Here is a 57671-nt window from a genome sequence, read left to right as displayed (position 1 = left end):
GGGGATCATGATCCATAAAACAATATATGCAAGGATTCCTGAACCGCCCAGAAAAATAGTAGCAAAAGCAATGAGGCGAACCCAGCGGGCATCGATATCGAGGAAATGACTCAGTCCTACGCATACTCCTGCAATCATAGCATGGTCTGTATCGCGGTAAAGCTTTTTGACTGTGGGCTGTGGGCCTTCACTATACATTTCGGCAGGCTCGTCATCGGATAATTCAAAGTCCTGAACAGAACCCATTTGCCGGATTACTTCCTGTACATCCTCAATACTTATGACCTTCTTTTGCTGAACTGCCAGCATCTCGCCAAATAGCTCTGCAATACGGTTTTCAATATCAGTGACGATCTCAAAGTTGTCTACGCTCTTTGCGAAATGGAATTTTACTTCGTTTAGGTAAACGGTAAGCATTTCATAGGCATCCTCTTCTATAAGAGTGATGGAATTGCCAATATTTATGTGGAGTGTCTTCTTCATTATTTATTTTTTGAGGTGGTTATTGCATAAGAAAGTTCTTGCCAGGTCATATCCAGCTGCTCAAGTATGGCTTTGCCATCTGCCGTGAGCATGTAGTACTTACGGGGAGGACCTGAAGTGGACTCAACCCAATTATAACTGAGCAGGCCATTGTTCTTGAGCCTGGTCAGCAGTGGATACAGCGTTCCTTCCACCACAAGTAACCTGGCAGATTTCAACTCAGCTATTATATCTGATGCGTAGATCTCCCCGCGGGAGATAATAAGGAGCACACAGTATTCAAGTATGCCCTTACGCATTTGTGTTTGTGTATTTTCTGCTATCATAATACAAAGATATATGCTTTATATAGTAATATGCAATACATAGTACTATAAAAATTCAAACAAACAGCTTATATAACTGATTATCAGCAAAATAATTTACAAAATTGGATTCCGAAAAAACAGACAAGACTTTTATTATGATGGTAAAAACATACAAGTCAATGGGATAACCCATTATGAATGAGGTCAAAAAACCTTTTGAAATGTCACAAAATCAATAGAAAAAGAAAGTTATTAACATTTTTCACTGGATTTTTAAATATGGCTTGTAGTTTGTTGTAGAAAAAATACATCAAGTCATCTACCCTATGATCACTAAATTACCTTTACTTCAGGCTTTTGCAAGGCAAAAAGAAGAAATTGAGCAGAAAGAACTAACCCAGAAGCAATGGATTAATGCGGACCGTATAGTGATGTTGATACTTTTTCTAAGTGTTATTATCGGGGCGATCATTTTTTCTTAATCTGCCTTCGCTCTTACCTCATTACAACAGCAATGTGTCTATACGGTGTGCCTGTACCATATTTTGAAGTGCCGACCAGGTATAGATCGTAAAATGTCCGTCCTGTGAGGCTACTAAAGCAGTAGCATCCCGCTGATCGTGAATAAACTGTGCGGCCGAAAGGTGTCTTGTACCCCCCGACTTTGCCGGATGTATGATCACTGCATCTCCCCCTTCAATGGGTTCTGAAAATGCCAGCTCGTCTATATTATCCTTGCCTTTTGCCCGCCCAATTTTAGCGCCAAAAGCAAGTAATTCATAGTCCGTACTGATGATTGTAGCGCCATCTACAGCCGTCAGGCCTGCCAGATGATCAACCTCACGTTTTAATGCTGTTTGCCAGAATATCTGGCTTGATTCCTTTCTGTCCTGTTTCAACAGCTTTGATAAGCCCGTAAAAGGGGGTTGAATATAATACTGGACTGGCTTAATGATAGATTGAAGCCAGTTGTTGGTATCATTTGGCACCACCAGGAGTGTACCACCCCGGCCATGCGCGCGCATAGAGACCGCCAACTGGATCAGCACGTTGACAGAATCGTTCCAGTAGGTAAGTGCAGTAAGGTCCAGCAGCGACAAAAGCATTGGCGGACAATCTGCATGCCGTGTATTGTAGGGGTCTACCATTTTTACCTGGTCTCCCTTGAGTACGGCTATATTGGTGAACTTTCCAAACCCATAAATCCTGCGGTGTTTGATAACCAGAAGCGCAGGTTCGGATACATCCAGTACAAAACAAAAGTTTGGGATGCTTACGGTAGTACCCCATATGTACAGCTGACCGTCCTCTTCCCATACACCCAAATGGATCCCTGCGCGCTCAATACCCGGTGCCAGCTTGGTAAGTGTACCGGGATTTAATGGAAAACGCTGCTTAAAAAGTAATGGATTGCCTGCCTGTTGTGGTGGCAGATATGCCAATGAAATTTTCGGTGAATGTCCTTCTTCTTTACGCAGGCTGGCCCAAAATGTAGCATCGATGATTGCTTCAACCACATTTTCGGTGGGGAGGGGTGCCAGGTCATCTTCTCCTTTCTCTCTAGCGGCAGCAAGGTGTGCAGCAAAAATTGCCTCAACTTTAGGCGCAATAAGCCGCGCTGCCTGATAGGTAGATTGGTAGGTCATGCCATAAAGTTAATGTATTGGATTTATTTAATTGTAAACCTAATGCCAAAAAAACCTCTGATCCCCTGATTGGGTCCATAAACATATGTTGGATCGAATGTAAGTCCATATGGATTGTCTACCTCAACATTTTTATCAAAGGGATCATTTGCCCTTGCTATGATAAAAGGATTGCCTTTGTTGGGTGTCCAGTTGAGCAAATTTTTAACCCCCCCATAGATCTCGAACTTATCAAATCCTCCATAAGTAAGCTGGATATTTTGAATGCTCCAGGTATCAGAATATTCCTTTCTCGGGTCAAGAGGCCCTAAAAGCGGTAATCGCATGGGGCTATACAGATTGCCGGTATAGTCTACAGCAAGATGAAGTGGCTTGACTTTGTAAGACACCGCCCAGTTGGCCGAGAATTTTTCTGTCAGGATCTGCTGCTTTTTAATTCCGTCTTCGTAAGTAGCTACATCCTGATAGGTTGCGCCCACAATGAACTTAAGGCCATTTGTGAGTGTGACATCCATATTGGCACTCAAACCTTTGCTTACTGCATACCCATTTAGGTTATCATAGATGATCTTGTTTGGATCAGCATCAAAATCACCAATGATCCTGTTGTTGAAATAGGTATAAAATGCAGAGGTCTCTATGCCAAAGAAATTGCCGCTTTCGCTATACATCTTTGTCAGATAATTGAGGTTTACATTATACGTTTTCTCCGGTTTCAGTTCGTGGGGGACTTCAACAATCCTCGCTCCTGTAAGTGCAGCATGGTCTTCAGTAAAAATATTTACCACCCTAAATCCGGTCCCTGCATTTATGCGAAGGATATTGTTTTCATTGATGCTCCATTTATATGCAGCCCTTGGTGTAAAGATATTTCCGTGGACAGAATTGTAGTCGTAACGAAAACCTGCAAGTATTTTGTGTTTGGCAGAAAGGCTGATCTCGTCCTGCACAAATAGCCCGGGCAGCCAGGTATTTTTAGAAAGCACCTGGTTTAATGAAGTTGTAGCCGGAGTATTGTCGTCATAATAGGTGTATCGCAATGCCGTTCCGAAAAGCAGGTCATGATTGCCTAGTTTCTTATCCCAGGTCAGCTGTGCGAAGCCTATTTTTTGCTGTGCTATGTACGAGGTTGTGCCATAACGGCTATCCTGATCGTGTTCATTGTAAGAAAATGCCAGGAACATTTTTTCTTTTACAGGTAGCTGGTAATTACCTATCAGCTCCCATCTATTGGTATAAATACTTTCACCGTATACCTGATCACCTCCACGGTAGGTTTTGTTCCACTGCATTTCGCCCCCCCAGCGGTCTTCGTAAAGATATCTGGCACCAAGGCTGAACAGGCGATCATGCTTCCTTTGGAAGTTCCATTTTTGAAATATAGAAATACGGTCGGCCAGGGTCACATCGGTGAAGTTATCATGATTATGATCTACGGGATTGCCGTATTTAAAATAGTTGATCCCCGTAAGTACAGTTGCTTTTTTACCCGCATTGAGCTTAAAGGCCAGGTCGGCATTATATTCCCCATAGCTCGTTGAAAAAAGATCGGCAGAGATGAGTGCAGCATTCTTGGGCTTTTTGGTAATGATGTTGATGAGTCCGCCTACCGCCTCACTACCATAAAGTGAGGAAGCAGGGCCTTTAACGATCTCCATCTGCTCCACCAGCGAATTTGGAATTCCCGAAAGACCGTAAACAGACGAAAGACTGCTTACAATGGGCATGCCATCGATCAGGATCATGGTATACGGCCCCTCCAGTCCGTTGATATGGATGTCGCCGGTACTGCAGATGTTGCAGTTCAACTGTGGCCGTACACCATTCACATTTTGCAGGGCCTCAAAAATACTTGGAGTAGGGTTTTTCCGGAAATAAGCCGGGGTGTATACTTCTACCGGAACCGGACTTTCCAATCGGCTCACCTCCTTTAACGTACCGGTTACGACCACTTCATTGAGGTCATTTTGTACATTGACCAGGTCAAAATCTATTGTCAAATGCTGATCGGCAGCTACTGTGACCGACTGGATGATTCTTTTATAGCCAACAGCGCTGGCCTGAATCTTATAAGTTCCCGGAGGTACATTATTAAATAAATAATTTCCGGCACTATCCGCTTTAGCAGTAAACTTGGTCTGCTGAACTGCAATGTTAACCAGGGGTAAGGGTTTTCCTTCAGAGATTACGGTTCCTTTAATGCTGCCATTTTGAGCAAGGACATTCAGAGAAAGAAATATCAGAAGGACAAGAGGCAGGTATTTGGTATAAGATATTTTCATATTTATCAAGCAATAATTCTATTTATAGTAATCTAATTTAGATATCAACATTGCAAAACTAATAAAGTTAGGGTAATCTAACAAATATTATTTGACATATATTATTTTGTTGTTTTAAAAGACAATTTCAGTTAAGTTTGTATGATGCTATCTTATACAGAAGAAAACTACCTTAAAGCTTTATTAAAACTGAGCTTTCAGAACGAGGACAAACCAGAGGCAGGCACCAACGAAATGGCGGCTTACCTAGGCGTAAAACCTGCTACAGCAACTGATATGCTGAAAAAGCTGAAGGAAAAGAACCTGGTTAGCTATCAAAAATACGGTAAGATATTGCTTACTGATATTGGCAGGAAAAGCGGAATAGCGATATTAAGAAAGCACAGGTTATGGGAGACATTCCTCTATGAAAAGCTTGATTTTAGCTGGGACGAGGTACATGAGGTGGCGGAACAACTGGAGCACATCCAATCGGCGAAGCTGGTGGATAAGCTGGAAGAGTTTCTTGATTTTCCGGAATTTGACCCCCATGGGGATCCTATTCCTAAAGCGAACGGCGAAATGCCGGTGATTACGAAAACACTGTTATCTGAACTAAAAAACGGTGATGTCTGTAAAGTAGCGGCAATTAAGGATACTTCTACCCTGTTCCTTCAGTATCTCGAAAAGCTCCATATTACCATTGGCACAAACCTTAGTGTGATTGAAGTGATTGCCTTTGATGGCTCACTAAACATTCAGATTGAAGATGCAGACCCAAGGAGTGTATCCATGAAATTTGCAGAAAGTTTATTTGTACAGAGATAATCGTATTTTTGTATTACGCCCGCTTTATCCGATTCTTTTAACACCGCAAATATGTCTACAGAAATAAAATGCCCCAATTGCGCCCATAGTTTTCCTATTGAGGAGGTTATGGCCGAGGAATATAAAAAGGACCTGAGAGAGAAGATGGTTTCTTTTACGAGGCAGAAAGAAGAGGAATTTGCAAAGAAACAGCAGGAATTTATAAGCCAGCAAAAACAACAGGAGCTAGACTTTGAGCAGCAGCAAAAGAGGCAGAATACCGCCTGGGAGCAGAAACTGGCTGAAGAAAAAAAACAGCTGCAGACTGCACTGGAAGAAAGCCTGCGCAAAAGCATTGCTACAGATTTCGAGAATAAACTGAAGATGCTGGACAGCTCCAATAAGGAAAATGAAGATAAATTGCGACTTGCAAGAGCCAAAGAACTGGATTTTCTGAAAAAGGAACAGGCCATGAAAGACAAAGAGGCCGAAATGGAACTGCAGCTGGAGCGAAAACTGCAGCAACAACGCGGGGAAATGGTAGAGCAGATCAGGAAACAGGAAGCAGAAAAGAACAATATAAAAGAAACCGAGCATCAGTTGCGGGTGAAAGAACTGGAAAAGCAGCTGGACGATCAGAAAAAACTGGCTGAAGAAATGAAGCGTAAAGCCGAACAGGGCTCTATGCAACTGCAGGGCGAGGTACAGGAGCTGATCCTGGAAGAGCTGCTGCGCAATACCTTCCCTTTTGATCTGATCACTGAAGTAGGCAAGGGTGTAAGAGGTGCTGATTGCGTACACCTGGTACGCAACCAGTTTGGGCAGGAATGCGGCAAGATCATTTATGAAAGCAAGCGCACCAAAGACTTTTCCATGGAATGGATTGAAAAGCTAAAAAAGGACATGCGCAGTATGGGCGTTGATGTAGCGGTGATTGTAACGCAGTGTTATCCCAAGGGCATGGATTGTTTTGGAGAACGGGATGGGGTATGGATCTGTTCCTTTGATGAAGTCAAGGCAGTTTCTTATATCCTTAGAGATGGGATCGTGAAGCTGTACGGCGCCGGAAAATCCCAGGAAAACAGGGGCGACAAGATGCATATGCTCTATGATTATCTGACCAGCAATGAATTTTCTGAACAATGGAAGGCGATAAGAGAAGGTTTTATGAGCATGAAACTCTCCATCCAGAGGGAGCGTGATGCTATGGAAAAGCTGTGGAAAGCAAGAGAAAAGCAACTGGAGAAAGTAATGCTGAATGCAGCACACATCAGGGGCTCGATAGAAGGCATAGCAGGTACGGACAGCATACAATTAAGTCTGACGGATGATGATGATGCTTTATTGCTCGAATAGTTACCTGATGATACTTAGTGAGCCAGTTTTTCTTGCTTTGCCATTTCCCGGATCTATCACGTAGAAATACGTCTCTGTAGCCAGGTCCTTATTTTGGTATTTACCATCAAATGGCATCGCATATCCCTTACTTGAAAAAACGATTGCCCCATATCGGTTAAAAATTTGTACTGTAGCATTCGGGTAGCTGTCAATGTATTCAATTTTCCATACATCATTGATCCCATCTCCATTGGGACTGAACGCATTTGTAACTTTTATTCCGTCAAGGACATGTACAGTAATGGTATCGATGGTGATACATCCCTCTGCCGTAGTTGCTGTTAACGTATAGACACGGTCTACTTCTCCTTTAATCACGGGGTTTAATACATCATCACGATCGAGTCCGGTAGCAGGTGCCCATTTGTAAGCAGCCGGAGGACCGGAAGTCCTGGCATTGAAAGCCTTGGCCCCATCTACAAGAATGTAAAAGTCCTTCTCTAACTCAACGACAGGTATAGGAGTTACCGTGATTGTTTGTTTTTTTATGTCCTGGCAAAAAGTCTTTCCTTCAGTAATCTGATCACCTATGTATGTATAAGTGATTTCGTGGATACCCACGCCGGCAATCTTCGGATCAAACACACCATCAGGTGTTATCCCAGGTCCGGAATATTGCCCCGCGCCGTTGACTCCCTTTGTTTCACGCGCAGTCTTTACGGTGAACAGCCCCCCGTTGACACAAACTTTAGGTATGGGATCAAAAACTACTACAGGCGATGGAACCAGGGTAACTTTAACAATTTTAGTCCATACCTCAGACATGCAACCATCCGCTGTTGCGACAGAAAGTTTTACTTCGTAGGAACCAGTCGTGGGAAATTTATGAACAGGGTTTTTATCGTAAACCGGGTTGCTTCCATCACCAAAATCCCATAACCACTTTCCGATTGGCTTGGTTAATAATTTTGAATCGCTCAGATCTGTAAAAGTGGTGCCGTCAAATTCACAACCCAAATTGGTAAAGCTAAAATCCGCTACAGGGATAGGTTCTACATCAAAGGTGTAATTATAAATATATTCATTACCTATACAGCTACCGATAGTAGGCAATTTGACCTTTACCACCATATTGTGCTGTCTTAATTCTGAAAATATTTTTCCATAGACATAGGTATATTCATAGGTCTTGATGCCTGAAGCATCGGTGAGGATATCTGTAGGTGTGATGGAACCGTTTACTGGTGGTTCATTATCCAGCAACCAGGTAATCTCTTCGGCCGGAGCTGGCAAGAATATTTTAAAATCAGAACTTTGATCTATACAGGCATTTTCTGATTCCAAATTGGTAAGCCTGTTCTTTATACGGAGGTAGTTATTTGCAGCGAGCGTAGTGCCGGCAGAATAGGCGTAGGACTCTGTTGTACCAAAACCGTAAGCTATGGCATTGAACCCTTCATTAGCAGAAAGCGTAGAATTCGTATCAAAGATCCTTAGCTGCATAAAGGAATATTCAGGGTTTGAAGAAATTACCGTCCAGTTGATCCCGATCTGCTGTCCATTTATTCTAAACGATCCGGTGGCATTGGTCTTCATGCATACATTGATATATCTTTCCCGTATGTCCTGAGCAGTGGAAGAAAAGAGTGTTACTGCCTTGATATTAAATTCTATAGGATTGAGCAACACCATTTCCGGATCGCCCAACAGCTCCTCACCGTTAATTCCTGAACAGGACTGAGTAAGTGAGTATTGAGCGACACTGATATTTTTATCTGCACTAACAAACCCCGCACCTGATAGCTGCGCGCTTTCATAATACTGCCCATTGTTTAAATTGATCGACTGCCCATTAAACTGAACCTTAGTATTGTCTTCCTGTGCTACAATCCTAATGATATGCCTGCGATTAAAAAAAGGGATTATCCCATAGGTCTTACCCCAACTGCTGACTGGATAAAGCTGCTGAAAAAGCGGATCTCTGGAGGGCCGGTTGCAGGAGCCTATTGTATTGGAAGTACTTCCTGAGAATACCGCAAAGCGTTTATTACAATTATCCGGAGAAGCCGGATCAATTTCTACATATACGCCAGTGAGATCCGTACCATTTCCAGGCATATACTCATATACATCCCCTGCTTTTTCAAGCGTAACTGATATTGGTTGGTTGCCATGGTGAATGAGCAATTGCGTATTAGGCTCGGTAGCGGCAAGCACCAAAAAATTATGCCCGTTAACATCCTGTGTGTAATTCATTGAATGGTATTTCTGTCCCAAAGATTCCACAGGCAAAACGAGCGAAGCGGCAGAACGCCGGCCGGCATAGATATGCGCATATACGGCTATTTTGCCTTCGCCATCGTTGACTTTTATTCGAATGGCCTTATTGTTTAATACACTATTTCGCTGATTGGCATCTATATATGCTTCAAACCTGGGCACGAGAATTTCCTCAACTTGGTTTGGCCGCGCTGTAAAAGGCCTACTAAATGTGCCACAAACGACAGTTCCGCTGGAATTTGTTTTAGAAGTAATATAGATCCTGATATTAGCAAGATCTACCTGATTAGTAGGATCATGTGTAGGAAATACCACCCAAAACTCAGTCCCTTCATTAGAAATATTCTGCGAATAGCCGCTAATTTTTGTCAGCAGCAAAACAAACACCAATATGAAAACCCTTCCTGCCCCTTTCATAAAGTTATTTTAACTGAATATATTTGCCATGTGTCCCTTTAGCGAAAGATTTGGATATGATCTACCCTATCGCCTTATAAAAATACAACATTTTTACATTAAAAATTCCACCTTTTTTGTGCCCATGCAAACTGTTCTTCCGGAGACAAAAAAGTCCATGCTACAAAACGGCTGATCTTCTGTCCCTGGGCCATTTCAATGGTCCGGACCTCAGTTGCTTTTACCCCCACGGTCAACATGGTATTGACATAAGGCAGATTTTGGCTTTTGGAAACGAGCGTTGTAAACCAAAGACATTGCTGTGCATACGTTTTACTCTCCATAACCATATTCCGGATAAATGCCGCTTCACCGCCATCATACCAAAGTTCGGTATCCTTGCCGCCAAAGTTGAGCGTAGCAGACCTGCCCTTGTTTTTTCCCAGGTTTCTGAGCTTTCTGTCTGTGCCCGCCTTTGCTTCCTCTGCTGAAGAATGGAAAGGCGGATTGCAGACAGCAAAGTCATATTGTTCACCTGGCTTTATGATTCCGGTAAAGATATGTTGCTTATTGTGCTGCTGCCTGCAACTGATCGCAGTACTGAGCGTGGAATTGGCCGCAGCTATTGCTCTTGCTGACTTGATGGCAAGAGGATCAATATCAGAACCCAGGAAACTCCACCCATATTCCTGATGCCCGATAATCGGGTATACACAATTGGCACCTACCCCAACATCAATCCCTTTTACCGACTTCCCCCCGGGTATTTTTCCCTTATTGGAAGTCGCCAGCAAATCTGCCACATAGTGGATATAGTCGGCCCTTCCGGGAATTGGGGGACATAGGTAGTTGACTGGTATATCCCAATGGGCTATACCATAAAAATGTTTAAGTAAGGCCTTGTTGAGCATCTTCACTGCTCCAGGATCAGAAAAATCCACACTCTGATCACCGTAAGGATTGACGAATACGAAATCATTCAATTCAGGCTGAGATTTGATCAGTATAGGAAAATCATACCTGAACCGGTGCTTATTTCTTGGATGAAGGGAGGTTTTTTCTTCAGACATTACTTAAAAATTAGCCAAAGGTAAGGGTTCTGCGCAAACAATTGGATATATAAGAAAGCATGTCGTAATTTGTATAATGAATGTAACTCTGTTTGATGGCCATGCGAAGATTTTTTAAAAGCTTTGGTTATGCATTTTCCGGCATTGCCTATGCATTTAAAACGCAGCTCAATTTTAAGTTGCACATAATTGCATTGCTTTTAGTGGTTGCGGCCGGCTGGTATCTGGAGGTTACGACTCAAGAATCGCTTTGGCTGATAATGGCAGTGGGCATTGTTTTCATTACAGAACTGGTAAATACTGCGATAGAGGTACTGGTTGATTTCGTATCACCATCGCATCATGAAAAAGCTAAAATAGTAAAGGATGTGTCAGCCTCAGCAGTATTATTTGCTGCATTCATTGCGCTGATCATTGGTATGATCATTTTTATTCCAAAGATATTTTATGCTGCATAAGACCAGAGGTATAGTACTTAAAACAACTCTGTACAGTGAAAGCAGCGTTGTAGTACAAATTTTTACTGAGAAATTTGGTATCCAGTCCTATTTGATCAATGGGGTAAAAAAACCACGGGCCAAGATCAGCATGAATATGCTGCAGCCATTACATTTAGTAGACATGGTAGTTTATCACAAAGCTAATGGAAACATTCAGCGGGTATCTGAACTAAGACCTTCACCTGTTTTTCGAAGTATTCCTTATGACATTACAAAACGGACAATTATCCTGTTTTTAAACGAAGTTCTGTATAAGAGCATCAGGCAACAGATGGCAGATGAGCACCTGTTTGAATTCATATTCAGCTCAATTTGCTGGTTCGACGAATGTGCCGATGGGAACATTAATTTTCACCTGGCTTTTTTACTTAAATTAAGTCGCTTTCTAGGCTTTGCCCCAAATACTAACTTAAATAGTGACCATCTTTGTTTTGATTTGCAGGAAGGGGAGTTTAAATCCCGGATGCCGATACATCCCTATTTTCTCTATAAGGACGACGCTTCTTTGTTCATCGGACTCTATACCTCTCCATTTGAAAAAATAAATGAAATAAAAGCGGAAAATAAAACAAGAAGGCTGGTATTAGATAAAATACTGATTTACTACACCTTACACACAGCCTCGTTTGGAGAAATCCATTCACATCAAGTATTAGAAGAAGTACTTTCTTAAAATCTTATAAAAGTTTTGGAGATTTAAATTAGAGGTGTATATTTGCACTCCCTAACATTTAGGGCAAAAAAAGAACCAAGGGGAGATTAGCTCAGCTGGTTCAGAGCACCTGCCTTACAAGCAGGGGGTCACTGGTTCGAACCCAGTATCTCCCACAAAACAGCGCTTAACTGTTTTAAATAAAAAAAGCAGAACCAAGGGGAGATTAGCTCAGCTGGTTCAGAGCACCTGCCTTACAAGCAGGGGGTCACTGGTTCGAACCCAGTATCTCCCACCAAAGTGGACAACTTCATTAAATCCGAAGTTGTCCATTTTTTTTGCCCTCGGAATTCCCTGTGTATCCACTTTGTGTATCTCTGCAAGAATATGTACTATATTTGTTAGATTAGTAACAGGTTGAAATAAATCATCATACATGACCATAATCAACAGAATATCAACAATATTCGCGTCTGCTTTTATAATATTGTTCCTTGGGATGGTTGCGATTAATCGTGATGATATACCTACCATTTTGCCCGCGGGTGTATCACCTAAAGTTTCCCGTCCGGGCCAGGATCTGAAGATCACCTATAACTGGGACGCTGTGCCGATGGATAAAAACTACAGCGTTTGGGTACATATTAAGGACGCATCTGGCGCCACTGTATTTCAAAATGATCATGAACCTCCTTTTCCTACCGAAACCTCAACCTGGTCGGGCAGGTTCAGTTATACACAAACTGTTTTTGTGCCCGATTCGCTGAAAACCGGCACCTATATTATCATTGCCGGTTTATACCATAAAACCGACAGGCATCAGCTTAATGCCGGTCCGGGCGTAAAGGCGGTGCCGGGCCTGGGATACGAGATCGGTAAATTTTCCATAGACCCGACCGCACCTGTACCCCCGCTGGCATCTGATAAAAAAGCGACACTTGATCTTAAAGGTTATAAAATTACCTTTCAGGATGAGTTTAATGGACCGCTGGATGTTTCCGCATTGGGTCCCGGAACCAAATGGATAGCACATACACCGTATGGCGGAGATTTTGGTGACGCACAGTTTAGCGATCCGAAGGATGGATTTCCATTTTCCATTAAAAACGGCATTTTAACTATCACCGCAAAAAACGAAGCAAACAAGTGGAAATCGGGCCTTTTATCTTCGCTGGATACGGCCGATAACGGTTTTTCGCAATTATACGGGTATTTTGAGATGCGGGCAAAGCTTCCGGCCGGCCCCGGTACATGGCCAGCATTTTGGTTGCTCAAGTCGCCGCGTGCAAAAATGGGTTTTGAGGTTGATATTGTTGAACAATATGGCCAATGGCCCGGAATATTACATACCGCTTTGCATTGGTGGTACCCAGACAGGCGGCATAAAGGTGTGGGCGACAATTTTAGAGTAGAAGACATGACGACACAATTTCATACCTATGGCTTCTTATGGACAAAGAACGAAATGATCTGGTACTTTGACGGCAAGGAACTCTGGCGCAAGCCAACGCCAGCCGAAGCAAATGAGCCGATGTATGTATTGATCGACCTGGCACTCGGATCGGGCTGGCCTATAGATAAAACCCCTAACCCCTCGATGATGCTGGTAGATTATGTGAGGGTATATAAACAAACAGCAAGACAATGATCAATCGTAAATATTATTCTTAATCTTTAGCACCCATTCTGAGGGGATACAGGTAGCGGTAAAACCTTAATGCAATGGCATACCGCTATTTAAGCTGGTATGCCATTACGCTTTTCTTGAAGAACGTAGGAATATAAACAATGCGTTTCGCCGGATCATATCCTATATCAGCGGTATTAATCTTTTCCAGATGGGTATCTAACAATATTTCGCTTCTACCGTCTGCGTACACATAATAAATATATCCTCCCCAGGCAGAAAATAGAAAATCCCCATTTCCTATCGGCTCTATTCCGTCTCCACCCTGAGGCATACTCGCTACATTGACCAGGTTCTTTGCACCATCTGCCTTCAACAGCTTTTTACCTCCACCTGCAATATATAAATGATCACCCACCGCTTTAAGTCCGTTTATGCCGTCGATGTTTTCCATATAGACTTCCTCTTTGTTATCTATGATCCTGTGGATTTTCTTTGTTCTGGAATCAGAAACGTAAACCACTCCTTTGTCGCTTACCGTTGCGTCATTTAAAAAGGCAGCACCTGCAATCGGGATGGTACGCTCTACCTTGCCTCCCGGAATATCTATTACCACCACATCGGTAACATCAGCCACATACATTTTATTTTTATAAATAGCCATGCCCTTCGGAGAATTAAGCCCGCTTACCCAATCCAGGTTAATCACCTTACCGTCCAGTCCTAGCTTACCAATACCACCTATCCCATCTTTTGCATCGGAACTGTTGCCCATGATAGCTACATAAACCACCCCCGCTTTTACATCTGGCAATACCGATTCAGGCATATTAATAATGCTGTCGGTTTCCCATAGTTTCTCCAGCTTATGCTGGGCACTTACATGTAAGCTAAATAAGGCTGCGATGGCCAGGAAGTAATATTTTCTCATACTATTTCAATTATAATTTGACAGTTTGTTTATAAATTTACATAAATACCAGTTAATCTGTACAAATAAATATTTGCCTCAATCAATTTTTTACATTGTGCTATTGCTAAAACGACTTATTTTACTGTTAATTTGTATCTAGGTATTAACACAACACACAAAATTAAATTTCATTACTATGCTGCTTAGCATCTTAAACTCTGTTTTTTGCATTGCATTCATCTTGTTTGCCTATGTAAATCTAAATGACAACGACTCATGGCTATGGGTACCTATCTATATGGTGGCCTCCATTTGTTGTGGATTTGCCATATTTAATGTTTTTTATCCGAGAATATATTTAGGAGCCATATCTTTCTATCTGATTTATGCGATTATATTGTTTTTCGCAAAAGATGGCGTCCGCGACTGGATACTGAAGTACCGAAGGCCAAGCTTAGTGGAAAGTATGCAGGCCACCAAGCCATATATCGAAAAAACCAGGGAATTCTTTGGGCTTTTGATTATTAGTGCCGCGCTCGCTATCAATTATTTTGTGGGTGTCAACTAAAAAAAGATTGTTATGCTTTTAATAGATATAGAAAGGCTGAAAGGCCTTAGTGATCTTTTCTTGCAAATTATTAAGAAAAACCTTACAGCGGAGTCACTGTTATGGTTTGAAAATAAGACGGCTTTAGTCAAATCGGAAGAGAAGTCCCTGCAGCTAAACCTTACTTTTTCACATTTGCCCAAACAGACAGGCAAAACCCCCATACATACGGACGCACAGGAAGCCAAGGAAATAGCTGAATTGTTGCCCGGATTCTCCATTGCGGACTGGACGATCGACAGACTATGCCGTATCTGGCTACTGATGCAGATCAACTCCAGTGATAAAGAAGCCTATCTGAAAAAAATCAACGGGCTTTTCTCTGCTGCAGAAATGAACGAGGAAGTAGCTCTTTACGCTGCTTTGCCTTTTTATGCGTATCCGGAGGAATGGATCGCCAGGTGTGCAAATGGAATCCGCAGCAATATAGGTACCGTGCTCGAGGCCATCATGTATCACAATCCTTTTCCGGCATATTATTTCACTGAAGCCTCATGGAACCAGCTGGTACTAAAAGCATTTTTTACTGAAAAAGACATGAGTAAAATAAGCGGGTTACATGAACGTGTCAACACCGCCCTTGCCGACACACTGAACGATTATGTGCAGGAGCGTATGGCGGCCCATCGTACGGTAGCTCCGGAAATCTACCATTTAATTGAATTAACAAATCAGAAAATATAAATATTTGAATTATGTGCTGTAACGAAAATTTCGAAGAAAGAAATGCGGGTGAGAAAATTCAAACTACGCTTAATCTGAATGACATTAGCGGAATGAAATTCTTTGATCCGCATGTACACATGACCTCTCGCACTACGGATGACTACCAGGCTATGGCCGATGCAGGTATTGTTGCGCTAATAGAACCTGCCTTCTGGCTGGGCCAGCCCCGTACAGGTGTTGATAGCTTTACTGACTATTACAGCAGCCTGATCGGCTGGGAAAGGTTCAGATCCTCACAGTTTGGGATTAAACACTATTGTACCATCGGACTTAATTCAAGAGAGGCCAACAATGAGCGTCTGGCAGAACAGGTGATGGAAATACTTCCAAACTTTATCTTTAAAGAAGGAGTGGTTGGTATCGGAGAAATTGGCTTTGACGACCAGACCGCAGCGGAAGACAAGTATTACCGGTTGCAACTGGACCTTGCCCTTCAGGCAGGGCTGCCTGTACAGGTCCATACCCCACACCGTGATAAGAAAAAAGGTACCCAGCGCAGCATGGACATCGCCATAGAACAGGGCCTTGCCCCGCATATGGTCATCATAGACCACAACAATGAGGAAACCGTAAAGGAAGTGCTCGACCGTGGATTTTGGGCTGCATTTACCATCTACCCTTTTACCAAGATGGGAAATGAGCGCATGGTAGAAGTAGTAAAACAATATGGGACCGAAAGAATCATGATCAACTCTGCGGCCGACTGGGGTATTAGTGATCCGCTCGCCATCCCTAAAACTGCTGCCCTGATGAAGCAATCGGGCATTAGCTTACAAGACATCGAAATGGTCACGTATCGCAATGCGATCACAGCCTTTGCACAAAGCGGACAGATCGACGAAAATGATTTCATTGCAGTAAAGAATATAGATCAGAGCCAGAAATTTGAGAGCAATACTATTCTTCGTGGTGGACAGCAACCAAGAGTAGACAAGAATTCGATCATCATTTCTTAGAATAGTGAGCAAATTACTAGGATACCTTAGGCTGATGAGGCCTGCCAACGTAGTCACCTCTGTGGCTGATGTATTGGCGGGCATCGCTATTTCAGGCTATTTTTTACTACACCAGTCAGACCTGCAGCTGCTTCCGATAATCTTGCTGTGCATATCCACCGTAGGTCTTTACAGCGGCGGAATCATTCTTAACGATGTATTTGATGCAGAACTTGATGCAAAGGAACGACCAGAACGGCCTATCCCCAGCGGACTGATTTCTAAACAAGCAGCAACCATATTTGGAGGCATCTGTTTCTTTATCGGTATTTTCGCAGCAGGTCTATATAGCACTGAAGCGCAATACCTTGCTGTAGCGATCATGGTCTCCTGCCTGATATATGACAAATTCTTAAAGCATAGCGCCATCTTTGGCCCTGTTAACATGGGTTTATGCCGCGGGTTGAATCTATTACTGGGCATTAGCATTGCACCTGCCAGTATTCTGATGTGGTGGTACCTGGCTGTTATACCGATTATTTATATTGCTGCCATTACCATGATCAGTCGCGGAGAAGTGCATGGAGGCAGCAAAAAGACTTTGTATTTTGCAGTAGGCCTTTATGCACTAGTGATTGGAAGTGTGGTTTATTTTGCTTTTGCCAACAACAACCTGCCCCTCTCTCTTGCCTTCCTTGCCCTTTTTGCATTCATGATCTTCAGGCCTTTATCAAGAGCCATACAAAATCCTGTTGGCCCAAACATTGGTAAAGCAGTAAAAGCAGGTGTCATTGCATTAATTTTATTAAATGCGGCATGGGCCAGTGCCTTTGGGGTCTGGCAGGTCGCGCTGATTATTATAATTTTATTACCATTATCAATGTGGTTGAGTAAAGCTTTTGCCGTTACTTAGTCCCGAATTTTAATATATGAGCTATTTAGAACAGTCGTTTAGTGTAAAGTTTGAGTATAAGATCTTTTTTACTTCCTCACTTTTCGATATTGGAAATAATACTTTAAGTGCCTTTTTCAAAGGAAAAGCTACTGAGGCACTGCGCAAAATATTTTTTGTGGTAGACCAGGGAGTTGCAGATGCACATCCAAATTTATTGAACGATATCACCGCATACTTCAATCAGCATAAAGAGGTGCAGCTGATACCTGATATCCTGATAATACCAGGGGGGGAGACTTGCAAAAATGATGTCCCATTGTTCGATCAGCTGGTAGAAGCCGTAAATGTGTATGGCATCGACAGGCATTCTTATATCGCCGCCATCGGTGGTGGTGCGGTACTAGACCTGGTGGGTTATGCAGCCGCTGTTTCTCACCGCGGCATCAAGCACATCCGCATCCCTACTACTGTGTTGTCACAAAATGACTCAGGAATAGGCGTTAAAAACGGCATCAATTACGATGGCAAGAAGAATTTCCTTGGCACCTTTGCGCCTCCTGCCGCGGTATTCAATGATGAACTGTTTTTAAATACATTGACAGACAGAGATTACCGATCCGGCATATCTGAGGCGGTAAAAGTAGCCCTGATTAAAGATCCGAAATTCTTTTACTGGCTGGAAGACCATGCAGATGAACTGGTGGCCCGCAACACAGAAAGCATGAACTACCTGATAAAGGTATGTGCGCAACTGCACCTGAACCATATAGGCGGAGATGATCCTTTCGAAACAGGATCTGCCAGGCCATTAGACTTCGGGCATTGGGCTGCGCATAAACTCGAACAACTCAGCAACTTTAGTGTGCTTCATGGAGAGGCCGTAGCGATGGGCATCGCGCTCGACAGTGTCTACTCTTTCCTAACCGGCCTGCTATCAGAAGATAAATTGCAAAGGATACTAAACCTTCTGGTGAAACTGGGGTATGACATATCCAACCCGCTGATCCAGATTAAGGATACAGACTCTCCTATTTTAAAAGGACTGGCCGAGTTTCAGGAGCACCTGGGAGGAATACTGACCATTACCCTGCTCACCGATCTAGGTACCGGAAAGGAAGTAAACCAAATGGATCATCAGCTTTTGATAGCTTCCAGCAATTATGTGGCTAAATTCATTGAGAACGGGACAAGCTTTAATATCGCTTAATAATGAAACTCAACAGCGGCCACCTTACTTACTGTACCAATATACATCCGGGGAAGAACTGGACAGAAGACTTTGAAGCCTTAAAACTCAACTTACCACTCATCAAGCAGTCTGTATCACCCGGCAAGCAGATGGGACTGGGCCTAAGGTTGTCAAACGAAGCGAGCCTGGCTTTGTCGCAGCCAGCTGCACTTACTGAATTTAAGCAGTGGCTGAAAGACAACGAAACCTACGTTTTTACCATGAACGGCTTTCCCTATGGAGAATTTCACCGTACGGTGGTAAAAGCCGATGTACATACCCCTGGATGGGTTACCGAATCCCGCAGGGATTACACGCTTAGGCTCTTTCATATCCTGAAGGAATTACTCCCCCAGGGAATGGACGGCGGCATCTCTACCAATCCGCTTGGCTACAGACACTGGTATACTACAGAAGGTTCTTTAAAAGAAGCAACTGAAAAAGGCACCCTGCATGTCGTTGAAGTGATCAGTGAACTGATCCGCATATATAATGAAACAGGCAAAGTATTGCACCTCGACATAGAACCTGAACCCGACGGCATGATGGAGACCGGGAGGGAATTTATAGACTGGTTTGAAGGAGATCTGCTTAGCCTGGGTATTCCAGCGATTTCAGAAGTATTTAACCTTAGCGAAGCCGATGCTGAAGCACAGATCAGAAGACACCTGATGCTTTGTTATGATGTATGCCATTTTGCTATCGGCTATGAACCCCATGCGGAAATCATCAGTGAACTTGCCGCAAAAAACATCAAAGTAGGTAAGATCCAGATCAGCGCAGCGCTAAAGGCCGATCTCAATAAACCTGCTGCAGAGCGCGGGCAAATTAAAAAAGCATTTGATCAGTTTAACGAGCCTGTATACCTTCATCAAGTGGTAGCCAGACAGCAGGACGGCAGTTTACTGCGTTACCTTGACCTGCCTGAAGCACTGGAAGACTTTGACAATGCTTATGTTCAGGAATGGAGGGCGCATTATCATGTGCCGATATCCATCCAGGAGATCGGCCTGCTTTCCACCACTCAGCAGGACATCATTGAAGTACTAACTATTCAAAAAAACAATCCTTTTACCAACCATATGGAGGTAGAAACCTATACATGGGAAGTATTGCCTCAGCAGATTAAACTACCCATAGCAGAATCCATTAGCAAAGAACTGCTGTGGGTTAGCAGTAAGTTAGCATAATCTACCCCACCAAAACCGATTAAGATGAAGAAAACCGTAGTAATAGATGTAGTAGGCCTGTCGTCAAACCTGATTGGTGTGCATACACCTTTTCTTGACAAATATACCAAAGAAAAAAAACTGCATACCATAGCTCCTATGCTACCGGCGGTGACCACAGCAGTGCAGTCTACCTACCTTACGGGAAAACAACCATCAGAACACGGTATAGTTGGTAATGGCTGGTATGACCATACAGATGCAGAAATTAAGTTCTGGAAACAGTCAAACAAACTGGTGCTGGCAGATAAGATATGGGATCAGGCAAAAAAAGAAGACCCTAACTTTACGTGTTCCAATATGTTCTGGTGGTACAATATGTATTCAAATGCAGACTATTCTGTCACCCCCCGCCCAAATTACCTGGCAGATGGCAGAAAAATGCCTGACTGTTATTCCGAACCCGCTGAGCTTAGAGATACGCTTCAAAATAAATTAGGTCAGTTTCCTTTGTTTTCCTTCTGGGGACCGGGAGCAAATATTAAATCAACCCGTTGGATTGCAGATGCATCTATCATCACTGATGAGCTGTACAACCCTACACTTACGCTGATCTATTTACCACACCTTGATTACTGCTTGCAGAAGTTTGGTCAGGACCTATCAAAGATCAGCAAGGAGCTTTCTGAAGTAGATGAAGTAGTAAAAGACCTGGTAACACACTATGAAAAACAAGGCGCCAACATCATCATCCTGTCTGAATATGGCATTACACCTGTAAGCGAACCCATACATTTAAACAGGGTATTCAGACAAAACAACCTGCTTCAAATCAGGGTAGAGCGCGGACTGGAATTGCTGGATGCAGGAGCTTCCAAAGCATTTGTAGTAGCCGATCACCAGGTAGCCCATGTATACATCAATAATCCTTCAGTAAAAGAACAGGTCAAAGCCTTGCTGGAAAAAACTCCTGGCATAGCACTGATCCTGGATGAAGAAGGCAAGAAAAAATATGGGATGGACCATCCAAGGGCAGGAGATTTTGTATTGGTTGCATCCGCTAAAAGCTGGTTTACTTATTACTTCTGGTTGGACGATGCTGTGGCACCCGACTATGCCCGCTGTGTGGATATCCACAAAAAACCGGGATATGACCCTGTAGAGATGTTCATGTCATCCAAACCCCGTGCAGCATACAAGCTGCTTCGTAAAAAGGCCGGGTTCAGATATGTAATGGATGTGATTCCACTGGATGCCACACTGGTAGGCGGTTCACATGGCAGCGTAGATACACCGCAGGAATTTCATCCTGTAGTAATCGCCGACAAAAGCTTAAATGATACAGCGTTAAAAGCTACAGATGTATATGGCCTTATCTGGAAGGCACTTCATAGTTAAGGATTAGCAGAAGATTCCGTATGTGACGAAGCTGCCTTCGTATTCTCCGTATCAGCCAGCATTTCTTCATGCTTTTCAGCATCCAGCTGGACCTGACCCTGCTTATCTTTTTTTGCAAAAAGAATGGGATAAAGTGACATCAATGCCCCTGCCATAAGCAGGATGCCAGATACGGTAAGCATCGCCCTGCTACCTTCAACTTTATTACTGTCCATAATGATATATGCGACTAAAGCCAATGCGCCTAATATGAAGGCAACTAATGCTTTTTGTAGTTTGAGGACTTTTATCATGGCACATTTTTTTAGATAGATATACGTAAACAAAAACCAATCCAAACTATGTGAATGACTGCATTGCCAGATATAAAAACAATTGACAGACAGAACTGTTATGCAAAAAGCTCCAAAGCTTATATTTCTTATATTTAACTACCTTAAAGATAAATACACTGAGGACAGTTGCATTAATTTTCATAGTATGAATACCACAGACAAACATAATGAACGCATTGCAAAAATGACTTTTGCCTCCGTCTATCCGATGTATATAGCAAAAGTAACCGCCAAAGGCAGGACAAAAGAGGAGTTGCATCAGGTGATAGCGTGGCTAACCGGCTTCGACGACGAGAAATTAAAAGTCCTGATTGAGAAAAAAGTAACTTTTGAAACTTTCTTTCAATTCGCTTCTCTGCATCCAAATGCAGGCCTCATCACCGGACTAATCTGTGGATATCGTATTGAGGAAATTGAGAATCCCTTAACACAGCAGGTGAGGTATTTGGACAAGTTGGTGGATGAGCTGGCAAAGGGAAGGAAAATAGTGAAAATACTGCGCGGTTCGTGATAACTGTATCTTCCATATTACTTATTCCATACCTCAGTCGTACTTTGTTCGCAAAAAGTACCCCTTTTGCGAACAAAGTACGATCAAGTTGCGAACAAGATGCGCAATAGGCTGAAGTCTGTTATGATCTGCTATAAATACACAACCAATTAACACTTCAATTTCTCGTTCTAATACCTTAACTTTGCATCCTTTAATTTTTGGAGATACTTGATTGATGTATAGGGAATTTAAACAGTTAGACTTAGCTAAAATAGGGGAAGAAATACTTGATTTTTGGAAGGCGGAAAACATTTTTGAAAAAAGCATTTCTACCCGGTCAAAATCAAACCCGTTTACGTTTTATGAAGGTCCACCTTCAGCAAACGGAATGCCGGGTATTCACCATGTAATGGCCCGCGCTATAAAGGATATTTTTTGCCGTTACAAAACAATTAAAGGGTTTCAGGTAAAACGAAAAGCAGGATGGGATACACATGGCCTTCCTGTAGAGCTCGGCACTGAAAAAGAACTTGGAATCACCAAAGAAGACATCGGAAAGACCATTTCTGTAGAAGAATATAATGAGGCCTGTAAAAGGACGGTAATGCGCTATACTGATGTATGGAATGACCTTACCGAAAAGATGGGCTATTGGGTAGACATGAGTGATCCATACATCACCTACAAGTCTAAATACATGGAATCTGTATGGTGGCTGCTGAAGCAGATCTATGATAAAGGATTGCTTTATAAAGGATATACCATCCAGCCATACTCACCAAAAGCGGGAACTGGACTGAGCTCTCATGAGGTAAACCAGCCCGGGGCTTATCGGGATGTAACTGACACGACTATTGTAGCCCAGTTTAAATCTATACCGGCTACCCTGCCTGATTTTTTAAAGGATTTTGGCGACATCTACTTCCTTGCATGGACCACCACACCATGGACTTTGCCTTCCAATACAGCGCTAACTGTAGGGCCGAAGATTGACTATGTATTGGTCAGTACATTTAACCAGTATACCTTCCTTCCTGTAAAAGTGATCCTGGCTAAAAACCTGGTGGGTAAGCAATTTAGTAAGCTGTATTTTGAAAGCACAGATGCTGAAGATTTTAATAATTTTAAAGCAGGTGATAAAAAGATTCCGTATCAGGTACTGGCTGAATGTAAAGGTGCTGACCTGGTTGGAATTAAATATGAGCAATTATTGTCTTATACTTTACCTTACAAAAATCCTGAAAATGCGTTCCGTGTGATAGCGGGCGACTTTGTGACTACGGAAGACGGAACAGGTATTGTACACACAGCTCCTACTTTCGGTGCGGATGATGCTAAGGTCGCGAAAGAGGCTGTGCCTGAGGTACCGCCAATGCTGGTATTGGATGACAATGGCACTCCCGTACCCCTCGTAGACCTGCAGGGCAGGTTTACTTCACATCTGGGCGAACTGGCCGGAAAGTATGTGAAAAATGAATATTATGAGGCAGGCGAAGCTCCTGAAAAGTCAGTAGACGTAGAGATCGCCATCCGTTTGAAAGAAGAAAATAAGGCTTTTAAAGTAGAAAAGTATGTGCACAGTTACCCGCATAGCTGGAGAACTGATGAGCCGCTGCTATATTACCCGCTTGATTCATGGTTCATTAAGGTGACAGACGTGAAAGACCGCATGTTTGACCTGAATGAGACCATCAACTGGAAGCCTAAAGCTACCGGTGAAGGACGGTTTGGCAACTGGCTAAAGAATGCAAATGACTGGAACCTTTCGCGCTCCAGGTATTGGGGTATTCCATTGCCTATATGGCGTACAGAAGATAAGAAAGAAGAAGTACTGATCGGTTCTGTAGAAGAATTGTATAAGGCAATAGATAAGTCCATCGAGGCTGGGGTCCAGAAAACGCATCCTTTTAAGGATTTTGAGATTGGGAACATGGATGAGGCCAACTATGATCTGGTAGACCTGCATAAAAATGTAGTGGACGAGATCATCCTTGTTTCGCCGTCAGGCAAGCCTATGAAGCGCGAGAGCGACCTGATAGATGTGTGGTTTGACTCTGGCGCCATGCCATATGCACAGTGGCACTACCCTTTTGAGAATAAAGACAAGATCGATGAGCATACTGATTTCCCTGCAGATTTTATTGCAGAGGGTGTAGACCAGACACGCGGATGGTTTTATACGCTTCATGCAATAGGGACTTTGGTATTTGATAAGATCGCTTATAAAAATGTAGTATCAAATGGCCTGGTTCTGGACAAAAACGGACAGAAGATGTCTAAGCGTCTGGGCAATGCGGTAGATCCTTTCAGTACGATAGCAGAATATGGCCCTGATGCAACACGCTGGTACATGATCTCTAATGCAAACCCATGGGACAACCTGAAGTTTGACAGCGAAGGGATTGCTGAAGTACGCAGGAAGTTTTTCGGAACGCTTTACAACACTTATGCTTTTTTTGCCCTGTATGCCAACATTGATCAGTTTGTAATAGACGAGGACAACCTTACTCCTGTAGCTGAGCGCAGTGAACTGGACAGGTGGATCTTGTCGCTGCTTCAAAACCTGATTGCCGAGGTGGATGAAAGTTACGCGGCTTATGAACCGACGAAAGCAGCAAGGGCGATACAGTCATTTGTAGACGAGCACCTGAGCAACTGGTACATCCGTCTGTCCCGCCGCCGCTTTTGGAAAGGTGAAATGACAGGCGATAAAAAGGCTGCGTACGAAACATTGTACAGCTGCCTGCTAAGCATATCGCAGTTAATGTCGCCCATTGCACCATTCTTTGCCGACTGGTTATTTAAAAACTTAACGGCCGGTGATGTTAACAATAAACTTGAGTCGGTGCACTTGGCGCTTTTAGCGACTGCAGACACTTCGCTGATCGACAATGAACTGAATGAGCGTATGCACCTCGCACAGGACATCTCCTCGATGGTATTGTCACTGCGTAAAAAAACAAGCATCAATGTCCGTCAGCCACTGGCCAGGATACTGATCCCTGTACTTGACAATAAATTCGCAGAAAGAGTAGAGCTGGTAAAGGAATTGATCCTCTCAGAAACCAATATCAAAGAAATAGAGTACATAACTGATACTGCAGGTTTTATTACTAAAAAAATAAAGCCTAATTTTAAAGCTTTAGGGCAAAAAGCAGGAAAGGACATGAAAGCGGTAGCACAGGCTATTTCTGAATTTACACAGGATGACATTGCTAAAATTGAAAGCGAAGGGCAGGTTATGGTACTTGAAGGAAGATACCAGATCATGCTGAGCGACGTGGAAATCATGGCAGAGGACATCCCTGGATGGCAGGTAGCAAATATGGGAAACCTGACGGTAGCACTTGATGTGACGATCACAGAAGAACTGAAACAGGAAGGACTGTCGAGAGAGCTGATCAACAGAATTCAGAACCTGAGAAAAGAGATGAATTTCGAAGTTACAGACAGGATATCGGTAAGTTTACAAAAGCATCATCTGATAGCCGCTGCGGTAGCGCAGAATAAAGCCTACATTTGCTCGGAAATATTGGCGGATGACATTAAATTGGACGAGAATATAGATAATGGAAACAAAATAGTAATCGATGATGTTGAACTTCAAATTTCGATTGCACAACAATAAATATTATGGAAAAAGAAAAAACAAGGTACTCTGACAGTGAACTTCAAGAATTTAAAGAATTGATTCAGGAAAAATTACGTATGGCCAGACAAGAGTTTCTTGATTTGACAAACTCGTTAAGCAGTCCGAATTCTAATGGTACGGAAGATACTTCCGGCACTTACAAAACGCTGGAAGATGGTTCTGCGACTCTTGAAAAAGAGCAACTGAACCAGTTGGCCGCGCGCCAGAAAAAGTTTATCGAAAACCTGGAAGCTGCACAAGTACGTATAGAGAACAAGACTTATGGCATTTGCAGAGAAACAGGAAAGTTAATTCAAAAGGAACGCTTACGTGCAGTCCCGCACGCTACGCTAAGTATGGAAGCTAAACTGAAGCAATCATAATGAAAGGCTATACAAAACCTTTGCTGATTATTTTCTTTGTATTGCTTGCCGACCAGGTTTTGAAAACCTGGATCAAGACCAATATGTACATGAGTCAGGAGTTTAAGATCATGGGCGATTGGTTTATCATTCATTTTACAGAGAACAACGGGATGGCTTTTGGCCTTGAGTTTGGTGGTGAATTTGGAAAACTTGCTTTATCACTGTTTAGGATAGCGGCCGTAGCAGGAATAGGTTATGGGTTGCATTACCTGATCCAGAGAAAATATCACAGAGGGCTGATACTGAACGTAGCACTGATATTTTCAGGAGCTTTAGGAAATATCATCGACTCTGTATTTTATGGCAAAATATATGGCTATGCGGGATGGTTTCACGGCAGAGTAGTAGATATGTTCTATTTCCCTATTTTGCAGGGACACTTCCCTTCATGGCTACCGATATGGGGCGGCGAAGATTTTATATTTTTCAGACCGGTATTTAACATAGCCGATGCAGCGATCTCAGTGGGTGTGGTGATCATTCTGATCTTTCAGAAAACCTATTTTAAGGAAGATGTGAAAGAAGAAATCAGCATTAATAGTGAGGTAGTTGAGGAATAATCACCAATAATTTTAAATAGGCTTGTGGAATTGGTATGATTTTTACATCTACTTATTAAATACACAAATGAAAATTTAATCTTATGAAAAAGTTATTAACCCTTGCCTTCGTTGCATTATTTAGTTTAAGTGCGCTGGCGCAACAAGTAGATTTAAGAAAAAAGATCAGCGTAAGCGGTTCTGCAGAAACAGAAGTTACTCCCGACATTATCTATATTGCTATATCCCTCAAAGAATACCTGAAGGACAACAACAGTAAGAAAAAAGTGGAGATCACTACCCTGGAGAACCAGCTTTACAGCGCAATCCAAAAAGCCGGTCTTGATAAGGAAAGCCTGACGATCAATAACCTGTCAAGTTATTCATGGGCTACTGAAAAAAAGAAAAACCCTGACTTTTTAGCTAGCAAACAATATCGCTTAAAAGTCTCTGACCTGAATAAGTTTAATGACATCATTGGAGCTGTAGACCCCAAAGGTGTGGCATCTACCAATATTGAGAGCTATGACTACTCGAAGATCGAATCTTTAAAGAAAGAGCTAAAAATAAAGGCATTGCAGGCAGCAAAAGCCAAAGCGGCTTATCTAGTGGAGGCATTGGGAGACAAATTGGGAAGCGTAATTGACATTCAGGAAGTCAACAATGAGCAATATCCGCAGCCAATGTACCGCAATGTGATGATGATGAAGGCGGAAAGTGCTGATGCAATGGCAGGAAATACGGCAGAGATAGATTTCAAGAAGATAAAACTGAACTACATTATGAACACAGTATTTGAAATTAAATAACGTAGTTGACTACAACAGCATACAGTTTCTAGTATAACACTAGAAAACCAGTACAAAAAACCTATCAATTAACTTTGGTAGGTTTTTTGTTGTTTAGAAATATATCTAAAAAACTTAAAACATGAAAAAATTTATTTACTCTTTAGTGCTGGTCTTTACAATGGCCATCAGTGCAAATACAGTTTCGGCTGCAGACAAAAACGATAAAGTTAAAACTGAAATGACTGCAGAGCAGAAGATTCAGCTGAAAAGAATTACTGATCGTGTTGAAGAAATTAAAGCAATGGACAAATCAGATCTTTCAAAGTCTGAAAGAAAGGCGTTGCGTAATGAATTGAAAGAACTGAAACAGCAAGCTCGTGCAACGGGTGGTGGTGTTTATCTTTCTGTTGGAGCGATCATCATTATCATATTATTGTTGATACTTATTCTTTAAGAAGCGCTATATCTTCCCTATTCAATAAAAGAGGGTAGCCATTATAATAATGGTCACCCTCTTTCACTTTACATGCATCCTTAAAAATGCAGCTGCTTTTATCAATCTATGTATTCAAACCCTGTATACCTTACCAGCGCCTCAGGGATTTTAATACCATTCTCTGTTTGATTGTTTTCCAATATTGCGGCAACAATACGCGGCAACGCCAGGGCACTTCCATTTAAGGTATGGGCAAATTGCGTTTTTCCAGTAGCATTCTTAAACCTTAGCTTCAACCTGTTGCTTTGATAAGTCTCAAAGTTGGACACGGAGGAGACTTCCAGCCAGCGCTGCTGAGCAGCACTCCAAACCTCCATGTCATAAGTCATGGCAGATGTGAAACCCATGTCACCGCCACACAAACGCAAAACCCGGTAATGTAATCCAAGCTCCTTTAGCAGGGACTGAACATACGCACTCATCTCTTCGAGTACCTGGTACGATTTGTCGGGATGAACTACCTGTACCACTTCTACTTTATCAAACTGATGCAAGCGGTTTAATCCACGTACATGTGCGCCATAAGATCCGGCCTCACGACGAAAGCATGGGGTATAAGCCGTATTTTTTATCGGTAGCTCTTCTTCTTTTAAAATGACATCTCTGTAAAGATTGGTAACCGGAACTTCCGCTGTGGGAATAAGGTATAGATTGTCAATCCCGGCATGATACATCTGCCCCTCTTTGTCTGGCAGCTGTCCTGTTCCAAACCCTGAAGCTTCGTTTACCAAATGCGGGACCTGCATTTCTCTATAGCCCGCATCTGTAGCGTGGTCAAGAAAGAAATTGATCAGTGCTCTTTGCAAACGGGCACCCTTGCCTTTATATACCGGAAATCCGGCACCGGTTATTTTAGTTCCCAGTTCAAAATCGATGATATCGTATTTAGCGGTAAGTTCCCAATGCGGCAAAGCGCCTGTGGGAAGCTCGGCAGGATTGCCATGCTCCAGCACGATCTCATTCTCCTCTGGTGTACTACCTGCTTTTACCAGATCATGAGGTAAGTTGGGTAATTGTACAATGAGGTTATATAATTTAAGCTCTGCATCAGAGAGCTGATCAGAAAGCTTTTTATGCTGTTCCTTACCAGCAGAAGTCTCCGCTTTAAGCAGCTCCGCGGCTTCTTTGTTGCCGGCACGCATTAATTCGCCAATTTGTTTTGCACTGGCATTGGCAATGGCTGAAAGGCTATCCAGCGAAGTTTGAACCTGTCTGCGTTCTTCATCAATTCTAATAATTTCATCAACCAGTTCCGGTTGCTTAAAATTACGTACACTCAGTCGTTCTAAAACTTTCTCTCTATTTTCACGGATATAACTAACTTGCAGCATTATTTAATTTTTTACACAAAGATAAGATTGATTTACAAATGGGCAAACTATATCTTGTACCTACACCAATTGGAAACCTGGAGGATATTACATTAAGGGCGATCCGGATACTGAAAGAAGCCGACGTAATCCTTGCTGAAGATACCCGTACCAGTGCACCTTTGCTTAAATATTTTGGTATTGATAAAAAGGCATATTCCCATCATCAGCACAATGAGCATCAGGCTACATCTGAAATAATAAAGTTTTTAAAAGAAGGCAAGAATGTTGCCCTGATCTCTGATGCAGGTACGCCAGCCATCTCAGACCCTGGATTTTACCTGGTCAGGGAGGCTATTAAAAACGAGCTGGAGGTGGAATGCCTGCCCGGTGCAACGGCATTTGTGCCTGCCCTGGTCAACTCAGGATTGCCTTCAGATTCATTTGTATTTGAGGGTTTTCTGCCTGTTAAAAAAGGACGGCAGACCCGTTTTAAGAAGCTGGCAGAAGAAGACAGGACAATTATATTGTATGAAAGTCCGCACCGGCTGCTTAAAACATTGGAAGAATTTGCACAGTACCTGGGTCCGGACAGACAGGCATCGGTAAGCAGGGAGCTCACCAAGCTGTATGAAGAAACTGTGAGGGGCACGCTGGCAGAGATAAAATCACATTATGAAAACAATATATTAAAGGGAGAATTCGTAATTTGTATTGCGGGAGCTGAAGTGGTAAAGAAGAAGCGTATCCGTGAAGAGCAGGACTAAATGAGTTTAAAAAGATGACACTAATAGATAGATTTTTGAGTGATGAACAAGACCCTAAGGCTGTAGAACGGGTTTTAGTAAAATTAAACGACATGCTAAGTTCAAATGAGGAACTGCTTTATATGGCTGTTCAGAAGAAGCCGGCGGTAAACTTATTACCTGACTGCATTGCTGTAAGCACCAAACGTATCTTCTATTGTGAGCCTGGTAGCTTTGGGATCACTATGAATTTTAAAGATATTTCCTGGAAAAGCATTAAGGAGGTCTCTTTTAAGGAAGAGTTTTTTGGTTCTAAGTTTATTTGTGTGCCCCAGCATGGAGAAAATATTGTTACGGAGTACATTCCTAAAGTACAAGCGCGTAAATTGTATCAGATATCTTGCGAGCAACTGGAAAATTTCAAGGAGCAACAGCGACTGGACAGTATAGAAGAAAAGCATGCTGTACCTTCAGTGGTGACTGTGAACGCATTCGCAGAAGAACCCTTAACGGATCATAAAACGATGCCATTCGTTGCTGAAGAGCCTGAAGATGAAACTACGTTGAAACTAAGAAAGCTCAAAATATTGTACGACAAACAGCTGATCACTCAGGAGGAATATGAGACAAAAAAGGCTAGTATTTTAGATACTTTATAATCCCCCCGATGAAGATAGTTAGCAATGTTTATTTTCTTGGCCTGTTAAGTTCATTTTTAATGTGGCTGGCCTGGCCACCTATTAATTATACTACCCCGTTACTGCTGATTGGTCTCGTACCTCTCCTTATTGCTTTGTCTGCTATAAAAGCCGATGACCGGTCTAAGAAGGGCAAGCGGGTATTCCTGACTGCGGGGCTAACTTTTTTGGTATGGAACACCGCCTCCATCTACTGGGTGTATAATGCAATAAGTGCTGTCAATGACCCTCTGGTAGCAGCTTTAGTATCTATTATACCCTTCGGTTTAGGTGCGCTCCTGATGACATTTGCTTTTTGGTTATATTATAGGCTAGGCCTTGTTGCAAACAAATACATCGCTTATGCAGGCCTGATATGCTTTTATATAGCTATGGAATACCTGCATCAGACATGGGACCTTTCTTTTCCCTGGATGACGCTAGGAAACGGCTTGGCAGGCATGCATCAGCTAGCCCAATGGTATGAATATACGGGAGTATATGGTGGTTCTCTATGGATACTGCTTAGCAATATTGTTGTTTTTGAAGCTTACAAAGAAATTAAGCAGGCCGGCGGCTGGAAGGCACTGCCGATATTGGTGCCAGCAATAGTTATATTGGTTCCAATAGGATTATCGCTAACCACATACTACAACTATACTGAAAAGGTAGTTCCACTAAATGTAGTGGCGGTACAACCTAACATTGACCCGTATAAAAAATTCGTGGATCTCCCAGTCAGGGATCAATTAGACATACTAATTAAACTGTCAGATTCTGTAGCACAACCCAACACAGAATATTTTATATGGCCCGAAACCGCCATTCCTAATTATGCTGATGAAGAGAAAATTCATAGTAACCCAGAATTTATCATTGTTCAACACTTCCTGGACAAATATAAGAATGGGACTGTACTGACGGGGATTGAAAGCGTTAGATTTTACAATGAACAAAAAACGATCACGGCCAAAAACTGGGGATATGGCATTTTTAAAGATAATTTCAATTCAGCAATGCAGGTGGAGAATTCTGCGAATGTGCAGTTCTATCATAAATCCAAACTGGTACCAGGCGTTGAAAAAATGCCTTTCCCTGTAGCACTTTCTGTACTGGCACCGATTTTTGAACAGTTTGGCGGCAGTAGCGGCGGTTGGGGATGGCAGGATAATCCAGAAGTGTTTTATTCACAAAGCGGCGTTGGTGTTGTCCCCGTTATCTGTTATGAATCTTTGTGGGGGGAATGGATTGGTGAGGCTGTCAGAAATGGCGCTCAGTTCATCGCTGTGATCACCAATGACGCATGGTGGGGCAACACCTCAGGCAAGGAACAACACTTGTTATACGCAAAATTGCGCGCTATAGAGGCACGGCGTTATGTAGTTCGATCTGCCAATACTGGTATTTCTGGCTTTATAAACCAACGTGGAGACATTTTGACACAATCAAAATGGTGGACCAGAACTGCAATGAAAGCAGATATAAACTTAAACGACGAAATAACACCATATGTGAAAAATGGAGATATGATAGCGATCATCTCCTGCATTATCGGAGCCCTACTTGCCCTGCTTATTCCGTTTTATAAAATCTCTTCTGTGAGAAAAAGGTCTGTTTAAGAGAGGTATTTCCCTACGATTGGCATTCTTCTTCCCATACCAAAGGCTTTGGGAGAAACGCGCAATATGGGTGGTGTCTGATAGCGCTTGAATTCTGCATTATTGACCATCTTGATGATTCTCCTAACCAATGTCTCATCGTATCCCTGTGCGATAATAGCACGGGAACTCTTTTTTAATTCGATATATTGAAAGAGGACCTTATCCAGTACATCGTACTCTGGTAAGGAATCAGAATCTTTCTGATCGGGTCGTAACTCTGCTGAAGGTGGCTTGACAATGGAATTTAACGGGATCATTTCAGCATCCTTATTAATAAACTTCGCAAGTTCGTACACCTGTGTTTTGTAGATATCGCCGATTACGCCAATTGCTCCGCACATATCCCCATACAAAGTACCATAACCTACTGCACATTCACTTTTATTAGAGGTATTTAACAAGATATAGCCAAACTTATTAGACATCGCCATCACTACAATTCCCCGGCACCGGGCCTGGATATTTTCTTCTGCCAGATTAGGTGGCAGGTCTTTAAAAGCAGATGACATCATACTATCAAATGAATCTGCCGCTTCTTTGATCGGGATTATTTCATGCTGACAACCAAAATTTTCAACCAGTAAAAGTGCATCATTGATTGAATGATCGGAAGAATACTTGGAGGGCATCAGCACGGCCATTACATTTTCCGGGCCTAAAGCGCGACATGCTAACGCACAAACTATAGCAGAGTCAATGCCACCTGATAGTCCCAGAACTGCCTTAGAAAAGCCTGATTTATGGAAATAATCTTTGATACCAAGGATGAGTGCATGATAGATCTGTTCAATATCTGAGAGAGGTTCGTGTGCCATGGGCGAATAACCACTAATCTCACTTCCCTTGATTTCATATATTTTCAGTTCTTCTTCAAAATATTTCATTTCATCAAGCAGGCTGCCTTTTCTGTCAAATGCAACCGAACCTCCATCGAATATGATTTCTGTTTGCGCTCCTACCTGATTTACATATAGCAAAGGCAGGTTATATTTCCTGGCATTGTCTGCCAGTACAACCATTCTTTCATCATCATGTGCATAAGAGAATGGGGACGCCGCAATATTGATCATAAAATCAGGTTTCTGCAGGATCAACTGATCCATAGGATTTGAAATATACAATGGATTGTCATTGATGTTCCATAGATCTTCACAGATTGTTAATGCTATTTTTCGGCCCTTATATTCGATGCATCGAAATTCACTACCCGGTTCAAAATAGCGATATTCGTCAAAAACATCATAATTAGGAAGTAATGCTTTCTTCACAGTAGACGTAATCTTGCCCTCTTCTATAAAATGGGCCGCATTGTAAAGGTCTTTGCCGGCAATTGTATTATTCTTTATTGGCAGGCCAACAATACATGCTATTCCATGACAATGCTGCGCTATTTCATTTGCTGCTTCTTCACATAGTTCGATGAATTCATCGAATTCGAGAAAATCACGTGAAGGATATCCACAGATTGCCAGCTCCGCAAAAACTACCAAATCAGCTCCTTTGTCTTTCGCAAGCTGAATATGGTCGATGATCTTCTTAGTATTATACTCAAAATTGCCAATGTGATAGTTGAGTTGCGCAAGTGCTATGTTCATTCCTGTTTAGTAATCTTTTTATCTGTCCGGTTGATTTCTTAGAAAAATACCCCAAAATTTACACCTATATAATGATTGCGGATACGGTTATCTTTGTCACCTGTAATATTAGTAAATCCATTGTTGAAAGTCAATCCGGTTGTAACACTCATATTCCCATTAATATCGATCTCAGCTCCTGCTCCGATGATCAATCCTGATCTGTAAAACTTGATACTTTCAGGCGCATATTCAGTATCCGTCTTTTCGTTAACATCCTGCCTGGCACGGATTTTAAAATCGTTTGAAAGACCAAATTGTCCATACCATCGAACGTCGTCTATTTTTACCGTTTTTAGTTTAAGGGTAAGTGGAATTTCAATATATTGAAGCTTATATTTTAACTGCACTTCGGTCTGTGCAGGAGGCTCATTCGATACGGTTCTTGCTTCTTTGGTTTTTCCATTAATGGTAGTAATCGTTAAACCTGTAGCAAAACTGTAATTCTGGGTAAAATTGAAATCAGCAATTAATCCATAAGAAAACCCCATTGAGACACTATTGCTTTTACCAATTTGTGGTTTTACCCATCCTATGGTAGGATGAGCTGTTAATCCTAGCCTAAAGCCATAATAGGGAACCGTCAGATCCTGAGCATAGCTGCTTCCTGACATCATTAATAATACTAAACAGATAAATGTTTGTTTCATGCCAATATATTCTTACGGTTATGAGGCTTATATAAACTTATTTTATATTTGCCTGTAATGATATATAACGTCAAATTCGGTCAAAGCTATCTATTTTTTTTATTATGTGGCCTGCTAATGTTTGTTTCATGCAAACATGACAGCAAACCAGATATTAGCAACATACATCTGGATGTAAAAATCTTACGTTTTGACAAGGAGTTGTATGCTGGAAAATCTAAAGACATCAATCAGACAGCATCAATTCTCAAAAAAAAATACACTAATTTCTACGATGACTATATCCATAGAATGGTAGGCAATTTTGAGTATACAGAACAGGAAGTCATGGAGACATTGTATAAAGATCAGGCTTATACAGATCTGACCTATGAGGTTGACAGTGTATTTAAAACCCTTGGGTCTGTAGAAAGTGAGTTAGACCTAGCTTTCAGGTACATCAGACATTATTATCCAAAAGCGAAGATCCCAAATTTCATTTCTTTTGTGTCTGGCTTTGCCGTTCAGACCCCTGTTGGCGACAATTATATGGGAATAGGCCTGGACATGTTTTTAGGTGATGAAAGCAAATTCTATAAAGCAATCGTGCAAAGTGTCCCTGCCTATCTTTCAAGGCGTTTCAGTCCCGAATATATCATACCACGTGTCACCGAGACCTATGCCAGGGAAGAACTCTTTCCGGAGCTTGATGAAGACAGGACCTTAATCTCAAAGATGATCCATAATGGTAAAATCCTGTACTTTATGGATAGGATACTTGAGGAAAGCGTGCCTGACTCTGTGAAAATAGGCTATACAGGCAATCAGGTTGAATGGTGCAAAACTTTTGAAAGTGACATCTGGGCTTTCTATCTGCAAAACAATTTGCTTTTTGAAACAGACTATCAAAAGATACAGGTATACCTGAGTGAAGGCCCTTTCACTCCCGGATTGGGAGAAAAGAATGAATCTGCCCCAAAACTAGGCATATGGACTGGCTGGCAAATTGTAAGAAAATACATGACTGAAAATAAAGATGTAACCTTACAGCAGCTAATGGCCGAACAGGATGCTCAAAAAATATTAAATGGTTCAAAGTACAAACCTAAATAACTAATCGGTCTCTAAAGCAATCAAGGTATCCCCTATTAAAACCGGGATCGCTTTACATATATCAAGTTGCAGGCAAAACTTCACGTCTTCCTCAATGTTAAGCGCGGCAAGCCTGTGGCTATGAGAAGATTTATGAAGATATTTACGCAGGTCATTTTTTGCGAGTTGATACAAGTCTTCTGCAGCTATAGATGAATCATCAAAATGATCAAAGTCTTTCCTGAGATCAGAAACTACCGCACCGGCAAACAGGGTGTCTTCCAGATTAAATGCATCTTTCCATCCTGCACACAGCAGCAGGACACTTCTATCTTGTGTCTTAAGCCAGGCACATAAGGATTTTAAATTTAAAAAGGATCCGATTATTACCTGGTACGCCGTTTCTCTTGCCATATGAAGTGCCTTTGTACCATTGGTCGTTGTCAATACAACAGTTTTTCCCGCTACTTTTTCTGCAGTATAGGAAAAGGGGGAGTTTCCGAAGTCATATCCTTCAACCACTTCCCCGTTCCGCTCGGCAGCTAATAAATAGCCCTGGCCTGAATACTGAAGGCAATCTTCAACATTGGCTACCGGTATAATTGCACTTGCACCATTGGCAATACCATATACGATTGATGATGTCGCTCGGAGAATATCTATCACAACAACAATGCTGTCCTTTACATCATAAAGATGTAGTAATGCGGGCGTTAAACAAACCTCTATACGTTTAGGCATCGGCAATTAATATTCCTTATTTAAAAAATGGGAATTTAACAACTTTGGCCCTGATCTTATTGTTACGGATATTAATAAAGATCTCTGTTCCTTCTTTATCCATTCCTTTTTCAATATAGCCCATACCTATTGCCTTCTGTAAGGAAGGAGATTGAGTACCCGAAGTAACTTTACCAATATTCCTTCCTTCCGAATCAGTTATTTCATAGTCGTGGCGCGGAATGCCCCTGTCGATCATTTCGAAGCCAATTAGCTTCTTTTTGACCCCTTGTTCTTTTTGTTCGAGCAGGGCTTCTGAATTGGTGAATTTTTTGGTGAATTTAGTGATCCAGCCGAGGCCTGCTTCTATAGGAGAGGTGGTGTCATCAATATCATTGCCATACAAACAGAAACCCATATCTAAACGCAGGGTATCACGTGCGCCTAGCCCTATCGGCTTAATATTAAAGGCTGCACCTGCTTCAAAAATTGCATCCCAGATCTTATCGGCATGTTCATTCTCAAAATAGATCTCAAATCCACCCGCACCTGTATATCCTGTTGCCGAAATTACGACATTCCCCACTCCTGCAAACGTACCTTTTACAAAATTATAATACTCCATTGACCCCAGATCAACATCCGTAAGACTTTGCAAAGCATCTGCCGCCCTAGGGCCCTGAATGGCCAATAGGGAGGTTCTATCAGATATATTATGCATTTCTACATCCTTATCATTATATTTTTGGATCCAGTTCCAGTCTTTTTCTATATTAGATGCATTCACTACCAGCATGTACGTTTTTTCATCTATCCGGTAAACCAGCAGATCATCGATGATGCCGCCTTCTTCATTTGGAAGACAAGAATACTGTACTTTACCATCATAAAGTTTTGACGCATCATTGCTGGTAACACGTTGAATTAAATCAAGGGCATTTTCGCCTTTCAACATAAACTCACCCATGTGGCTAACATCAAATACACCCACGCCATTTCTTACTACAGCATGCTCGGCATTGATACCTTCATACTGGACCGGCATGTTGTAGCCTGCAAATGGTACCATTTTAGCTCCTAGGGAAATGTGCTTCTCTGTTAACGCAGTATTTTTCATTTGATTTATCTATAAAAACGTCGGCAAAAGTACATAAAATTTAAGCACTAACTAACTTTTGATAGACTTTCAGCATTCGTTTAGAGATAGAAGAAATATCGTGATCTCTTTCAACCGTTCTTCTGGCATTCTCTCCAATTTCCCGCCACTTATTGGGATTTGTGATACATTGCAAGATCGACCTGTAAAATTCATCAGCAGTATTTGCAATGAGTATATCTTTACCGTGATGACACCTGATCCCCTCTGCTGCCATGCTGGTAGCGATGATACATTTTCTCATGGCCATTCCTTCAACAATTTTAACACGCATCCCGCTTCCTGATAGCAATGGAACAATCATAATGGCTTTTGAATTGATAAATTCTACGGCATCAAATACTTCCCCTTCTACTACCAGGTTCTCTGAGTCATAGTCAAAAAATTCCGCCTGCATGTGTTTACCTGCAATGTAAAATCGTAACTCACTGCTTAATGTCTCTATATCGGGCCATATTTCGTCTAAGAACCATTCCAGTCCTTCTTTATTAGGACGCCAGTCCATTGCTCCCAAATGAAATAGCGTAGGAAAACTGGTTTTTGAACTATCAGTGACGTATTTCTCAAAATCCAAGGCAACAGGAAAGACCTCCAGTGCGGTCTGGCAACCAAAACGAACAATGCTTTGCCTGTCCTGCTCACTAATGGCAAATACCTGATGAAACCGGTTGATCTGCTCAGTTTCATAGACTTTTAAACGACGGGCAAGGAACTGCAAATATTTTCTGCGGGGAGTAAACCGTTCTGTCATTGCTATTCGTTCCCAAACATCAAATTCAATATTATGGGCACGGTAAATTACTTTTGCTTTGCTGTTTGCCTTCACAATATCCAGATATGGCACTACAAAAAGACCTTCAAACTGAATGATATCAAACTCATTCTCTCTCAGGATCTCTTCCAGCAGCCTGGCAGCATCATCATCAAAAAACCGGGAAACGTTGTAAGATTGATTGGAAAAAATATTAAAGAAAGCTCCCCATATATTTACCTCAGTATCGAGACTGAAGGAATGGAAATTAATACTATCAAAAACGGGGTCATAAATATCATCCACATCAACCCTATGCTTATTGGTGTTGATACTAAACAAAGTAATCTCTACCCCAAGCTTTAGTAGACCTTTCATGGTGTTGTATACTACTATTGGATATCCGCTATTTGGCGGAAAAGGGACCCTATTTGTAAGAATTAATGTTTTCAATCAGGTGAAAATACAAATTAACATTCGCTTTTGGAAAATAGCTGGAGTTGGGGCGCGGTTATAGAAAAAGTTTTACGGTGAAATGGGGACAATCCATATTCAAGAGCAGCATTTCTATGAACCACAGTGGGGTACCCTTTATTCTGCTGCCATTGATAATGAGGATATTGAAAAGAAATATTTTCCATAAACTCGTCCCTGTGAGTCTTTGCAAGAATAGAGGCTGCGGCTATATTCAGGTATTTGCCATCTCCCTTTATAATGCAGGCATGAGGTATATCCGGATAGGCTTTGAACCTATTACCATCAATACTTAAATACGCCGGTTTTACAACCAGTTTTTCAATTGCACGGTGCATTGCTAAAAACGAAGCATTGAGAATATTGATCTTATCAATTTCATAGTTATCCACTTCTGCAACGGCCCAGGCAATGGCTTCCTTCTCTATGATCAGCCGCAGGGCACAACGCTGTTTGTGCGTAAGCTTTTTAGAATCCGTTAATTCACCGGCAATGAAATCAGGTGGTAAGATTACAGCTGCAGCAAAAACAGGTCCTGCAAGACAGCCTCTACCGGCTTCGTCACACCCTGCTTCTAAAAGCTCTTTCTGATAAGCGTGTAGCAACATGATAGCAAAGCTACAAATTACAGTTCATTAAACGGAAATATTTTGAGACCTGACGTCAAATGCGTCACGAAGCCCAATAGCAAGCAAATTGAAGGCATACACTGTTAACATAATCGCTAAACCTGGCAATATAGCGAGATATGCTGCATCCATAATAATGTATCCGTAGTGCTCTTTAATCATCCCTCCCCAGCTTGGCATGGGAGGTTGTGCCCCAAAACCAAGAAAGCTCAGACCGGTTTCCAGTAAGATCGCAGAGGCAAAATTTGCAGAAGCTACTACGAGTATGGGCCCTATTATGTTGGGTAATATATGTCTGACAATAATTCTAGTTGTCGAAAAACCCAAAGATTTGGAAGCCTCTATAAATTCTACTTCTTTTAAGGCCATTACCTGTCCCCGCACTAAACGGCATACTTCTACCCATGTGGACAGTCCAACGGCGATAAATATCTGCCAAAACCCCTTCCCCAGCGCAAATGATATTGCTATTACCAACAATAATGAAGGCAGGGACCAGATGACATTCATAAACCAGCTGATAGCAGCGTCTGTCCTTCCACCAAAATAACCGGCCATAGCGCCGAGGCTCACTCCTATAAAAAGAGAGATGAGTACTGCGATTAACCCCACCGATAGCGACACCCTAATTCCGAGAATTAATCTACTCAAAAGATCTCTTCCATAAATATCTGTTCCAAGCCAAAACTTTTGAGTATAGCTGTAGTTTCCATTTACTAAAGGATACACAACTTCTTCTGCTTGTTCGTCATCACCGATATATTCTCTTGCAAGAATCTTGTTTCCGACTTTGCGAAGGGAAGTGACCGGGATACTTTTAAAATCAGCTTGTTGTCCAAAGAACATCTTTTCAATTATGCCTACTCGCTTGACATTTCCATTTCTGCTGATGATGAGAAAATTAAAAGTACGGCCCGGTTTTTTATTGCTAAGTTGTAAATGCATCGTATTGGCCTGAGGAGTTTGATCCGGAGTTATTAAATATCCTAAAATACCCATCAGCATTAGCAGCAGAACAAACAAAAGTCCGCCAAAAGCAAGTTTATTCTTTTTAAATCGTCTCCAGGCCTTTTGTAAAGGGCTATTAAATTTTTCCATTACCTTACCATTCTCCCTTTCCATTTGTATTTTCCAGAATTACCGGCTATTCCAATGTAAATAATGTAAATAATGTGCAATATGCTAAGCACTGGTACCAATAATAATAATTTTCTTCTGTTTACAAAGCTTGTCACACCATACAGAAAAAGAAACTCAACAGCCATCTTGGTCAATAATTGGATAAAAGCGACCTTTAAATAGAGGTCATTAAGACAACCCATACCTATATTAACCACTATGCTTAAATTGAAGAGCCATATAAAAACCCCAAGAACAATGATAGATTTATTTTTATATCGGGTACTTTTTGATGACCAGCGTTTGCGCTGCTGAATAAATTCTTTTAAAGTACCTTTGGCATGGGTATAGACTATAGCCTCACTATTTTTTAAAAATCCTATGTTATTGGCGAATTCTGCTGCCATTTTGTGTAATAACAGCTCATCATCGCCAGAAGCAAGGTCATCAATTCCACTAAATCCCCCAACTTCGTAAAAAGCTTCTTTTTCATAAGCAAGATTTGCCCCGTTACAAGTTGCAGGTCTTCCATTGCCAATTGTGGCCGCACCTAAACCAATGAGATAGAGAAATTCTAAAGACTGGGCACGTTCAAAAAAACTACTTTCTTCAAAATATACTACTGGTGAGGAGATCATCTTATACTTCTTTATTTCATAAAGCGATACTATCGCCCTTAGCCAGTGAGGCCCCATCCTGCAGTCGGCATCTGTGGTAACGATTAATGTACCCGACGATTCTGCAATAGCCGTTTGAATTGCTTTCTTTTTATAAGAATTCAGCGGTCTGTCCTCATTCAATTGTATTAACTTAACTCCAAACCCATTATATGATTTAATGATCTCTGAGGTTCGGTCAGTGGAGTGGTCATCAATAAAAATTATCTCAGTTAGCTGTCTGTCATAACATTGAGCAAGTAGGTCATCTAAAGTTTTGGAGATATTTCCTTCTTCATTTCTTGCGGCAACAATAACAGATACTTTTGTACTTAATTGATTTGTTGATGGCAAATAGTCTACCAATTTATACCATCCTCTGATAAAAACCACTACTATTATTAAATATAAAGCAGTAAGAATAAAGATTATCAAATTAATTATGCCTGGAATTTCCAAAAAAATCTAGTTTAAAAACAAAATAGGAGCCTAATATAGCTGGAATAATAATATTTATTAGCCAGATTATAGCAATACACGCAATTACCGCTATATCCTGGGTAGTCACAAAACCAAAGAAGTAAGCCGCAGTAACACTTCTGACCCCAATATCAAAAATATCCAGGGACGGTAAAGTGGACTGAACAAAAAACAAAATACTTACCATCATCAGGATATCAAGGGAATGTATTTCCGGTATCAACCAGTTAAACAAAATGAAGTATTGCGTACTAAAAACTATATACCTTGCTAAACAAAACATAAGTATACCTAACAATTCCGCCGTCTGATATCTCGAAAGAACACTATAAAATTTCTTGTATTTTCGTGTAACCCGAAAAGAAAGTAAAATACCATTCAACCATCTAATATTAAAGTAGAAGAGTATAAAAAACAAACAAAACATCATTGATAAAACTACAAGGGCATAAAACAACCGATAATCCATATCAATAAATTTGTTGATGAATAAGCATAAGGCAATAGCACCAAAAATATTTGTCAGTACCATTTGCCCGATATTTCCTACTGCCATTACAACAATCCCTATTATCCTTCTTTTTGGTGACAGAAAAAAAACTCTTCCGCCGTATTCACCGATCCTGTTTGGTGTAAAAACTGCCCATGTTAATCCACAAAAAACTGATTCTATGGCTCTCCATGTACTAATTTTTTCAACCCTGAAAATTAGCTTCCTCCACTTTAATGCTTCTAATCCCCAATTTATAAACATAAGAAAGCCCACCGTAGCGAGGATAAGTATAATTTCCAGTTGTGAGATTTGTTTCAAAAGATCGTTAAATGCCACTAAGTTCTCATTAGTAGAAAGTTTACGATAAATGAACCAAAAGGCAAGCACAACAATAGCTGCCTTAAGCACGTATGAAATGGTTTTTTTATATTGGGAAGTCAATCTTTTTACTTTTACTCTGTACAAATATGCTTAATATTGTCTTATGTTGGCTAATAAAAAGGAACGTGTGATTATGGGCATTGACCCTGGAACTTCAATAATGGGTTATGGATTGATATTAGAGAAGGGAAGCAAGATTGAATTAATAACAATGGGAATTGTAAGAATGGATCACTTAGATGATCATTTTTTAAAACTTCAGCGAATCTTCGAAAAAACAACACTTCTTTTAGAAGAATTCAAACCAGATGTATTGGCCCTGGAAGCGCCTTTTTACAGTAAGAACATTCAAGTTATGTTAAAATTAGGACGCGCACAAGGCATCGCTATGGCTGCGGCATTGACAAGAAACATACCTGTAGCAGAATATGCACCAAAAAAAATCAAGCAATCTATAACAGGCAACGGGAACACCAGTAAGGAACAGGTTGCTGCTATGCTGCAACGTTTATTAAATTTTAAAGAAACTCCTGAGTTTTTGGATGCCACAGATGGATTGGCTGTTGCTGTCTGTCATTCCTTTCAAAGGATCAGCACCACTTCAGGCAGCAAATCTTATTCTGGCTGGGAAGCATTTGCCAAAGACAATAAGAAACGCATAAAATGAATGAATGATACTTATGCATCCAGTATCTTGAATACCGCTTTACAAGCAATCACGGTACCAATAAGCAGAATGGCCCAGGACACTATTGATAAAGTAGTCGAGTCATAAGCAAAACGAAGATAAACACCTAAAATACCAATTAAGATCCCAACAGTCATCAATTTATAAGTTGATACGTCATTAGCCTTTTTCATGCTTTCGGTGTTTTGATTTGGTGTTTGTTCCATTTTAGATATTGTTTATTATGTTGCAAAAGTAGTATTAATTAGCTAAAAACCAGAATAACACAGTCATAAAATTTAAGCTAATTCCATTTATGGATTATCTTAAATTATTACATCCTAATCAAAACACGATCTTATGAAAAGAATCCTTTTATTTTTATTTACAAGTCTTACGGCTATTTACAGTCAGGCACAGTCTCCTAAAACATTTAACAGCAGATTGGAATCAGTAACCGTCTACGGCAGGGGTGCAGAATTAAATCACAGTAGTAAAGTAACCCTGCCAGCAGGCACCAGCGAGATTACTCTGGGAAATATAGCCAATTTGATCGATGAAAACAGCATCCAGATTAGTGTCCCCTCCAACGTAACCATATTGTCAACCAGTTTCACCCGGGGATTTTCTCAGGAATGAAAATAACAGCCCTGCCTACATTAAAGTAGAAGACAGTTTACAACTCGTAAAAAGAGCGCTCAATAAGCTGGAAAATAAAAGGATAGTGGAGGAAAACCAACTTATTTTGCTGGATAAGAACCAAGCTATCGGCGGATCAAATTCTGGAGTAAATGTAACTGAATTGATTAAAGTTGTGGATTATTACAAAAACAAGCAGCTGGAATTGCGAAATAACATAGTTACGCTGAAAGAAGCGGAAGCATTACAGCAAAAGAAAATCGTGCAGATGGGGAAGCAACTGCAGGAATTAAGTCAGGACAAAAGCGGTACTGCAGGACAAATTGTATTACAGTTGATGGCGAATGCAGCAACCAGCGCTGACCTGAACGTGAGCTACTTCAGCCCTAGCGCAACCTGGATCGCATTCTATGACCTTAGGGCTGAAAACACCACCTCACCACTTAAGATTATTTATAAGGCTAACGTAAGCCAGTCTACGGGGCTGGACTGGAAGAAGGTTAAATTAAGTCTGTCTAGCGGTAACCCTACGCAAAATGGAACTGCTCCTCTTCTTTCAGCCTGGTTCCTTCAGTTTGGAGAACCTGAACATGCTTATAGAGCAAAAAAAGAGTTATATCAAAACCGTATCCAGGGGATATCCAGCACTGCTTCTTTGTCGAAGGCAGCGTTGTCCGAAGTGACAATACCCCAAAGTAAAGTAAATGGACTTGTGATTCAGCAAAACGAAAACATGCTAAATACGACGTTTGACATCGAAATCCCATATGACATCGCCTCTAACAGCAAACCACATAGCGTAATCCTAAAAGAGTTTAACCAACCAGCAAACTTCAAATATTATAGCGTCCCAAAAGTGGATGGAGATGCATTTTTAATGGCCGAAATTACAAATTACGACCAACTGAACCTGCTTCCCGGAGAAGCCAATATTATCTTTGAGAACAGTTATGTCGGTAAATCCTTTATCAATCCAAATGCCACTACCGACACCTTAAACCTAAGCATGGGACGGGATAAAAAAATTACCATTAAGAGAGAAAAGGTAGCCGAACAAACGGGTGTTAAATTTATCGGAAACAGTAAAAAACAAATATTTACCTATGAAATCCGCTTGCGAAATGGAAAAAAAGAAGCAGTAGATCTATTGCTGAAAGACCAGTACCCAGTATCGACAGATAAAGATATAGAAGTAGAACTCCTCAATGCAGGTGCTGCCCAGATAAACAAAGAAACCGGTGTACTCACCTGGAAGCTTAATTTAAAACCTGGAGCTACTGAAACCATTCGCATTAGCTATGCTGTGAAATACCCTAAAGATAAAAACATCCTGAACCTCTAATAATAAGAGCTCCTGATCTTTTGGATCAGGAGCTCTTATAGAAAATATGTTTTATAATTAGCCGTTTAATGCTGCTGCACCACTTACAATCTCTGTAAGCTCTGTAGTAATTGCAGCCTGGCGCGCCTGGTTATAAGAAAGTTTAAGTGCCTTCAGCAAATCACCAGCATTTTCTGTTGCCTTATCCATTGATGTCATACGCGCGCCATGCTCAGATGCATGAGAGTCCAGTACAGCTTTGTATACCTGGATCTTGATTGACTTAGGTATGAGTTGCTCAACGATTTCTTCTTGAGATGGCTCCAATATATAGTCAGCATTTGAAGTTGCCAATTCAGCACTAGCCTCAGCCTTTGGCAGCGGTAGCAATTGTTCTGTTGTAAGGATTTGAACTGCTGCATTTTTAAACCTGTTATAAACCAACTCTACTTTATCATATGCTCCATTTTCAAACCCGGCCATAATTGAATCCGTAATTTTGGTAACATTTTGAAAAGTAAGTGCAGTATAGACTTCGTTATTGTTCCCAATTACTTTGTAGTTGCGCTTCTCATAAAAATCCTGAGACTTTTTACCAATGGCCACTATACTTACATTGCCATTTTTATACTGATCACTATATTTTTCGGCAATTAAGTTATTTGCTGCCTTAATCACGTTCATGTTGAATGCTCCCGCCAAGCCACGATTAGAAGAAACCACAATAATTAAGACCTTATTGGGTTCACGCTCCTGTATAAAAGGTGACGAAGAACCTTCCAAACTTGCAGAAAGATTTCCGAGGATTTCTTTAAGTTTAGTAGCATATGGGCGTAATTGTATGATCGCATTAGTAGCACGCTTAAGTTTAGCAGCCGAAACCATCTTCATAGCTTTGGTAATCTGTTGAGTAGACTGAACAGATGCAATGCGGATTCTTACCTCTTTTAAATTAGCCATTTTTTTGGTTGTGTCTAATTAGTATTTACTTGAAAGCTCTTTAGCAACTGTTTCTAGTACTCCAGTTATCTGATCATCAAATTTACCAGCCTTTAAAGCACTCAATGTTTCAGGATGACGCAATTCAAGTTGTTGTAAATATTCAGCTTCAAACTCCTTCACTTTATTTACAGGAACTGAACGCATCAAGTTTTTAGTACCAATATAGATAATTGCAACTTGCTTTTCCACCGTCATTGGAGAGAACTGACCTTGTTTCAAGATCTCTACGTTACGTGCTCCTTTGTCCAATACTGATTTAGTAGCTGCATCAAGATCCGAACCGAATTTGGAGAAAGCCTCCAGCTCGCGGTACTGAGCCTGATCCAATTTTAAAGTACCCGCAACTTTTTTCATTGATTTAATCTGTGCATTACCACCAACACGGGATACCGAGATACCCACGTTAATTGCCGGACGAATACCAGAGTTAAATAAATTACTCTCAAGGAAGATCTGACCGTCAGTAATTGAAATTACGTTAGTCGGGATATATGCAGAAACGTCTCCAGCTTGTGTCTCAATAATCGGCAACGCAGTTAATGACCCGCCACCTTTAACAATGCCTCTTAATGATTCAGGCAAGTCGTTCATTGCTTGAGCAATCTCATCGTTAGCGTTGATCTTAGCAGCACGCTCCAACAAGCGACTGTGAAGATAAAACACATCTCCAGGATAAGCTTCACGGCCTGGTGGACGACGTAACAATAGTGAAACCTCACGATAAGCTACGGCCTGTTTAGATAGATCATCATAAACAATCAAGGCAGGTCTTCCGGTATCACGGAAAAACTCACCTATGGCAGCACCAGAGAATGGGGCATAGAACTGCAAAGGAGCAGGCTCCGCTGCAGAAGCAGCAACAACTACTGTATATGGCATTGCACCGTTCTCTTCTAAAGTACGGACAATGTTTGCTACAGTACTTGCTTTCTGACCACAAGCCACATATATACAGAATACAGGATTACCTGCCTCATAAAATTCTTTTTGATTGATGATAGTATCAATACATACAGCAGTTTTACCAATCTGTCGATCACCAATAACAAGTTCACGCTGACCACGTCCAATGGGTATCATACCATCAATCGCTTTGATACCTGTCTGTAATGGCTCGGTAACTGGCTGACGATAGATTACGCCAGGAGCTTTACGCTCTATAGGCATCTCATAAGTTTCACCTAATATAGGTCCCTTACCATCAATTGGCTCACCAAGCGTATTAACCACACGGCCTAACATACCTTCACCAACTTTAATAGAGGCAATTTTCTTAGTACGCTTAATCGTATCACCTTCTTTGATATTGCTTGATAGTCCCAATAGAACCACACCAACATTATCTTCTTCAAGGTTCAAAACAATACCTTGCAAGCCGTTTTCAAACTCAACTAACTCACCGGATTGAACTTTAGTTAAGCCATAAACACGGGCAATACCATCGCCCACCTGCAATACGGTACCAACTTCTTCAAGTTCTGCTTCTGATTTGAAGCCCGCCAATTGTTGCCTGATAATTGCCGATACTTCGTCTGGTCTTACCTCTACCATAATTTTATATTATTTCTTTTGTAAATCAGTATATGTTATCTTCTGTTATTAATAATGCTGGTTAAACTATTCCCTGGGCAAATTCCTTTTTAAGCTTATTTAAACCACTGGAAATACTGGCGTCAAACTGCCTGTCTCCAACTTTCAAAATAAAACCACCTATTAGTTTATTACTAACTTTTTCTTTGATTATTACTTCATTAGCGCCAAAGTCCTTCTTCACTATCTGTTCTATCTCAGCTCTGTTAGCATCTGTGAGCTCAATTGCAGCAGTTACCTCTGCTGTTACAATACCCTTAATGACATTGTATTGAGATAAAAAAGCTTTTGAGGTTGCAAATAAAATTGCAGAACGTCCTTTACTCACGATTAATTTTAAAAATGCTTTAGTAATTTGATGTACCTTACTACCAAACACGCTATCTAAAATTCCTGCCTTTTTTTCAAGAGGAACAATGGGATTTTTAAGAATAGCTTCCAGTTCGGGGTTCTCATCAATCACCCGCTCTAAAAGAACCATGTCGTTTTTCAACGCTTCCAAAGCATTTTGCTCAGTGGAAAGATCTATTAACGACTTGGCGTATCTTGATGCTGCTTTATTTTCTGACATTTTAATATATCTGGCTAAAAACTATCAACTAGTTTAATTCAACATCTTTTAAAAGGCTGGCAACTAAATCCTGCTGCTTGGCTTTATCCGTTAACTGGTTGCGTAATATCCGCTCAGCAATGTCAATTGACAAAGTAGAAACCTGACTTTTTAACTCGGCTAGGGCTGCTTTCTTTTGATTTTCAATTTCTATTTTAGCTTTTTCAATTAGCTTCACACCTTCAGTATGGGCCTGATTTTTAGCTTCATGGAGAATATTATCCTTTAAAGTCTTCGCTTCTTTCAATATTCGGTCCCGTTCTGAACGCGCTTCTTTCATTAACTCCTCATTTTGAGCAGTTAACCGTGTCATTTCCTGCTTTGCAAGCTCAGCTTTGTTTAAGGCTTCATCTATTGATTGCTCGCGCTCTTTAATGGCAGCCAATACAGGTTTCCATGCAAACTTGGCAAGTAAAAACATCAGCAGTAAAAATGCGATCGTTTGAAGGATAACCAAGCCAATTTCAGGTACTAATAATTCCATTTAAGTATATATTAAAATATTTTATATTTTTCTTTAACAAAATTGTACCAGGCATTACTACCTGGTACAATTATTTTTAGCCATTACCCATTAGGGCGACAACCACTGCGAAAAGCGCAACAGCTTCAACGAAAGCAGCAGCGATCAACATTGCAGTTTGAATTTTAGAGGCAGCTTCAGGCTGACGGGCAATACCGTCCATAGCTGAACCACCAATGCGTCCGATACCCAGACCAGCGCCAATCGCAGCTAATCCTGCACCAATTGCAGCAATACTTCCTGTAATCATGATTTTATATATTAATTGTTGTTAAAAAATAATTCTAATTAATGGTGTTCTTCTATTGCCATACCGATAAATAAGGCCGACAATATGGTAAAAATAAAAGCTTGTATAAATGCAACTAACAATTCAATTGCACCAATAAAAACAGCAAAAGCAATGGAAATCGGAGCAATGTACAAACTGTTAAATACAAAGACCAGGCAGATTAAAGACAAAACTAAAATGTGGCCCGCCGTAATGTTCGCAAACAAACGAATCATCAAGGCAATCGGTTTAGTGAAAATACCAAATAACTCCACCGGAACCATTACTATATACATCCACCATGGCACGTCGGGCATAAATATATGCTTCCAATAATATTTATTTCCGTTAAATACAGTTAGACAGAATGTAGCAATCGCCAAAACCATAGTTACAGCAATATTACCCGTTAAGTTTGCCCCACCAGGAAGGAAAGGCACAAGGCCCAGCATATTGTTAAACCAGATGAAGAAAAATACTGTCAGTAAATAAGGCATAAAACGCTCATATTTATGCCCAAGATTCGGTTTCGCAATATCATCTCTTACAAAAAGAATAATTGGCTCCATCCAGGACTGTAATCCTTTTGGAGATTTCCCCTTACGTTTTTTATAACCATTGGCTACATTAAGGAAAACAGCAAGGATTACGATGATCGAAAAGATCAGCGTACAAACGTTCTTCGTTATTGAAATATCTAATGGCCGTGCATTTGAAGCATGGTGCTTTTCATCCAGATCTACATACTGCCCATGTGAATTCGCATTCGCAGATGCATAATAGATTTTCTCATGAAGTTTTACAAACCCCATACCTTTTCTTTCCACAACAATTTTTGCCTCATCATCATGAAGAAAATCACCGGAACTAAAAGTTACAAACCCATTGGAAGTATATAAAATTACGGGAAGGCTTATATAGGTATTACCTATTACATGCCAGCTATGAGAATCACCTATATGATGTAAGGCAAATTTACCAATATCAAATTTTTTCTCTGCTTTGGTATGACTATTTTCACCTGCATGCGCCGTGTCCGCCTGAGCAAGCGCAACGGATGCATGAGAAAAAAACGCTAAAAAAAGCGCAAAAACAACAATTAACCTATTAACTTTAAACTCAAAAACGTGGCTACAATCCATTTAGTCGCAGATTTTTACTATTTATTTTGGTGGCGCAAGTTACGTAACAAAGAGTATATTTCAAAGAAGCTGAACAATAAATATAAAGAAAAAAAATTCAAGACAAAAACCATCCCCTTTCCTTTACTGTTCAAGCTGTAAATCAGCACAAAAGCCATAGAAAAAATCATCTTCAAAGCTATAGAGCCCATAATGGCCATTATTCCTGTTTCTGGGTTGCGTTTTATCCCAAGATCAGCAACAACATATGCTATAAATGTAATTCCTCCTAAAAACCCGAAAACAACCCAGAAGTGCCTCACCAAAACCATAGAATCAGGAAAAAGAAAAGGAAGCAAATAAGCTATTCCCGCAAGGGCTGCGCAATAGATTAGATAAAATAAAGTGAACCTTGTTAAACTCAAAATCAATGCTTTTTTTTACAAAAGTATACATTTCGGGCTGGTTTAACTTATTCATTATCATTTTTATTCAATTGCCTGACAACCTGATACAAAGATATGACTACACCCATCAGACTTAGTAAAGCTGTTAAGAGCAGAGTTTTATGCCCCATATATTTATCTAGCTTATATCCGCCAAATGCAAACAAGCCTATCGTAGCAAGCATCTGAAAGCTTATAGCAGAATATCGGGCAAAGCTACCAATGTTCCTCTTCTTTTCATTTGGATCTTTCATACAATTATATAAAATAAATGTTTTTTGTTAAGTTATTCACTGAATAAAATACTTTTGCATATATAAGTATACCAATCTACAGCTTGAAAAATTACAGCATTTACAATTTAAAGATAATATTATTTATATTATATGTGTGCATAGGATCTTCCTGCAGCTCACAGAAGGATACTGCGATCAGTAGAAGTATGCAAAATCTTACTGCTCGTTACAATTACATTTATAATTCAAAAGTACTGCTTAATAATCACCAGCTGGAGCTCACTGAAAACTATGCCGACAATTATGATCAGATATTGCCCGTATATCTTGGGCCTGAGGTAAGTAATATGGAGGTTAACCAGGGCTTGAACCTTAAGCCGATGGATGATATCATCAAAAAAGCCCAGCTTATTATCCTTGAAAAAAGTTTCAGTAATTATACAGACGATGCCTATATTCTCCTGGGAAAAGCAAGCTTCTTTAATGGCAACTATTTCAATGCTGCTGAATATTTTGATTATATCACCAAAACTTACAAAAATAACCAGAACACTTATCTTGAGGCATTAAACTGGAAAGCACGTAGTCTAATGCAGCTCAGAAGAATTACTGAAGCAAACCAGGTACTGGATACCCTGGATAGTATACTCCCAAAAGTTAAAGTAAAAAGACAACTTCCCGGGCCGTTGTCCACAATTGCCCAAATGTGCATTTATCTTAATAATGATACCGCTGCAATCTCTTATTTAAAAGATGCCCTCAGAGCTGGCGGCAAGGACCAGAACAAAATCAGGTGGACCTATATTCTGGCGCAACTGTACGAAAGGCAACAGAATTATAAAGATGCAGCCGTTAACTACAGGAAAGTACAGAGAAGCAATGCGCCATTTGAGATGTATTTCAATGCAACATTGAATCAGATAAAATTAAAAACACTTCAAAATAACAACAAAATAGATAAGCATGATCAAGTGCTGGCACTTTTGAAAGATGATAAAAACTTAGACTATAATGACCAGATATATTTTCAGATTGCAGAAGGTCATGCTGCAGACCAGGAATTTCAGGAAGCTTTAAAATATTATTTATTGTCTGTTCAAAAAAGCAATAAAAATCAGCATCAAAAAGGACTTTCCTATCTTAGAATCGCAGACCTTAATTTTAAACATTTCAAAGATGACATACTGGCAAAATCATATTATGACAGCACGGTAAATACTTTACCAAAGAACTATCCGGGGTATGACCTAATACTCAAAAAGAGTATTAATTTGAAATACCTTACAGACAGGTATGAGCTTATTACCCTGCAGGACACGCTGCAATCTATTGCCAGACTACCTGAGGAACTCCGCAAAACCAAAATACAGATGCTTGCAAATCCAGTTATTATTACGCAAGTTCAAAGCAGTAATAACTTGTTAAACCCCAATTCCCAACCTGGTTATAGTGCAAATAAATTACCGCCTCAAAATTCGTTTTACTTTAGTAATACAACGACCATCAGTATCGGCTTCTCCGATTTTAAACGCAAATGGGGTAATAGGAAATTAGAAAATAATTGGCGCCAAAGTGTCCGGACATCTGCGCAGGAAACAACACAGCAAATTACAAATGTCACAAATGCCGGTCCTATCAATCCCGACAGTACCTCGCTGACTTCAAATAAAGAATCGCTAATTGCAGAATACACTGCCGCGATACCACTGAATTCAGCTTTAATGGCGGCCTCCAATCAAAAAATAATAGATGCTTACTACGAGATTGCCAGTTTTTATTTACAGGAACTTGATGATACCGCAGAAGCAGCAAATGTTTATAAAACTTTGTTAATACGCTTCCCTCAAAACAACCATCTGGCCTCAATTTATTATAGTCTATATTTAATTAGTAAACCTAACGACCCGGCAGAGTCCTTAAATTTCAAGAACCGGATCTTAAAAGATTTCCCGAGTTCTATTTATGCTAAGACCATACTCGATCCCACATTTTCGGTAAAGCAGTCCGAAGCTGAAAACGAAGCCAACAATCAATATAATGACATTTTCTCTCAATACGAAAAGAAAGATTTCATTTCTGTTATCCGGCAAGCCAACAAAGCCCTCTCATCCGGAAACCCGAATATACTTTCCCCGCAACTGGCTTATTTAAAAGCCATAGCTATTGGAAGAACAAACAATGCAGACAGTCTTTTAACTGCTTTAAATAACATTATAGAAAATTTTCCAGACGATAAACTGACTACTCCCCTTGTAAAGGAACACATTACTTATGTAATGGCCCATCTGTCTGAATTCCAAAAAAGAAAAATTGCACTGGTAGATTTCGATCCAAACGAGCCTCCTTTTTCAGATCCTGCAAAACAAGCCGTAGTCATTTCTGCAGTTGTAAAACCTAAGCAGCCAATAGTGGTTCTGGAAAAGATAACAACTCAGCTTCCTAATAATACATCTCCAAAACCTGCCGAAACTCCAAAAGCTCAGGAACCGGATAAAGTAATCCCAGCAATTATAACAGACGGCACCTTTAATAACGCTGTATCTGCTACCTATTACTTTGTAGTACACGTTTCCGATGCTGCCCTCACCCTAAGCTCTTCCCGTTTTGGAATAGGTCAGTTCAACAGGGGAAATTATATAGGCAGCAATTTAAAGCATCAATTGAAAGAATTTGACAACGATCAACTGATTTATGTTGGGAACTTTAGTAATTTTGAAGATGTCAAATCTTACGCTGCAGGAATTACTCCTCAGTTGAAACAAATCATGAAGGTACCCGTTAACATTTACAGCAGTTTCATCATAAGCAAAGAGAATTTCGACAAACTTATCAGCGGGGAACTGCTGACCAAGTATATAGAATTTTACCAAAAAAACTATTAAAAATGAACAAACCACTTTTGGCGCAGGACATTAGAAAGTACAACTTTACCTTATGGAAACTATTAATAGGAGCACTCATCATTTTTGCACTATTTATCGTGGCTATTGGATTCGGGTTATTCGGACAACTTCCTTCTTTTAGAGATATCGAACACCCCAAGAGCAACCAAGCTTCTGAAATTGTTACAGATGACGGAAGGATCTTAGGTACTTACTTTGTCCAAAACCGTTCTAATGTAACCTATTCAGAAATATCGCCAAATGCCATTAACGCTTTAATCGCTACTGAAGACATCAGGTTCAGAGATCATTCAGGTATTGATTTCAAAAGGACATTTACCATTTTTTTATATGCCCTGGTAGGGAAAAAGCAAGGTGGAAGTACAATAACCCAACAATTAGCTTTAAATCTCTTTTCGGAAGAAGGCAGACAAAAGAACTTCGCAAAACGCATATTACAGAAATTTCAGGAATGGGTGATTGCAGTAAAGCTTGAGCGAAACTATACAAAAGAAGAAATTATCGTCATGTACTTAAATACCGTAGATTTTGGCAATCAGGCCTATGGCATTAAATCGGCTGCAAGGGTATACTTCAATACTACGCCGGATAAACTCACAGTACCTCAGGCGGCCACCCTGATCGGAATCTTAAAAGGCATCACAAGATATTCCCCTACACGTAATCCGGAAAGATCCATTGCCAGAAGAAATACCATAATGGGCTTAATGGTTAAGGAAAATATGCTTACCCAACAACAGCTTGATACAGACAAAGAAAAACCACTCGGTCTAAAATTTAGTGCAGCTACAGTTAATGACGGCATTGCGCCTTATTTCAGGGCGGTTCTGAAAAGTGATATCCGCAAAATATTTGAAGAAAGGTCAATAACAAAACCCAATGGCACCCCATATGATCTTGACAGAGACGGTCTCAGAATTATTACGACCATAAACTACGACATGCAGGTTGCTGCCGAAGAGGCCCAAAAAGAATACATGAAGATCCTACAGCTCTCATTTATTAAAAGCTGGAAGGGCAGAAACCCTTTTAAAGGCAAAGAGATGCAGATAGAACAAGGTGTTAAACGTTCAGACAGGTATAAAGCATTACAACTTGAAGGAAAATCTGATGCGGAGATCAAGGAAGATTTCAACACGCCTACCAGGCTCACAATCTTTACCTGGAGAGGGAATATTGATACGCTAATGAAACCTATTGACTCAGTTAAGTACTATAAAATGCTGCTCCGCAATTCCATGATGGCCATGGACCCGCAAACAGGATATATTAAGGCCTGGGTAGGCGGAATTAACTACGAACACTTTAAATACGATCAGGTAAAGATGGGTACCCGGCAGGTAGGCTCTACAGCCAAGCCGTTTACTTACGCGGTGGCAGTAGAAAATGGCTATTCACCCTGCTTACCAGTGCTCAACGAACCTGTCACCATTGAAACACCTGGAAGTGATCCCTGGACTCCACGGTCCTCAGGGACAGTCCCTGGATATTTGACACTTCAAAAAGGTCTTGCCCTTTCGCAAAATTTTATAGCAGCTTATCTAATGAAGCAGGTTGGCCCCACCGCAGTATCCACACTTATTAAAAGGATGGGGATCACATCCGATGTACCAGCTTATCCTTCCATTGCCCTGGGCTCATTTGATGCCTCAGTGTATGACATGGTCGGTGCTTACAGTGTATTTGCCAACAAAGGAGTCTGGACAAAGCCCACCTATATTTTAAGAATCGAGGATAAGAATGGCGTGGTGCTGCACAGCGAAAAGCCAATCCCCGTACCAGCTATGAACGAAGAGGTCGCTTACGTAATGACACGTATGCTCAGGGGAGTTATTACAAGCGGCACAGGTTGGAGATTATATTCAAAATATGGTGTAAAAACACCAATAGGCGGTAAAACCGGAACGACCCAAAATAATTCTGACGGCTGGTTTATGGGGATCAGCCCGCAATTGGTTACCGGTGTATGGACCGGCTGCGAAGACCGCGCTTTTCATTTTACCAGCACCGCACAGGGTGATGGCGCTACAACTGCCCTGCCTATCTTCGCAGGGTTTATGAAACGCATTTATGCAAATCCTAAGCTCAACATCTCTAAAGCAGATTTCGAGCCACCAAAAAATGGTGTTTCCATCATTTATGATTGCTCACAATACCAGCAGCAGGAACAGGAAACTGAACTGGATGAAAAATTAGGCTTTTAATAATTTTTAATGAGTGCTTTCGAATATAGAAAGGCATTGGCCGACATCCCTCATAAACCTGGAGTATACCAGTTTTGGGATGTTGATGGTATACTCATTTACATTGGTAAAGCAAAAGACCTGAGAAATAGAGTTGGCTCCTATTTCAATAAGGACAATCAAATGAACGGGAAGACAAGAGTTTTAGTTTCTAAAATCAGAAAGATAAACTTTACCATTGTCGACACTGAGATTGATGCATGGCTGCTGGAAAACAGTCTCATCAAAAAGCACCAGCCAAGGTACAACATCATGCTCAAGGATGACAAGACTTATCCCTGGATCATCATCAAGAAAGAACAGTTCCCGCGCCTTTACTGGACCAGAAAAATGGTTAAAGATGGATCTACCTATTTTGGCCCTTATGCTTCAGTAGGTATGATGCATACTATATTAGATTTAATCAAAGAAACTTATCCATTGCGCACCTGCAACCTTCCGCTCACACCTAAAAACATCGAACAGAATAAATTCAAGGTGTGCCTGGAATACCAGATCGGAAATTGCAAAGGTCCATGTCAGGCCTATCAGGCATTGGATGATTATGACAACGGAATAGAAGAGATTAAAGACATCCTTGATGGCAAAATAGGTAATGTAATCAGAAATGTAAAACAAGTCATTAAAACTGCTGTTGACCAGCTTAATTTCGAATATGCACACCAGTATCAGAAAAAACTATTGGTTCTGGAAAAATACCAGAGCAAATCAACCGTAGTTAACAGTGCCATAACCAATATAGATGTAGTAAGTATTGCATCTGATGAACGCTATGCCTTTGTAAATTATCTCAAGGTAATGAATGGCAGTATTATCCAGACACAAACCATAGAAATCAAAAAGCGCCTCGATGAAACCGACGAAGAATTACTGACAATAGCCATTACTGAATTCCGGACTAAGTTTAACAGCACTTCAAAAGAGATTATCGTTCCTTTTGAAATTACGCTTACAGATAATAACCTAAAGTTCACAGTTCCTAAATTAGGAGAGAAAAAGAAACTGCTGGAGCTCTCGCAAAAAAATGTACTCTTCTTTAAAAAGGAAAAACTAAATCAGTATGAAAAGCTCAACCCCGACCTACGGACAGACAGGATTCTCAGCCAGATGCAAAAAGATCTCCGGTTAACACAATTACCACAACACATAGAGTGCTTTGATAATTCAAATTTTCAGGGCAAATATCCAGTCTCTGCTATTGTCGTATTCAAAGATGCCAAACCCTCCAAAAAGGACTACCGCCATTTCAATGTTAAGACGGTAGAAGGCCCGAATGATTTCGCCACAATGGAAGAAGCGGTTTACCGGCGCTATAAGCGTATGCTGGAAGAAGAGGACACATTACCTCAACTGATCATCATTGATGGGGGTAAGGGACAGCTATCTTCAGCGCTGATAAGCTTGAAGAAATTGGGCATTGATAAAAAAGTTACCGTAATTGGAATAGCCAAGCGTTTAGAAGAGCTATACTATCCTGGAGATTCATATCCATTATATCTTGACAAGAAATCTGAAACCCTCAAGGTAATTCAGCAACTGAGG

56 protein-coding genes and 2 tRNA genes (2 of these 58 cut by a window edge) are annotated in these 57671 nt (G+C 40.9%); 31 read left to right on the top strand and 27 right to left on the bottom strand.

Translation table 11 applies throughout. The annotated features are described in order from the left end of the window. Together EZ437_RS06325 and EZ437_RS06320 are read right to left on the bottom strand one after the other, a co-directional pair. Positions 1-483, bottom strand: partial view of a PspC domain-containing protein gene (locus EZ437_RS06325; protein WP_131594318.1) — the 5' portion only. 1059 nt of this gene lie to the left of the window's left edge; the window shows 483 of its 1542 coding nt (coding positions 1-483); it begins with the start codon at positions 481-483; its stop codon lies off the left edge, out of view. Then, the gene (locus EZ437_RS06320; protein WP_131594317.1) at positions 483-809 is read right to left on the bottom strand and encodes a PadR family transcriptional regulator; all 327 of its coding nucleotides are present in this window, start codon (positions 807-809) and stop codon (positions 483-485) included. The genes EZ437_RS06325 and EZ437_RS06320 overlap by 1 nt, the downstream gene beginning before the upstream one ends. A gap of 308 nt (positions 810-1117) precedes the next feature. Here EZ437_RS06320 and EZ437_RS21530 point away from each other — a divergent pair, with 308 nt between their 5' ends. Beyond that, on the top strand, positions 1118-1273 hold the full coding sequence (locus tag EZ437_RS21530; RefSeq protein WP_165500354.1) for a hypothetical protein: 156 nt from the start codon (positions 1118-1120) through the stop codon (positions 1271-1273). A gap of 21 nt (positions 1274-1294) precedes the next feature. On the opposite strand, the gene EZ437_RS06315 is transcribed toward EZ437_RS21530, so the two are convergent. Further along, on the bottom strand, positions 1295-2437 hold the full coding sequence (locus tag EZ437_RS06315) for a putative sensor domain DACNV-containing protein (protein WP_131594315.1): 1143 nt from the start codon (positions 2435-2437) through the stop codon (positions 1295-1297). A gap of 23 nt (positions 2438-2460) precedes the next feature. Further along, positions 2461-4719, bottom strand: a complete 2259-nt coding sequence (locus EZ437_RS06310; protein ID WP_131594314.1) for a TonB-dependent receptor — start codon at positions 4717-4719, stop codon at positions 2461-2463. 141 nt (positions 4720-4860) lie between these two features. Here EZ437_RS06310 and EZ437_RS06305 point away from each other — a divergent pair, with 141 nt between their 5' ends. Together EZ437_RS06305 and EZ437_RS06300 are read left to right on the top strand one after the other, a co-directional pair. Next, positions 4861-5526: a metal-dependent transcriptional regulator gene (locus EZ437_RS06305; protein WP_225869511.1), complete on the top strand. Its 666-nt coding sequence runs from the start codon at positions 4861-4863 to the stop codon at positions 5524-5526. Positions 5527-5577: 51 nt separating this feature from the next. Further along, positions 5578-6861 (top strand): DUF2130 domain-containing protein, encoded by a 1284-nt coding sequence (locus EZ437_RS06300; RefSeq protein WP_165500353.1) that lies wholly within the window; start codon positions 5578-5580, stop codon positions 6859-6861. On the opposite strand, the gene EZ437_RS06295 is transcribed toward EZ437_RS06300, so the two are convergent. Beyond that, positions 6862-9540: a T9SS type B sorting domain-containing protein gene (locus EZ437_RS06295; RefSeq protein WP_131594312.1), complete on the bottom strand. Its 2679-nt coding sequence runs from the start codon at positions 9538-9540 to the stop codon at positions 6862-6864. Positions 9541-9638: 98 nt separating this feature from the next. After that, complete coding sequence (gene rlmF / locus EZ437_RS06290; RefSeq protein ID WP_131594310.1) at positions 9639-10589, bottom strand: 23S rRNA (adenine(1618)-N(6))-methyltransferase RlmF; 951 nt, start codon at positions 10587-10589, stop codon at positions 9639-9641. 101 nt (positions 10590-10690) lie between these two features. Here rlmF and EZ437_RS06285 point away from each other — a divergent pair, with 101 nt between their 5' ends. From EZ437_RS06285 to EZ437_RS06265, 5 genes are all read left to right on the top strand, one after another. Then, positions 10691-11047, top strand: coding sequence for a diacylglycerol kinase (locus EZ437_RS06285; RefSeq protein ID WP_131594308.1), 357 nt, complete (start codon positions 10691-10693; stop codon positions 11045-11047). Next, entirely contained in the window at positions 11037-11762 is a 726-nt protein-coding gene (gene recO, locus EZ437_RS06280; RefSeq protein ID WP_131594306.1) for a DNA repair protein RecO, read from the top strand. Before EZ437_RS06285 ends, recO begins: the two co-directional genes overlap by 11 nt. Positions 11763-11842: 80 nt before the next feature. Continuing rightward, positions 11843-11917: transfer RNA gene (locus EZ437_RS06275), tRNA-Val, on the top strand. Between the two features lie 44 nt (positions 11918-11961). Then, a tRNA-Val gene (locus EZ437_RS06270) sits at positions 11962-12039 on the top strand. Between the two features lie 138 nt (positions 12040-12177). Then, positions 12178-13389 carry a glycoside hydrolase family 16 protein gene (locus tag EZ437_RS06265; RefSeq protein ID WP_131594304.1) on the top strand — a complete coding sequence of 404 codons (1212 nt, stop codon included), beginning with the start codon at positions 12178-12180 and terminating at the stop codon, positions 13387-13389. Positions 13390-13474: 85 nt separating this feature from the next. Here EZ437_RS06265 and EZ437_RS06260 read toward each other — a convergent pair whose 3' ends face one another. Then, entirely contained in the window at positions 13475-14299 is an 825-nt protein-coding gene (locus EZ437_RS06260) for an NHL repeat-containing protein (RefSeq protein WP_131594302.1), read from the bottom strand. Positions 14300-14477: 178 nt separating this feature from the next. Here EZ437_RS06260 and EZ437_RS06255 point away from each other — a divergent pair, with 178 nt between their 5' ends. The 7 genes from EZ437_RS06255 to EZ437_RS06225 are packed head-to-tail and all read left to right on the top strand — an operon-like array spanning position 14478 to position 21239. After that, positions 14478-14849 carry a transmembrane 220 family protein gene (locus EZ437_RS06255; RefSeq protein ID WP_131594300.1) on the top strand — a complete coding sequence of 124 codons (372 nt, stop codon included), beginning with the start codon at positions 14478-14480 and terminating at the stop codon, positions 14847-14849. 12 nt (positions 14850-14861) lie between these two features. Beyond that, positions 14862-15572, top strand: a complete 711-nt coding sequence (locus EZ437_RS06250; RefSeq protein ID WP_131594298.1) for an EboA domain-containing protein — start codon at positions 14862-14864, stop codon at positions 15570-15572. 11 nt (positions 15573-15583) lie between these two features. Continuing rightward, positions 15584-16570 (top strand): TatD family hydrolase, encoded by a 987-nt coding sequence (locus EZ437_RS06245; protein ID WP_131594296.1) that lies wholly within the window; start codon positions 15584-15586, stop codon positions 16568-16570. Between the two features lie 4 nt (positions 16571-16574). Next, positions 16575-17462 carry a UbiA-like protein EboC gene (eboC, locus tag EZ437_RS06240; protein WP_205942656.1) on the top strand — a complete coding sequence of 296 codons (888 nt, stop codon included), beginning with the start codon at positions 16575-16577 and terminating at the stop codon, positions 17460-17462. Between the two features lie 16 nt (positions 17463-17478). Further along, positions 17479-18651, top strand: a complete 1173-nt coding sequence (locus EZ437_RS06235) for a 3-dehydroquinate synthase (protein WP_131594294.1) — start codon at positions 17479-17481, stop codon at positions 18649-18651. A gap of 2 nt (positions 18652-18653) precedes the next feature. Further along, a complete protein-coding gene (gene eboE / locus EZ437_RS06230; RefSeq protein ID WP_131594292.1) occupies positions 18654-19862 on the top strand; it encodes a metabolite traffic protein EboE in 1209 nt (402 codons plus the stop codon). A 24-nt stretch (positions 19863-19886) separates the two neighbouring features. After that, positions 19887-21239, top strand: coding sequence for an alkaline phosphatase family protein (locus EZ437_RS06225; protein ID WP_131594290.1), 1353 nt, complete (start codon positions 19887-19889; stop codon positions 21237-21239). On the opposite strand, the gene EZ437_RS06220 is transcribed toward EZ437_RS06225, so the two are convergent. Beyond that, the gene (locus EZ437_RS06220) at positions 21236-21532 is read right to left on the bottom strand and encodes an isoleucyl-tRNA synthetase (protein WP_205942655.1); all 297 of its coding nucleotides are present in this window, start codon (positions 21530-21532) and stop codon (positions 21236-21238) included. The two genes, EZ437_RS06225 and EZ437_RS06220, sit on opposite strands and share 4 nt — an antisense overlap. Before the next feature lie 187 nt (positions 21533-21719). Between EZ437_RS06220 and EZ437_RS06215 the strand changes: the two genes are divergently transcribed. The 6 genes from EZ437_RS06215 to EZ437_RS06190 all read left to right on the top strand — a co-directional run bounded on the left by EZ437_RS06215 (position 21720) and on the right by EZ437_RS06190 (position 27907). Next, complete coding sequence (locus EZ437_RS06215; RefSeq protein WP_131594288.1) at positions 21720-22085, top strand: DUF2200 domain-containing protein; 366 nt, start codon at positions 21720-21722, stop codon at positions 22083-22085. A gap of 217 nt (positions 22086-22302) precedes the next feature. After that, complete coding sequence (gene ileS / locus EZ437_RS06210) at positions 22303-25695, top strand: isoleucine--tRNA ligase (protein ID WP_131594286.1); 3393 nt, start codon at positions 22303-22305, stop codon at positions 25693-25695. A gap of 5 nt (positions 25696-25700) precedes the next feature. Next, positions 25701-26081, top strand: coding sequence for a TraR/DksA family transcriptional regulator (locus EZ437_RS06205; protein WP_131594284.1), 381 nt, complete (start codon positions 25701-25703; stop codon positions 26079-26081). Then, positions 26081-26683, top strand: a complete 603-nt coding sequence (locus tag EZ437_RS06200) for a lipoprotein signal peptidase (protein WP_131594282.1) — start codon at positions 26081-26083, stop codon at positions 26681-26683. The genes EZ437_RS06205 and EZ437_RS06200 overlap by 1 nt, the downstream gene beginning before the upstream one ends. 83 nt (positions 26684-26766) lie before the next feature. Beyond that, positions 26767-27471: an SIMPL domain-containing protein gene (locus EZ437_RS06195; protein WP_131594280.1), complete on the top strand. Its 705-nt coding sequence runs from the start codon at positions 26767-26769 to the stop codon at positions 27469-27471. A gap of 121 nt (positions 27472-27592) precedes the next feature. After that, entirely contained in the window at positions 27593-27907 is a 315-nt protein-coding gene (locus EZ437_RS06190; RefSeq protein ID WP_131594278.1) for a hypothetical protein, read from the top strand. A gap of 101 nt (positions 27908-28008) precedes the next feature. On the opposite strand, the gene serS is transcribed toward EZ437_RS06190, so the two are convergent. After that, positions 28009-29280, bottom strand: coding sequence for a serine--tRNA ligase (gene serS / locus EZ437_RS06185; protein WP_131594277.1), 1272 nt, complete (start codon positions 29278-29280; stop codon positions 28009-28011). A 38-nt stretch (positions 29281-29318) separates the two neighbouring features. Between serS and rsmI the strand changes: the two genes are divergently transcribed. The 3 genes from rsmI to lnt are packed head-to-tail and all read left to right on the top strand — an operon-like array spanning position 29319 to position 32301. Then, positions 29319-30026, top strand: coding sequence for a 16S rRNA (cytidine(1402)-2'-O)-methyltransferase (rsmI, locus tag EZ437_RS06180; protein WP_131594275.1), 708 nt, complete (start codon positions 29319-29321; stop codon positions 30024-30026). A gap of 14 nt (positions 30027-30040) precedes the next feature. Next, positions 30041-30664 (top strand): PH domain-containing protein, encoded by a 624-nt coding sequence (locus EZ437_RS06175; protein ID WP_131594273.1) that lies wholly within the window; start codon positions 30041-30043, stop codon positions 30662-30664. Between the two features lie 8 nt (positions 30665-30672). Further along, positions 30673-32301 carry an apolipoprotein N-acyltransferase gene (gene lnt / locus EZ437_RS06170; RefSeq protein ID WP_131594271.1) on the top strand — a complete coding sequence of 543 codons (1629 nt, stop codon included), beginning with the start codon at positions 30673-30675 and terminating at the stop codon, positions 32299-32301. Here lnt and EZ437_RS06165 read toward each other — a convergent pair. Both EZ437_RS06165 and EZ437_RS06160 read right to left on the bottom strand, forming a co-directional pair. Continuing rightward, the gene (locus EZ437_RS06165; RefSeq protein ID WP_131594269.1) at positions 32298-33938 is read right to left on the bottom strand and encodes an NAD+ synthase; all 1641 of its coding nucleotides are present in this window, start codon (positions 33936-33938) and stop codon (positions 32298-32300) included. The two genes, lnt and EZ437_RS06165, sit on opposite strands and share 4 nt — an antisense overlap. A 38-nt stretch (positions 33939-33976) precedes the next feature. Next, complete coding sequence (locus EZ437_RS06160) at positions 33977-34627, bottom strand: porin family protein (RefSeq protein ID WP_131594267.1); 651 nt, start codon at positions 34625-34627, stop codon at positions 33977-33979. 57 nt (positions 34628-34684) lie between these two features. Between EZ437_RS06160 and gldB the strand changes: the two genes are divergently transcribed. Next, entirely contained in the window at positions 34685-35719 is a 1035-nt protein-coding gene (gene gldB, locus EZ437_RS06155; protein WP_131594265.1) for a gliding motility lipoprotein GldB, read from the top strand. Here gldB and EZ437_RS06150 read toward each other — a convergent pair whose 3' ends face one another. From EZ437_RS06150 to EZ437_RS06120, 7 genes are read right to left on the bottom strand one after another with little or no spacing between them, the layout of a single operon-like run. Then, a complete protein-coding gene (locus EZ437_RS06150) occupies positions 35720-36439 on the bottom strand; it encodes a 2-phosphosulfolactate phosphatase (protein ID WP_131594263.1) in 720 nt (239 codons plus the stop codon). Between the two features lie 16 nt (positions 36440-36455). Continuing rightward, positions 36456-37535, bottom strand: a complete 1080-nt coding sequence (gene gcvT, locus EZ437_RS06145) for a glycine cleavage system aminomethyltransferase GcvT (RefSeq protein WP_131594261.1) — start codon at positions 37533-37535, stop codon at positions 36456-36458. A gap of 40 nt (positions 37536-37575) precedes the next feature. After that, positions 37576-38778 (bottom strand): glycosyltransferase family 4 protein, encoded by a 1203-nt coding sequence (locus EZ437_RS06140; protein ID WP_131594259.1) that lies wholly within the window; start codon positions 38776-38778, stop codon positions 37576-37578. A gap of 17 nt (positions 38779-38795) precedes the next feature. Continuing rightward, entirely contained in the window at positions 38796-39407 is a 612-nt protein-coding gene (locus EZ437_RS06135; protein ID WP_131594257.1) for a ribonuclease HII, read from the bottom strand. Between the two features lie 27 nt (positions 39408-39434). Then, positions 39435-40550, bottom strand: coding sequence for an ABC transporter permease (locus tag EZ437_RS06130; protein ID WP_225869510.1), 1116 nt, complete (start codon positions 40548-40550; stop codon positions 39435-39437). Then, the gene (locus tag EZ437_RS06125; RefSeq protein WP_131595197.1) at positions 40526-41605 is read right to left on the bottom strand and encodes a glycosyltransferase family 2 protein; all 1080 of its coding nucleotides are present in this window, start codon (positions 41603-41605) and stop codon (positions 40526-40528) included. Before EZ437_RS06125 ends, EZ437_RS06130 begins: the two co-directional genes overlap by 25 nt. Before the next feature lie 34 nt (positions 41606-41639). Next, positions 41640-42617, bottom strand: a complete 978-nt coding sequence (locus EZ437_RS06120; protein WP_131595199.1) for a hypothetical protein — start codon at positions 42615-42617, stop codon at positions 41640-41642. A gap of 43 nt (positions 42618-42660) precedes the next feature. Here EZ437_RS06120 and ruvC point away from each other — a divergent pair, with 43 nt between their 5' ends. Beyond that, positions 42661-43224: a crossover junction endodeoxyribonuclease RuvC gene (gene ruvC, locus EZ437_RS06115; RefSeq protein ID WP_131594255.1), complete on the top strand. Its 564-nt coding sequence runs from the start codon at positions 42661-42663 to the stop codon at positions 43222-43224. An 11-nt stretch (positions 43225-43235) separates the two neighbouring features. Here the strand turns inward: ruvC and EZ437_RS06110 are convergent, their stop codons facing one another. Then, complete coding sequence (locus EZ437_RS06110; protein ID WP_131594253.1) at positions 43236-43451, bottom strand: hypothetical protein; 216 nt, start codon at positions 43449-43451, stop codon at positions 43236-43238. Positions 43452-43584: 133 nt separating this feature from the next. On the opposite strand from EZ437_RS06110, the gene EZ437_RS21710 reads away from it, so the two are divergent. Both EZ437_RS21710 and EZ437_RS06105 read left to right on the top strand, forming a co-directional pair. Then, positions 43585-43863, top strand: coding sequence for a DUF4140 domain-containing protein (locus EZ437_RS21710; protein WP_205942654.1), 279 nt, complete (start codon positions 43585-43587; stop codon positions 43861-43863). 85 nt (positions 43864-43948) lie between these two features. Beyond that, entirely contained in the window at positions 43949-45205 is a 1257-nt protein-coding gene (locus tag EZ437_RS06105) for a DUF4139 domain-containing protein (protein WP_205942653.1), read from the top strand. Positions 45206-45262: 57 nt separating this feature from the next. On the opposite strand, the gene atpG is transcribed toward EZ437_RS06105, so the two are convergent. The 8 genes from atpG to EZ437_RS06065 all read right to left on the bottom strand — a co-directional run bounded on the left by atpG (position 45263) and on the right by EZ437_RS06065 (position 51001). Further along, entirely contained in the window at positions 45263-46144 is an 882-nt protein-coding gene (atpG, locus tag EZ437_RS06100) for an ATP synthase F1 subunit gamma (RefSeq protein WP_131594251.1), read from the bottom strand. Between the two features lie 18 nt (positions 46145-46162). After that, entirely contained in the window at positions 46163-47737 is a 1575-nt protein-coding gene (atpA, locus tag EZ437_RS06095) for a F0F1 ATP synthase subunit alpha (protein ID WP_131594249.1), read from the bottom strand. A 61-nt stretch (positions 47738-47798) separates the two neighbouring features. Beyond that, positions 47799-48347: an ATP synthase F1 subunit delta gene (atpH, locus tag EZ437_RS06090; protein ID WP_131594247.1), complete on the bottom strand. Its 549-nt coding sequence runs from the start codon at positions 48345-48347 to the stop codon at positions 47799-47801. Positions 48348-48375: 28 nt separating this feature from the next. Further along, positions 48376-48870, bottom strand: a complete 495-nt coding sequence (locus tag EZ437_RS06085) for a F0F1 ATP synthase subunit B (RefSeq protein ID WP_131594245.1) — start codon at positions 48868-48870, stop codon at positions 48376-48378. 76 nt (positions 48871-48946) lie between these two features. After that, on the bottom strand, positions 48947-49156 hold the full coding sequence (gene atpE, locus EZ437_RS06080) for an ATP synthase F0 subunit C (protein WP_062551197.1): 210 nt from the start codon (positions 49154-49156) through the stop codon (positions 48947-48949). Between the two features lie 41 nt (positions 49157-49197). Next, positions 49198-50322, bottom strand: a complete 1125-nt coding sequence (gene atpB, locus EZ437_RS06075) for a F0F1 ATP synthase subunit A (protein ID WP_131594243.1) — start codon at positions 50320-50322, stop codon at positions 49198-49200. A gap of 17 nt (positions 50323-50339) precedes the next feature. Beyond that, positions 50340-50726, bottom strand: a complete 387-nt coding sequence (locus tag EZ437_RS06070; protein WP_131594241.1) for a hypothetical protein — start codon at positions 50724-50726, stop codon at positions 50340-50342. 47 nt (positions 50727-50773) lie between these two features. Then, positions 50774-51001 carry an AtpZ/AtpI family protein gene (locus tag EZ437_RS06065; protein ID WP_131594239.1) on the bottom strand — a complete coding sequence of 76 codons (228 nt, stop codon included), beginning with the start codon at positions 50999-51001 and terminating at the stop codon, positions 50774-50776. Positions 51002-51135: 134 nt separating this feature from the next. Here EZ437_RS06065 and porW point away from each other — a divergent pair, with 134 nt between their 5' ends. The 3 genes in view from porW to uvrC are tightly spaced (at most 9 nt apart) and all read left to right on the top strand, a layout consistent with a single transcriptional unit that may run on beyond the window. Beyond that, positions 51136-53865 carry a type IX secretion system periplasmic lipoprotein PorW/SprE gene (gene porW, locus EZ437_RS06060; protein WP_449421228.1) on the top strand — a complete coding sequence of 910 codons (2730 nt, stop codon included), beginning with the start codon at positions 51136-51138 and terminating at the stop codon, positions 53863-53865. Between the two features lie 2 nt (positions 53866-53867). Continuing rightward, a complete protein-coding gene (locus tag EZ437_RS06055) occupies positions 53868-56090 on the top strand; it encodes a penicillin-binding protein 1A (protein ID WP_131594235.1) in 2223 nt (740 codons plus the stop codon). Between the two features lie 9 nt (positions 56091-56099). Further along, a protein-coding gene (gene uvrC / locus EZ437_RS06050; RefSeq protein WP_131594233.1) for an excinuclease ABC subunit UvrC crosses the window boundary here: on the top strand, positions 56100-57671 show its 5' portion. It continues 231 nt past the right edge of the window; only the first 1572 of its 1803 coding nucleotides appear in the window; it begins with the start codon at positions 56100-56102; the stop codon falls past the right edge of the window.

Source organism: Pedobacter psychroterrae (assembly GCF_004331695.1).
Classification (GTDB): Bacteria; Bacteroidota; Bacteroidia; order Sphingobacteriales; family Sphingobacteriaceae; genus Pedobacter; species Pedobacter psychroterrae.
Note: the sequence above shows the minus strand (reverse complement) of the source record. Positions and strands in the feature narration are given on the sequence as shown.

Excerpts from the sequence above, each read along its gene's own strand:
- EZ437_RS06220 (WP_205942655.1), bottom strand. The coding sequence starts at position 21,532 with ATGATAAAAGTCCTCAAACTACAAAAAGCATTAGTTGCCTTCATATTA.
- EZ437_RS06135 (WP_131594257.1), bottom strand. The coding sequence starts at position 39,407 with ATGTTGCTACACGCTTATCAGAAAGAGCTTTTAGAAGCAGGGTGTGAC.
- gcvT (WP_131594261.1), bottom strand. The coding sequence starts at position 37,535 with ATGAAAAATACTGCGTTAACAGAGAAGCACATTTCCCTAGGAGCTAAA.
- ruvC (WP_131594255.1), top strand. The coding sequence starts at position 42,661 with ATGTTGGCTAATAAAAAGGAACGTGTGATTATGGGCATTGACCCTGGA.
- atpH (WP_131594247.1), bottom strand. The coding sequence starts at position 48,347 with ATGTCAGAAAATAAAGCAGCATCAAGATACGCCAAGTCGTTAATAGAT.
- gldB (WP_131594265.1), top strand. The coding sequence starts at position 34,685 with ATGATATATAACGTCAAATTCGGTCAAAGCTATCTATTTTTTTTATTA.
- EZ437_RS06300 (WP_165500353.1), top strand. The coding sequence starts at position 5,578 with ATGTCTACAGAAATAAAATGCCCCAATTGCGCCCATAGTTTTCCTATT.
- EZ437_RS06225 (WP_131594290.1), top strand. The coding sequence starts at position 19,887 with ATGAAGAAAACCGTAGTAATAGATGTAGTAGGCCTGTCGTCAAACCTG.
- EZ437_RS06200 (WP_131594282.1), top strand. The coding sequence starts at position 26,081 with ATGAAAGGCTATACAAAACCTTTGCTGATTATTTTCTTTGTATTGCTT.
- EZ437_RS06205 (WP_131594284.1), top strand. The coding sequence starts at position 25,701 with ATGGAAAAAGAAAAAACAAGGTACTCTGACAGTGAACTTCAAGAATTT.
- EZ437_RS06160 (WP_131594267.1), bottom strand. The coding sequence starts at position 34,627 with ATGAAACAAACATTTATCTGTTTAGTATTATTAATGATGTCAGGAAGC.
- EZ437_RS06315 (WP_131594315.1), bottom strand. The coding sequence starts at position 2,437 with ATGACCTACCAATCTACCTATCAGGCAGCGCGGCTTATTGCGCCTAAA.
- rsmI (WP_131594275.1), top strand. The coding sequence starts at position 29,319 with ATGGGCAAACTATATCTTGTACCTACACCAATTGGAAACCTGGAGGAT.
- EZ437_RS06110 (WP_131594253.1), bottom strand. The coding sequence starts at position 43,451 with ATGGAACAAACACCAAATCAAAACACCGAAAGCATGAAAAAGGCTAAT.
- EZ437_RS06150 (WP_131594263.1), bottom strand. The coding sequence starts at position 36,439 with ATGCCTAAACGTATAGAGGTTTGTTTAACGCCCGCATTACTACATCTT.
- EZ437_RS06065 (WP_131594239.1), bottom strand. The coding sequence starts at position 51,001 with ATGAAAGATCCAAATGAAAAGAAGAGGAACATTGGTAGCTTTGCCCGA.
- EZ437_RS06085 (WP_131594245.1), bottom strand. The coding sequence starts at position 48,870 with ATGGAATTATTAGTACCTGAAATTGGCTTGGTTATCCTTCAAACGATC.
- EZ437_RS06255 (WP_131594300.1), top strand. The coding sequence starts at position 14,478 with ATGCTGCTTAGCATCTTAAACTCTGTTTTTTGCATTGCATTCATCTTG.
- EZ437_RS06165 (WP_131594269.1), bottom strand. The coding sequence starts at position 33,938 with ATGAACATAGCACTTGCGCAACTCAACTATCACATTGGCAATTTTGAG.
- EZ437_RS06265 (WP_131594304.1), top strand. The coding sequence starts at position 12,178 with ATGACCATAATCAACAGAATATCAACAATATTCGCGTCTGCTTTTATA.
- EZ437_RS06285 (WP_131594308.1), top strand. The coding sequence starts at position 10,691 with ATGCGAAGATTTTTTAAAAGCTTTGGTTATGCATTTTCCGGCATTGCC.
- EZ437_RS21710 (WP_205942654.1), top strand. The coding sequence starts at position 43,585 with ATGAAAAGAATCCTTTTATTTTTATTTACAAGTCTTACGGCTATTTAC.
- lnt (WP_131594271.1), top strand. The coding sequence starts at position 30,673 with ATGAAGATAGTTAGCAATGTTTATTTTCTTGGCCTGTTAAGTTCATTT.
- EZ437_RS06130 (WP_225869510.1), bottom strand. The coding sequence starts at position 40,550 with ATGGAAAGGGAGAATGGTAAGGTAATGGAAAAATTTAATAGCCCTTTA.
- ileS (WP_131594286.1), top strand. The coding sequence starts at position 22,303 with ATGTATAGGGAATTTAAACAGTTAGACTTAGCTAAAATAGGGGAAGAA.
- EZ437_RS06320 (WP_131594317.1), bottom strand. The coding sequence starts at position 809 with ATGATAGCAGAAAATACACAAACACAAATGCGTAAGGGCATACTTGAA.
- EZ437_RS06305 (WP_225869511.1), top strand. The coding sequence starts at position 4,861 with ATGATGCTATCTTATACAGAAGAAAACTACCTTAAAGCTTTATTAAAA.
- EZ437_RS06215 (WP_131594288.1), top strand. The coding sequence starts at position 21,720 with ATGAATACCACAGACAAACATAATGAACGCATTGCAAAAATGACTTTT.
- EZ437_RS21530 (WP_165500354.1), top strand. The coding sequence starts at position 1,118 with ATGATCACTAAATTACCTTTACTTCAGGCTTTTGCAAGGCAAAAAGAA.
- EZ437_RS06195 (WP_131594280.1), top strand. The coding sequence starts at position 26,767 with ATGAAAAAGTTATTAACCCTTGCCTTCGTTGCATTATTTAGTTTAAGT.
- serS (WP_131594277.1), bottom strand. The coding sequence starts at position 29,280 with ATGCTGCAAGTTAGTTATATCCGTGAAAATAGAGAGAAAGTTTTAGAA.
- EZ437_RS06175 (WP_131594273.1), top strand. The coding sequence starts at position 30,041 with ATGACACTAATAGATAGATTTTTGAGTGATGAACAAGACCCTAAGGCT.
- EZ437_RS06235 (WP_131594294.1), top strand. The coding sequence starts at position 17,479 with ATGAGCTATTTAGAACAGTCGTTTAGTGTAAAGTTTGAGTATAAGATC.
- atpB (WP_131594243.1), bottom strand. The coding sequence starts at position 50,322 with ATGGATTGTAGCCACGTTTTTGAGTTTAAAGTTAATAGGTTAATTGTT.
- EZ437_RS06310 (WP_131594314.1), bottom strand. The coding sequence starts at position 4,719 with ATGAAAATATCTTATACCAAATACCTGCCTCTTGTCCTTCTGATATTT.
- atpG (WP_131594251.1), bottom strand. The coding sequence starts at position 46,144 with ATGGCTAATTTAAAAGAGGTAAGAATCCGCATTGCATCTGTTCAGTCT.
- EZ437_RS06250 (WP_131594298.1), top strand. The coding sequence starts at position 14,862 with ATGCTTTTAATAGATATAGAAAGGCTGAAAGGCCTTAGTGATCTTTTC.
- EZ437_RS06245 (WP_131594296.1), top strand. The coding sequence starts at position 15,584 with ATGTGCTGTAACGAAAATTTCGAAGAAAGAAATGCGGGTGAGAAAATT.
- recO (WP_131594306.1), top strand. The coding sequence starts at position 11,037 with ATGCTGCATAAGACCAGAGGTATAGTACTTAAAACAACTCTGTACAGT.
- EZ437_RS06190 (WP_131594278.1), top strand. The coding sequence starts at position 27,593 with ATGAAAAAATTTATTTACTCTTTAGTGCTGGTCTTTACAATGGCCATC.
- EZ437_RS06295 (WP_131594312.1), bottom strand. The coding sequence starts at position 9,540 with ATGAAAGGGGCAGGAAGGGTTTTCATATTGGTGTTTGTTTTGCTGCTG.
- EZ437_RS06260 (WP_131594302.1), bottom strand. The coding sequence starts at position 14,299 with ATGAGAAAATATTACTTCCTGGCCATCGCAGCCTTATTTAGCTTACAT.
- atpA (WP_131594249.1), bottom strand. The coding sequence starts at position 47,737 with ATGGTAGAGGTAAGACCAGACGAAGTATCGGCAATTATCAGGCAACAA.
- rlmF (WP_131594310.1), bottom strand. The coding sequence starts at position 10,589 with ATGTCTGAAGAAAAAACCTCCCTTCATCCAAGAAATAAGCACCGGTTC.
- EZ437_RS06055 (WP_131594235.1), top strand. The coding sequence starts at position 53,868 with ATGAACAAACCACTTTTGGCGCAGGACATTAGAAAGTACAACTTTACC.
- eboE (WP_131594292.1), top strand. The coding sequence starts at position 18,654 with ATGAAACTCAACAGCGGCCACCTTACTTACTGTACCAATATACATCCG.